General features: G+C 41.3%; 53 protein-coding genes (2 of these 53 cut by a window edge). 33 read left to right on the top strand and 20 right to left on the bottom strand.

What is annotated here, in order from left to right; genetic code table 11:
• Nucleotides 1-2180, top strand: the 3' portion of a protein-coding gene (locus PPBDW_RS01515) for a penicillin-binding protein 1A (RefSeq protein WP_036789474.1). Its footprint begins 424 nt before the window's first position; 2180 of the gene's 2604 nt are visible here — the last part of the coding sequence; its start codon lies off the left edge, out of view; the stop codon is at nucleotides 2178-2180.
• 81 nt (nucleotides 2181-2261) lie between these two features.
• Here PPBDW_RS01515 and oxyR read toward each other — a convergent pair whose 3' ends face one another.
• Nucleotides 2262-3173, bottom strand: coding sequence for a DNA-binding transcriptional regulator OxyR (gene oxyR, locus PPBDW_RS01510; protein ID WP_036789471.1), 912 nt, complete (start codon nucleotides 3171-3173; stop codon nucleotides 2262-2264).
• 159 nt (nucleotides 3174-3332) lie between these two features.
• Here oxyR and PPBDW_RS01505 point away from each other — a divergent pair, with 159 nt between their 5' ends.
• Complete coding sequence (locus PPBDW_RS01505) at nucleotides 3333-4061, top strand: glutathione peroxidase (RefSeq protein WP_036789470.1); 729 nt, start codon at nucleotides 3333-3335, stop codon at nucleotides 4059-4061.
• A gap of 89 nt (nucleotides 4062-4150) precedes the next feature.
• Here PPBDW_RS01505 and argH read toward each other — a convergent pair whose 3' ends face one another.
• The 4 genes from argH to argC form a co-directional block, all read right to left on the bottom strand.
• Complete coding sequence (gene argH, locus PPBDW_RS01500) at nucleotides 4151-6028, bottom strand: argininosuccinate lyase (protein WP_036789468.1); 1878 nt, start codon at nucleotides 6026-6028, stop codon at nucleotides 4151-4153.
• A 98-nt stretch (nucleotides 6029-6126) separates the two neighbouring features.
• Nucleotides 6127-7332, bottom strand: a complete 1206-nt coding sequence (locus tag PPBDW_RS01495) for an argininosuccinate synthase (RefSeq protein WP_036789466.1) — start codon at nucleotides 7330-7332, stop codon at nucleotides 6127-6129.
• A gap of 133 nt (nucleotides 7333-7465) precedes the next feature.
• Nucleotides 7466-8245 (bottom strand): acetylglutamate kinase, encoded by a 780-nt coding sequence (argB, locus tag PPBDW_RS01490; protein ID WP_036789463.1) that lies wholly within the window; start codon nucleotides 8243-8245, stop codon nucleotides 7466-7468.
• Nucleotides 8246-8255: 10 nt separating this feature from the next.
• Complete coding sequence (gene argC / locus PPBDW_RS01485) at nucleotides 8256-9269, bottom strand: N-acetyl-gamma-glutamyl-phosphate reductase (RefSeq protein WP_036789461.1); 1014 nt, start codon at nucleotides 9267-9269, stop codon at nucleotides 8256-8258.
• A 627-nt stretch (nucleotides 9270-9896) separates the two neighbouring features.
• Between argC and ppc the strand changes: the two genes are divergently transcribed.
• Together ppc and PPBDW_RS01475 are read left to right on the top strand one after the other, a co-directional pair.
• Nucleotides 9897-12527 carry a phosphoenolpyruvate carboxylase gene (gene ppc, locus PPBDW_RS01480; protein ID WP_036789460.1) on the top strand — a complete coding sequence of 877 codons (2631 nt, stop codon included), beginning with the start codon at nucleotides 9897-9899 and terminating at the stop codon, nucleotides 12525-12527.
• A gap of 413 nt (nucleotides 12528-12940) precedes the next feature.
• Nucleotides 12941-13507 (top strand): PadR family transcriptional regulator, encoded by a 567-nt coding sequence (locus PPBDW_RS01475; RefSeq protein WP_036789459.1) that lies wholly within the window; start codon nucleotides 12941-12943, stop codon nucleotides 13505-13507.
• Nucleotides 13508-13606: 99 nt separating this feature from the next.
• On the opposite strand, the gene PPBDW_RS01470 is transcribed toward PPBDW_RS01475, so the two are convergent.
• The gene (locus tag PPBDW_RS01470; RefSeq protein ID WP_036789458.1) at nucleotides 13607-16021 is read right to left on the bottom strand and encodes a bifunctional aspartate kinase/homoserine dehydrogenase II; all 2415 of its coding nucleotides are present in this window, start codon (nucleotides 16019-16021) and stop codon (nucleotides 13607-13609) included.
• Nucleotides 16021-17187, bottom strand: coding sequence for an O-succinylhomoserine (thiol)-lyase (locus PPBDW_RS01465; protein WP_036789457.1), 1167 nt, complete (start codon nucleotides 17185-17187; stop codon nucleotides 16021-16023). The genes PPBDW_RS01470 and PPBDW_RS01465 overlap by 1 nt, the downstream gene beginning before the upstream one ends.
• Nucleotides 17188-17495: 308 nt before the next feature.
• Here PPBDW_RS01465 and metJ point away from each other — a divergent pair, with 308 nt between their 5' ends.
• On the top strand, nucleotides 17496-17813 hold the full coding sequence (gene metJ / locus PPBDW_RS01460; RefSeq protein ID WP_036789456.1) for a met regulon transcriptional regulator MetJ: 318 nt from the start codon (nucleotides 17496-17498) through the stop codon (nucleotides 17811-17813).
• A gap of 120 nt (nucleotides 17814-17933) precedes the next feature.
• Here the strand turns inward: metJ and rpmE are convergent, their stop codons facing one another.
• Complete coding sequence (rpmE, locus tag PPBDW_RS01455; protein WP_036789455.1) at nucleotides 17934-18146, bottom strand: 50S ribosomal protein L31; 213 nt, start codon at nucleotides 18144-18146, stop codon at nucleotides 17934-17936.
• A 265-nt stretch (nucleotides 18147-18411) separates the two neighbouring features.
• Between rpmE and priA the strand changes: the two genes are divergently transcribed.
• From priA to rraA, 7 genes are all read left to right on the top strand, one after another.
• Nucleotides 18412-20613, top strand: a complete 2202-nt coding sequence (gene priA, locus PPBDW_RS01450) for a primosomal protein N' (RefSeq protein WP_036789454.1) — start codon at nucleotides 18412-18414, stop codon at nucleotides 20611-20613.
• 156 nt (nucleotides 20614-20769) lie between these two features.
• Entirely contained in the window at nucleotides 20770-21819 is a 1050-nt protein-coding gene (gene cytR / locus PPBDW_RS01445; protein ID WP_258179295.1) for a DNA-binding transcriptional regulator CytR, read from the top strand.
• Between the two features lie 168 nt (nucleotides 21820-21987).
• On the top strand, nucleotides 21988-22587 hold the full coding sequence (locus tag PPBDW_RS01440; protein WP_036789452.1) for an SPOR domain-containing protein: 600 nt from the start codon (nucleotides 21988-21990) through the stop codon (nucleotides 22585-22587).
• A gap of 183 nt (nucleotides 22588-22770) precedes the next feature.
• On the top strand, nucleotides 22771-23298 hold the full coding sequence (hslV, locus tag PPBDW_RS01435; protein WP_036789451.1) for an ATP-dependent protease subunit HslV: 528 nt from the start codon (nucleotides 22771-22773) through the stop codon (nucleotides 23296-23298).
• 10 nt (nucleotides 23299-23308) lie between these two features.
• On the top strand, nucleotides 23309-24640 hold the full coding sequence (hslU, locus tag PPBDW_RS01430) for an HslU--HslV peptidase ATPase subunit (protein WP_036789450.1): 1332 nt from the start codon (nucleotides 23309-23311) through the stop codon (nucleotides 24638-24640).
• Nucleotides 24641-24790: 150 nt separating this feature from the next.
• Nucleotides 24791-25699 carry a 1,4-dihydroxy-2-naphthoate polyprenyltransferase gene (locus PPBDW_RS01425; RefSeq protein WP_036789449.1) on the top strand — a complete coding sequence of 303 codons (909 nt, stop codon included), beginning with the start codon at nucleotides 24791-24793 and terminating at the stop codon, nucleotides 25697-25699.
• 88 nt (nucleotides 25700-25787) lie between these two features.
• Nucleotides 25788-26273 (top strand): ribonuclease E activity regulator RraA, encoded by a 486-nt coding sequence (gene rraA, locus PPBDW_RS01420; protein WP_036789448.1) that lies wholly within the window; start codon nucleotides 25788-25790, stop codon nucleotides 26271-26273.
• Nucleotides 26274-26378: 105 nt separating this feature from the next.
• On the opposite strand, the gene zapB is transcribed toward rraA, so the two are convergent.
• Both zapB and PPBDW_RS22850 read right to left on the bottom strand, forming a co-directional pair.
• Nucleotides 26379-26621, bottom strand: a complete 243-nt coding sequence (gene zapB, locus PPBDW_RS01415) for a cell division protein ZapB (protein ID WP_036789682.1) — start codon at nucleotides 26619-26621, stop codon at nucleotides 26379-26381.
• A 325-nt stretch (nucleotides 26622-26946) separates the two neighbouring features.
• Nucleotides 26947-27069, bottom strand: a complete 123-nt coding sequence (locus PPBDW_RS22850) for a hypothetical protein (protein WP_268801566.1) — start codon at nucleotides 27067-27069, stop codon at nucleotides 26947-26949.
• A 159-nt stretch (nucleotides 27070-27228) separates the two neighbouring features.
• Between PPBDW_RS22850 and PPBDW_RS01410 the strand changes: the two genes are divergently transcribed.
• From PPBDW_RS01410 to tpiA, 7 genes are all read left to right on the top strand, one after another.
• Nucleotides 27229-28080 carry an MIP/aquaporin family protein gene (locus tag PPBDW_RS01410; protein ID WP_036789447.1) on the top strand — a complete coding sequence of 284 codons (852 nt, stop codon included), beginning with the start codon at nucleotides 27229-27231 and terminating at the stop codon, nucleotides 28078-28080.
• Between the two features lie 98 nt (nucleotides 28081-28178).
• Nucleotides 28179-29702, top strand: a complete 1524-nt coding sequence (gene glpK, locus PPBDW_RS01405; protein ID WP_036789444.1) for a glycerol kinase GlpK — start codon at nucleotides 28179-28181, stop codon at nucleotides 29700-29702.
• A 209-nt stretch (nucleotides 29703-29911) separates the two neighbouring features.
• On the top strand, nucleotides 29912-30919 hold the full coding sequence (gene glpX, locus PPBDW_RS01400) for a class II fructose-bisphosphatase (protein WP_036789442.1): 1008 nt from the start codon (nucleotides 29912-29914) through the stop codon (nucleotides 30917-30919).
• A gap of 205 nt (nucleotides 30920-31124) precedes the next feature.
• The gene (locus tag PPBDW_RS01395; protein ID WP_036789439.1) at nucleotides 31125-31742 is read left to right on the top strand and encodes a helix-turn-helix transcriptional regulator; all 618 of its coding nucleotides are present in this window, start codon (nucleotides 31125-31127) and stop codon (nucleotides 31740-31742) included.
• Between the two features lie 13 nt (nucleotides 31743-31755).
• Nucleotides 31756-32499: a ferredoxin--NADP reductase gene (locus PPBDW_RS01390; RefSeq protein ID WP_036789435.1), complete on the top strand. Its 744-nt coding sequence runs from the start codon at nucleotides 31756-31758 to the stop codon at nucleotides 32497-32499.
• 132 nt (nucleotides 32500-32631) lie between these two features.
• Nucleotides 32632-32928, top strand: coding sequence for a DUF3135 domain-containing protein (locus PPBDW_RS01385; protein WP_036789432.1), 297 nt, complete (start codon nucleotides 32632-32634; stop codon nucleotides 32926-32928).
• A gap of 222 nt (nucleotides 32929-33150) precedes the next feature.
• Nucleotides 33151-33921 carry a triose-phosphate isomerase gene (gene tpiA / locus PPBDW_RS01380; RefSeq protein ID WP_036789417.1) on the top strand — a complete coding sequence of 257 codons (771 nt, stop codon included), beginning with the start codon at nucleotides 33151-33153 and terminating at the stop codon, nucleotides 33919-33921.
• 141 nt (nucleotides 33922-34062) lie between these two features.
• On the opposite strand, the gene pfkA is transcribed toward tpiA, so the two are convergent.
• Together pfkA and PPBDW_RS01370 are read right to left on the bottom strand one after the other, a co-directional pair.
• Nucleotides 34063-35025 carry a 6-phosphofructokinase gene (gene pfkA, locus PPBDW_RS01375; RefSeq protein WP_036789415.1) on the bottom strand — a complete coding sequence of 321 codons (963 nt, stop codon included), beginning with the start codon at nucleotides 35023-35025 and terminating at the stop codon, nucleotides 34063-34065.
• Between the two features lie 508 nt (nucleotides 35026-35533).
• Entirely contained in the window at nucleotides 35534-36007 is a 474-nt protein-coding gene (locus PPBDW_RS01370) for a Spy/CpxP family protein refolding chaperone (RefSeq protein ID WP_036789412.1), read from the bottom strand.
• A 200-nt stretch (nucleotides 36008-36207) separates the two neighbouring features.
• Between PPBDW_RS01370 and PPBDW_RS01365 the strand changes: the two genes are divergently transcribed.
• From PPBDW_RS01365 to PPBDW_RS01355, 3 genes are all read left to right on the top strand, one after another.
• Nucleotides 36208-36900, top strand: coding sequence for a response regulator (locus tag PPBDW_RS01365; RefSeq protein WP_036789410.1), 693 nt, complete (start codon nucleotides 36208-36210; stop codon nucleotides 36898-36900).
• Nucleotides 36900-38273: an envelope stress sensor histidine kinase CpxA gene (gene cpxA, locus PPBDW_RS01360; protein ID WP_036789408.1), complete on the top strand. Its 1374-nt coding sequence runs from the start codon at nucleotides 36900-36902 to the stop codon at nucleotides 38271-38273. Before PPBDW_RS01365 ends, cpxA begins: the two co-directional genes overlap by 1 nt.
• Before the next feature lie 95 nt (nucleotides 38274-38368).
• Complete coding sequence (locus PPBDW_RS01355; protein WP_036789404.1) at nucleotides 38369-38833, top strand: tRNA (cytidine(34)-2'-O)-methyltransferase; 465 nt, start codon at nucleotides 38369-38371, stop codon at nucleotides 38831-38833.
• 79 nt (nucleotides 38834-38912) lie between these two features.
• On the opposite strand, the gene cysE is transcribed toward PPBDW_RS01355, so the two are convergent.
• The 4 genes from cysE to PPBDW_RS01335 all read right to left on the bottom strand — a co-directional run bounded on the left by cysE (nucleotide 38913) and on the right by PPBDW_RS01335 (nucleotide 41975).
• Nucleotides 38913-39749, bottom strand: coding sequence for a serine O-acetyltransferase (gene cysE, locus PPBDW_RS01350; RefSeq protein WP_373455546.1), 837 nt, complete (start codon nucleotides 39747-39749; stop codon nucleotides 38913-38915).
• A gap of 154 nt (nucleotides 39750-39903) precedes the next feature.
• Nucleotides 39904-40917, bottom strand: coding sequence for an NAD(P)H-dependent glycerol-3-phosphate dehydrogenase (gene gpsA, locus PPBDW_RS01345; protein ID WP_036789400.1), 1014 nt, complete (start codon nucleotides 40915-40917; stop codon nucleotides 39904-39906).
• An 18-nt stretch (nucleotides 40918-40935) separates the two neighbouring features.
• Nucleotides 40936-41406 (bottom strand): protein-export chaperone SecB, encoded by a 471-nt coding sequence (secB, locus tag PPBDW_RS01340; protein ID WP_036789397.1) that lies wholly within the window; start codon nucleotides 41404-41406, stop codon nucleotides 40936-40938.
• A 131-nt stretch (nucleotides 41407-41537) separates the two neighbouring features.
• Entirely contained in the window at nucleotides 41538-41975 is a 438-nt protein-coding gene (locus tag PPBDW_RS01335; protein WP_036789395.1) for a rhodanese-like domain-containing protein, read from the bottom strand.
• 373 nt (nucleotides 41976-42348) lie between these two features.
• On the opposite strand from PPBDW_RS01335, the gene gpmM reads away from it, so the two are divergent.
• Nucleotides 42349-43890, top strand: a complete 1542-nt coding sequence (gpmM, locus tag PPBDW_RS01330) for a 2,3-bisphosphoglycerate-independent phosphoglycerate mutase (protein ID WP_036789394.1) — start codon at nucleotides 42349-42351, stop codon at nucleotides 43888-43890.
• 7 nt (nucleotides 43891-43897) lie between these two features.
• Nucleotides 43898-45190 carry a murein hydrolase activator EnvC gene (envC, locus tag PPBDW_RS01325; protein ID WP_054261965.1) on the top strand — a complete coding sequence of 431 codons (1293 nt, stop codon included), beginning with the start codon at nucleotides 43898-43900 and terminating at the stop codon, nucleotides 45188-45190.
• A 49-nt stretch (nucleotides 45191-45239) separates the two neighbouring features.
• Here the strand turns inward: envC and PPBDW_RS01320 are convergent, their stop codons facing one another.
• Nucleotides 45240-45923 (bottom strand): TetR/AcrR family transcriptional regulator, encoded by a 684-nt coding sequence (locus tag PPBDW_RS01320; protein WP_045042365.1) that lies wholly within the window; start codon nucleotides 45921-45923, stop codon nucleotides 45240-45242.
• A gap of 305 nt (nucleotides 45924-46228) precedes the next feature.
• Here PPBDW_RS01320 and lpxM point away from each other — a divergent pair, with 305 nt between their 5' ends.
• The 9 genes from lpxM to PPBDW_RS01275 are packed head-to-tail and all read left to right on the top strand — an operon-like array spanning nucleotide 46229 to nucleotide 55003.
• Nucleotides 46229-47176 carry a lauroyl-Kdo(2)-lipid IV(A) myristoyltransferase gene (gene lpxM / locus PPBDW_RS01315; RefSeq protein ID WP_036789392.1) on the top strand — a complete coding sequence of 316 codons (948 nt, stop codon included), beginning with the start codon at nucleotides 46229-46231 and terminating at the stop codon, nucleotides 47174-47176.
• 7 nt (nucleotides 47177-47183) lie between these two features.
• Entirely contained in the window at nucleotides 47184-48377 is a 1194-nt protein-coding gene (locus tag PPBDW_RS01310; RefSeq protein ID WP_036789390.1) for an O-antigen ligase family protein, read from the top strand.
• On the top strand, nucleotides 48370-49119 hold the full coding sequence (locus PPBDW_RS01305; RefSeq protein WP_036789388.1) for a glycosyltransferase family 25 protein: 750 nt from the start codon (nucleotides 48370-48372) through the stop codon (nucleotides 49117-49119). Before PPBDW_RS01310 ends, PPBDW_RS01305 begins: the two co-directional genes overlap by 8 nt.
• 2 nt (nucleotides 49120-49121) lie before the next feature.
• Entirely contained in the window at nucleotides 49122-50204 is a 1083-nt protein-coding gene (locus PPBDW_RS01300; protein ID WP_036789385.1) for a glycosyltransferase family 4 protein, read from the top strand.
• Nucleotides 50205-50221: 17 nt separating this feature from the next.
• Nucleotides 50222-50602, top strand: a complete 381-nt coding sequence (locus tag PPBDW_RS01295) for an HAD hydrolase family protein (RefSeq protein ID WP_036789383.1) — start codon at nucleotides 50222-50224, stop codon at nucleotides 50600-50602.
• Complete coding sequence (locus PPBDW_RS01290; RefSeq protein ID WP_036789380.1) at nucleotides 50593-52182, top strand: phosphotransferase family protein; 1590 nt, start codon at nucleotides 50593-50595, stop codon at nucleotides 52180-52182. The genes PPBDW_RS01295 and PPBDW_RS01290 overlap by 10 nt, the downstream gene beginning before the upstream one ends.
• Complete coding sequence (locus PPBDW_RS01285) at nucleotides 52179-52910, top strand: glycosyltransferase family 2 protein (protein ID WP_036789371.1); 732 nt, start codon at nucleotides 52179-52181, stop codon at nucleotides 52908-52910. The genes PPBDW_RS01290 and PPBDW_RS01285 overlap by 4 nt, the downstream gene beginning before the upstream one ends.
• Nucleotides 52903-53868, top strand: coding sequence for a WavE lipopolysaccharide synthesis family protein (locus PPBDW_RS01280; RefSeq protein ID WP_054261964.1), 966 nt, complete (start codon nucleotides 52903-52905; stop codon nucleotides 53866-53868). Before PPBDW_RS01285 ends, PPBDW_RS01280 begins: the two co-directional genes overlap by 8 nt.
• A 7-nt stretch (nucleotides 53869-53875) precedes the next feature.
• Nucleotides 53876-55003, top strand: a complete 1128-nt coding sequence (locus PPBDW_RS01275; protein WP_036789369.1) for a glycosyltransferase — start codon at nucleotides 53876-53878, stop codon at nucleotides 55001-55003.
• Nucleotides 55004-55050: 47 nt separating this feature from the next.
• Here PPBDW_RS01275 and PPBDW_RS01270 read toward each other — a convergent pair whose 3' ends face one another.
• The 3 genes in view from PPBDW_RS01270 to PPBDW_RS01260 are tightly spaced (at most 1 nt apart) and all read right to left on the bottom strand, a layout consistent with a single transcriptional unit that may run on beyond the window.
• Nucleotides 55051-55821, bottom strand: coding sequence for a glycosyltransferase family 2 protein (locus PPBDW_RS01270; protein ID WP_036789366.1), 771 nt, complete (start codon nucleotides 55819-55821; stop codon nucleotides 55051-55053).
• On the bottom strand, nucleotides 55811-56773 hold the full coding sequence (locus PPBDW_RS01265; RefSeq protein ID WP_036789363.1) for a capsular polysaccharide synthesis protein: 963 nt from the start codon (nucleotides 56771-56773) through the stop codon (nucleotides 55811-55813). Before PPBDW_RS01265 ends, PPBDW_RS01270 begins: the two co-directional genes overlap by 11 nt.
• A gap of 1 nt (nucleotide 56774) precedes the next feature.
• Nucleotides 56775-57671, bottom strand: the 3' portion of a protein-coding gene (locus PPBDW_RS01260) for a CDP-glycerol--glycerophosphate glycerophosphotransferase (protein WP_036789360.1). Its footprint extends 168 nt past the window's final position; only the last 897 of its 1065 coding nucleotides appear in the window; its start codon lies beyond the right edge, outside the window — the gene reads right to left on this strand; its stop codon occupies nucleotides 56775-56777.

Here is a 57671-nt window from a genome sequence, read left to right as displayed (position 1 = left end):
GAGAGGCATTTATTGCGATACATATCGAGCAAATTCTAACTAAAGATCAAATCCTCGATCTTTACCTCAATAAGATTTATCTCGGTTATCGTGCTTATGGTGTCGGTGCAGCGGCACAAGTTTACTTTGGTAAGACTGTTGATCAGCTAACCTTGAGTGAAATGGCGGTGATTGCAGGCCTACCTAAAGCGCCATCAACCATGAACCCTATTTATTCGATTGACCGCGCGACAACTCGTCGTAACGTGGTGTTAGATCGCATGTATAAAGAAGGTTACATCACCAAAGCACAGATGGATCAAGCTCGCTCAGAGCCAATTGTTTCCCATTATCACAGCGCTGAAATTCAACTTTATGCGCCGTACGTTGCTGAACGCGCACGGGCGTGGATGGTTAACCGTTACGGTGAAGATGCTTACACCAAAGGCATGGATGTCTACACCACCATTAATGCTAAGTTACAGCATGCAGCCCAACAATCAGCGGTTGATAACCTGCTAACTTACGATGAGCGTCATGGGTATCGTGGCGCAACGGCAGTGTTATGGAAGCCTGGCCAAACACCACTTAATGCCAACCAAATCGTTGAAAAATTGAGTAGCCAACCGACTTATGGTGAGTTGATCCCGGCAGTAGTCACTCAAGTTAATCAACAAACAGCAACTGTGGTTACTAAGCAAGGTCAAACCATCACCTTAAATTGGGATGGTATGAAATGGGCCCGTAAGTTCCTAACCAATAAAGCCCAAGGACCAGCACCAACAACAGCAGCAGAAATTCTAACTGCAGGTCAACAAATCTGGGTTCAGAATAAAGCGACCACAGTGGCAGCAACAGCAGACACAGCAGCGGTAACGACTAGCCACTGGGTATTAAGCCAAGTGCCTGGTGCGAATACCTCTTTTGTTGCGATGTCACCAGACAATGGTGCGATATTGGCAATGGTCGGTGGTTTTAACTATACCCAAAGTAAGTTTAACCGTGCCACTCAGTCGATTCGTCAAGTAGGTTCTGGTATTAAACCCTTTATTTACTCAGCAGCAATTCAAAAAGGGCTCACATTAGCAACCCTTATTAATGATGCGCCAATCACCAAGTGGGACAAATGGCAAGGCACCGCATGGCGACCAAAGAATGCTGATGGCCGTTATGGTGGTCCAACTCGTGCACGTATTGGTTTAGCACGTTCAATCAACGTCATGGCTATTCGTGTGCTACGCATGGCAGGTTTAGATTACACCATTAACTATCTGACTCGTTTTGGTTTTAAACGTGCCGATCTTCCCCATGCAGAACCACTAGCATTAGGTGCAGGTAGTTTAACCCCACTAGAGCTCGTGCAGGGTTATTCGGTATTTGCCAACGGTGGTTATGCGGTCAAACCGTTCTTAATCAATAAAGTTGATAATAGTAATGGTGAGTTGATCTACAGCGCGAATCCAAAAATTGTCTGTAATGATGTTTGTCAGAGCCAAAACCCACAGGCGAAAATGCAAGTGGCATTGGCAACAGCTGCAGCAACGGCAGCGGAAAATGCCCCTGCAGATCAACAACCGCTCACCCCTGTCACTGAAAAGCCAACTCTAGCCCAACTAGAGCAAGTGATTACACCGCCAGCGGTACGTTATGCTCCAGAAGTAATCAGCGAGCAAAATGCGTTCCTTGTTCGTCAAATGTTAAACAGTAACATTTGGGGCGAGCCAGGCCACCCTTACGGTACAGGCTTTAGAGCTCGCGTACTGGGCCGACATGATATTGGCGGTAAAACAGGTACGACCAATGACTCGAAAGATGCTTGGTATACCGGTTTTGGACCAAATATCGTTGCCACAACTTGGGTGGGTTTTGATGATCATCGCCATACACTAGGACGTACGAGCTTTAATAAAAACCTCGGTAAGAATCAAATTACTGGTGGCGAATATGGCGGTAATGCTGCTCAACCAGCATGGATCAACTTTATGCGTGCAGCATTGAAAAATACGCCTGAACAGCCATTACAGATTCCAGCCGATATCGTCAAAGTACGTATTGACCGCGCAACGGGTAAACTGTCAGATCGCGATGATGCAAGCTCAATGTATGAGTACTTCATCAAGGGTACTGAACCGACTCAATCTGCAAGCCAAGTCAATTCAGAACAGAAATTTGATGCGGAAACTGCGGAAGAACTATTCTAAATTTAATCTTTAAATACAAAGAGCGCTAATCAGCGCTCTTTTTTTTGGGTTGAAATTTCACTTCATCCTCAGTGAGAAATACTATTTCTGCACATGGTTGGCAAAAATTTGTGGCATTTTAGACTTAATCACTTCAGCCAATTTCTCATAACGCGATTTTAATGGTGAGCCAGGACGGTAGGCTAATGTAATTAAACGAGTCGGTTGTGGGTGCTCGGCAGCAATATAACAAACCCCATCACGACAATGTTCTTTTGGTGTCGCTAATTGCGGTAATAACGTGATACCACTTCCGGCTGCAACCATATTACGTAGTGTTTCAAGGCTCGTTGCTTTAAAACGACCATCATCACGGGCGCCAGCAGCAAAGCAAAAACCTAAGGCTTGATTACGTAAACAGTGGCCATCTTCTAGCATTAATAATGTTTCACCATGCAGACGCGACATATCAATTTCTTTTTCTTGTGCCCAACGATGCGTTTCAGGCACCGCTAACATCATCGGCTCGTCATATAATGGTAATTCAATAAAAGGTTCACTTTCTTTTACTGACGCTAAAATCATGCAATCTAGCTTGCCCTCTTCAAGTTGTTGCACTAATTGATGCGTTTGTGCTTCATGTAAAAATAACTCTAAATCAGGAAAAGCTTCTTTTAAGGTGGGAATGATTTGCGGTAATAAATATGGACCTACAGTAGGAATAAAGCCAATATGTAACGGTCCAGCCATGCTTTCTCCTTGCAAACTAGCAAGTTCGGTCAATATTTTGACCTCAAGCAACACTTTCTGCGCTTGGGCGACTAAACTCAATCCCGCATCGGTAAAAAGTACGCGACGACTGGTTCGTTCTAATAGCGACACCCCAAGTTCATCTTCTAATTTACGAATTTGACCACTGAGGGTTGGCTGACTGACATAACAGGCTTCAGCCGCTTTACGAAAATGTTTATGTTCAGATAGGGCGACAAGGTACTCAAGATCTCGAATATTCATTAGCTAGGGTTACCAATAGGAATCAACTATCAAAACCATAGCAGTAAACGATTAGAACTATCAAGAGTAAAATCGCATAATTACTTCATCAATATGGAGAACATATTTACGAAGCTCCGATTGCATTAAATTAATTTATATTTTTTAAGGAATCACATTATGTTCGCATCTAAAGAAGGTCAGCCAGTACCTCAAGTTACTTTCCACACCCGTAAAGGTGATCAATGGGTAGATGTAACAACAAACAAGTTATTTGCTAATAAAACTGTGGTTGTATTTAGCCTACCCGGCGCATTTACACCAACATGTTCTTCTAGCCACCTACCTCGTTACAACGAGTTAGCATCAGTATTTGCTGATAACGGCGTTGACGACATTCTATGTGTATCGGTTAACGATACGTTCGTAATGAATGCATGGAAAGCAGATCAAGAAGCAGAAAACATTACCTTCATTCCTGATGGTAACGGTGAATTCACTAATGGCATGGGCATGCTAGTTGAAAAAGATGACCTAGGTTTCGGTGCGCGTTCATGGCGTTACAGCATGTTAGTGAAAAACGGCATCGTTGAGAAAATGTTTGTTGAAAACGAAGAACCTGGCGACCCGTTCAAAGTTTCAGATGCAGATACTATGCTGAACTACATTGCTCCAGAGCAAAAGTTACAAGAATCAATTACTGTATTCTCTAAGCCTGGCTGTCCTTTCTGTGTTAAAGCGAAGCAGAATCTGATCGACAAAGGCCTACAGTATGAAGAAATCATTCTAGGTAAAGATGCGACAACGGTATCTTTACGTGCAATTACTGGCCGTAGTACTGTTCCTCAAGTATTCATTGGTGGTAAGCACATTGGTGGTAGCGAAGAATTAGAAATTTTCTTAGGCTAATACTCCACGATTAAAGCGTTAACAAAAAGCCCTCACTTCGCGAGAACTGAGGGCTTTTGCTATTTTTAAACAGCTTCAATTGCTACCGATCAAGCGACATTCGTCGTGGCAATCCGTTGTACTTGATCAAGCCACACCTCTAACGCAACCTCATCACAAGCATGCTGACGAGGACAACGATCACAATCTTTCATGACTTTTTCAGGTAATAATGCTTTTGAGGTTGGGGTAAAGCCTCGCTTCATAAAGAACTCAGGCACACGAGTTAGCACAAACACTTTTTTAATCGCCATTTGAGCAGCTTTCTCAAGTAAGTGATCGACAATCGCTTTACCCTGCCCTTGTTGCTGCCAACCTGCCTCAACCCCTAATGAACGAATTTCTGCCAATCCAGAATCATAAACATACAATGAAGCGCATCCGGTAACAACGCCATGATTTTCAGCAACGGCAAATGAACCAATATCCCGCACTAATTCATTACGATTACGCGGTAAATTCTCACCTAGCCCAGCCCAATACACCACCATTCCCTCAATGGCATCCAGATCCGTTAACCGTGCACCGCGGACTTTCACATCGGGTGAATAACGCTTATCAAGCCGCTTTTCAGCTTGTCCAATCGCGTAATCAACTTGATTTGGTGCAACACCACCGAGAGCGCAGCGCTTCTCTAAACACGACTCAATCGTTAAAATGGGATAGACATCGGCTTCAATCACTGTTGAAAATTGTTTCATTTCAACCAATGATAGTTCTTCCAATGCGCAACCTTTGGCGATTGCAGCGACTACCGCAACCCCAACAATATGATGTGCTTCACGGAATGGAATGCCTTTAGCAACCAAATAATCTGCTAACTCAGTCGCATTAGAGTAACCTTGCAACGCGGCTTCTAAAGTTCGATCTTGATTAACTTTGATGCCATCAAAACATAGTGCAGCCATTTCCATGCAATCATGCCAGCTATCTAATGCGTCAAAGAGTCCTTCTTTATCTTCTTGCATATCTTTGTTGTAAGCCAATGGTAATGCTTTTACCGTCATCATCATCGCAGCCATCGCACCATAAACGCGGCCACATTTACCACGAATAAGCTCTAGTGCATCTGGGTTTTTCTTTTGTGGCATCAACGACGAACCAGAAGTGACGGCATCATCAAGTTCTATAAAGTTTGACTCACCCGAGTTATAGAAAATTAAATCTTCAGCCATACGGGATAAATGCAGCATTGAAATCGATGCCGTTGATAATAACTCCATTACATGATCACGATCAGACACGGAATCGAGACTATTACGGGTGGCGCGGTGAAAGCCAAGACTATGTGCTAATACTTCACGATCAATCGGATAAGCGGTACCTGCAAGTGCACCAGAGCCTAACGGACAAGTATCTAACCGCGCCATGGCGTCATTTAAACGCGAGTGATCACGCTCTAGCATTTCCACATAAGCTAAACACCAATGGGCAAACGTTACTGGCTGAGCCCGTTGCAGATGTGTATACCCAGGTAGCACTGTCGCTTGATGCTGACGAGCGACAGTGACTAATTGTTGTTGCAGTTTATCGAGCATTAATAATAGTTGCTGACCTTGCTGACGGCACCAAAGTTTAAGATCCGTTGCTACCTGATCATTACGTGAACGACCTGTATGAAGTTTTTTACCCAGATCACCCACTTTCGCAATCAGTTGCTGCTCAACCCAACTATGAATATCTTCAGCGTCTGAAGTCAAAATCTGCTCAGGATCTTCCATCACCGCTAACTTAAGTTCGTTTAAAGCCAATTCAAGTTGTTGTTGCTCTTGTTCGGTCAGCACATTTACTTGGCGCAGGGCTTTTGACCAAGCTATTGAACCGACAATATCTTGCTCTGCGAGTCGATAGTCAAAACGCAGCGAATCATTAAATTGTTTGAATCTGATGTCAGCTGCCTGACTAAACCGTCCGCCCCATAATGCCATGGTGAATCTCCTTTACTGTCCAAGTCTAATGATATCGATAAGCTTAATGTTGCAGTGAGCGATACACTCGCTGCAACATAGTCACAATATTGGGTTAATTATTTTTGCTTATTAAGCGCACGAATTCGACTCGCCAGAGAATACAAACGAATAAAACCACCAGCATGACTGTGATCATAAACATCATCTTCGCCAAAAGTAGCGAACTCTTCTGAATACAAACTATTGAGTGAACGCTTCTGAATAACGGTTGCTTGACCTTTATAAAGTTGAATAACTACTTCGCCCGTCACATCTTGCGCTAACGTATCAGCAGCAGCTAATAACGATTGGCACAGCGGGGTAAACCAGCGGCCATCATAGATAAGGTGCGAGGCTTTAAGCCCAATGGTTTGACGAAACTCAAATGACTCTTTATCTAGCACTAATTGTTCAACCGCCCGCAGTGCTTCCATCATAATGGTGCCACCAGGTGTTTCGTAACAGCCACGAGATTTAATGCCGACTAAACGATTTTCAACAATATCAATTCGGCCAACACCATGCTCAGCACCTTTTTGATTGAGGTAATTAAGCGCGTTATAAGGAGTCATTGGCTCGCCATTAACCGCAACCACTTCACCTTTTTCAACTAAAACGGATACCGTTTCTGCCTCATCAGGCGCTTGCTGAGGATCTTTTGTCCACACCCAACATAAATCATTCGGTGCGTTCCAAGTATCTTCAAGCACCCCGCCTTCAGTTGATACATGCCATGCATTAGCATCTCGTGAATAAATTTTTTCTAATGATGCGCTACAAGGAATATTACGTTCAGCTAAGTAATCAAGTAGCGCTTCACGGCTACGTAAATTCCACTCACGCCATGGTGCTATCACTGTTAGTTGCGGTGCAAGTGCAGCAAATGCACCTTCAAACCGTACCTGATCATTACCTTTACCAGTACAACCGTGGCACAAAGCATCAGCACCAACATCTAACGCACACTCTACTTGTGCTTTGGCAATAATTGGCCGCGCCATTGAGGTACCCAGTAAGTATTTACCCTCGTAAATTGCTCCGGTTTTCAATGATGGATAAATATAATCCTTAACCATCTCTTCTTTTAAATCAGCGATGTAACATGACGATGCACCTGACGCGATAGCTTTTTCTTCAATCCCAACCAGCTCTTCTTCGCCTTGACCAACATCAGCCACAAACGCAACCACTTCACAATCGTAGTTTTCTTTTAACCACGGAATAATCGCCGATGTATCTAAACCACCTGAATAGGCCAATACTACTTTGTTAATCTTACTCATCTGCTGCGCTCCTTTCAGCCTTGTCGCGGTCATCCCGTTCAGGCACTTTTTTCAAAAATATTAATTGGTCGTCATAAATCACTGTGATTTAACAAGCATAAATTTCGCAAATATTACGTTAATAAACATAATATTAAGGTGTAAATTTGGTGCCAACACTATCGCCTGCTAACAATGCATTCAACTTTTCGGGATAACGCCAACTGGCTACTTCAATCGAACGTCCTAATGCGTTAGCTGCTGAAAATGCAGCGCGGACTTTGACGATCATGCCATCGGTGATCACCGCCTGAGCAATTAACTCTTCGGCCTCGGTCTCAGTCAGTTGCTTAATTAAATTACCTTTACCATCAAGCACACCGCTCACATCTGATAGCAAAACCAATTCACCATCAATAGCTGCTGCAACGGCTACCGCCGCTTGATCGGCATTAACATTCATCATCTCGCCATTGCTATCAAGCCCAATTGAACTGATGATTGGCACAAATCCGATCTGCATCATTTGACTCACCAAAGCACTATCATTAGGCTCAGCATGACCCACAGCACCTAACTCAGGATCTAATTGAGTCACGCGACACAGGCCACCATCAGCTAAACTCAAGCCGACAGCCGCGACACCCGCTTTTAATGCCTGTCCCTGTAACATTTTATTGGCTGTACCTGCTAATGCACCGGTAATCAAACCAATTTGATCGCTCGGTGTAACTCGTAATCCTTGCTTTTTTATGGTTGGCAATTGCAGTTTCGTCATTAGCTCATCAACCAAATAACCACCACCATGAACAAATAAAATAGGTCGCTGTGAGTTCGCCTGATAAGCATTGATGGTGGAAAATAACCGTTCTAAAGTGAGCTTAGATTCTAATGCAGCGCCACCTAACTTAATCACCAGAGGGACTTGATTCATCGTGTTACTCCTACACCAACGCGGTTAACTGAGAAAAACCATTACGAATATTTATGCATTGTATTGCTTGCGATGCTGCACCTTTCAATAAATTATCGATCGCAGCAGTTAAAATAATATGCTCCCCCTGCACCTGCCAGCCAATATCACAAAAACAGCTACCGACAACATCATCAAGTTGAGCCGTTTTATTACCAAGCAAACGCACCGCATGTTGATCGCCTGTCTTTAAATATGCCGATTCCAGCACTGCTGTAACATCATCAGCTGTCACACCAGAGGCTAATTTAGCGGTAATAGTGGCTAAGATCCCACGCTTAAAATTGCCTAAATGAGGGGTAAAAATAACGTCGCAGTTAAGATGATGGGAAATTTCAGGTTGGTGGCGATGAGTAAACAAACCATAAGCGTGCAAACTCACCTCACAAAAACTATTGGTCATGGTAGCTTTACGGCCAGCACCAGAAACACCACTAACCGCGTTAATAACTGGCCACTGCTGACGATCAAGCAGATCAGCAACCACTAATGGTTTTAGGGCTAATTGTGATGCGGTGGGATAACATCCAGGAACGGCAATCAACTGAGCCTGACGAATAGCGTCATCATTCCATTCAGCTAACCCATAAACAGCATTATCTAACCACTCACTATACTGATGTTCAAAACCATAATATTGCTGATAAAAATCATCAGCTTTAACTCTGAACGCACCCGACAAGTCAAACACCTGGCAGCCGGCATCAAGAAATGTCGTCGCAATATCATGGCTAACTTCATGCGCAGTTGCTAACAGCACAATATCTGCCGTGGCTGCCGTTGTTTTGATATCCGTTAAGGGCAATAACGGTAAATCGACTATTCCTTTTAATTGACCATGAAGATCACTCAATGGTTTACCAGCATCAAGGCTATTAGCTGAAACATATAACCCACTGAGTATTAACTGTGGATGACGGCTAACCATTTTTGACAATTCTGCGCCGGTATAACCACTGGCGCCAATAATAACAGTGTTTAACATCGCTAATTCCATCTGTAGTGATTGTCATCAAGCCGTAATTAAAACAATCGGGACTATGGTATAAAAATATGGGTGTCATAACGGCTAATGAAGGTGTGCTGTAACCAGCAGAGATGAGGCACGTAAAAGTACCTAAGGCAGAAGACTTAGCGTCGTCGAAGGGAGATAACGAGAGGTGTGTGTGTTTGGTTCATGATAATAACTTCCTGCATTTAACTATTAACCCTGAGCTATCCTTGCTCTGAGACAAAAAAACAACCGTTGCTGTATATTCATTAATCTGAATTAATATGTTTACTGGTTAAATTACGCACTGTCAATGATTATGTAATAAAAAAATATATTTAATTATCTTCTCGTTAACCTTTGCGACATTTAACCGTAACAGAAACCAACTATTAAAAGGCTTTTTTTTACTCTATCTAATTAATAACAAACAAAAATGTGCGTTGAAGATGGTAATAATGTAAAAAGATTACAAAATACAATCAATAGTATGACTAAAATCAATATCACCAGTTTTTATCAGCGATAAATATAATCTCTGTTGACCTATTACTAGATTCGCGGCTAGATTGTGGGGTAAAGGTTAAATTGGATGTAACAAAATTACGGAATGGATACGATATGAACGAGAAATACAGCGCGTTAACAAGTAATGTCAGTATGCTTGGCCATTTGCTAGGCAATACCATCAAAACAGCTTGCGGTGATGAGCTATTAGAAAAAGTTGAAACGATTCGTAAACTTTCTAAGTCAGCTGGCACTGGTAATCAAGATGACCGCGAAAAGCTAATTGATGAATTACAAAACCTACCCGATGATCAATTACTTCCTGTTGCTCGAGCTTTTAGTCAATTCCTTAATCTCACCAATATTGCTGAGCAATACCATACCATTTCACGCCAACGCGAAACCACTCTCTGTAGCCCAGATGCGCTCGATGAGTTGTTTACTAAATTAGTTGATAATGACGTTAACCCTGCTGACTCTTTAGCTGCCGTCAATGAATTAAATATTGATCTGGTATTAACCGCTCACCCAACGGAAATTGCTCGTCGTACCATGATCCATAAATTGGTACAGATTAATAAGTGCCTATCGCAATTAGAATTAAGTGAACTATCAACAGCAGAACGAGCACGGGTTGAACAACGATTAGAACAACTGATTGCCCAAGCATGGTATTCCGATGTTATTCGTCAGCAACGCCCGACTCCAATTGATGAAGCGAAATGGGGTTATGCGGTTGTTGAAAACTCTCTCTGGCAAGCCGTACCTGAATTCGTACGTCTGTTTGATGAAAAACTACAGCAACATTTAGGTCAAAAATTACCTCTTGATGCAACGCCAGTTACCTTCTCATCATGGATGGGTGGTGACCGTGACGGTAACCCATTTGTAACCTCAAATATTACCCGTGAAGTATTACGCCTTTCACGCTGGAAAGCGGCTGAACTTTACCTTGGTGATGTACAAGAATTAATCAATGAATTATCAATGATTCAATGTAATGAGCAACTACGTGAGCTCGCCGGTGAAGAACATGAACCTTACCGTGCAATTTTAAAGCAATTACGTACTAAGCTCATTCTTACCCGTGATAGTTTAGAAGCTCAAATTAACGGCCAAACACCATTATCAACAGCCATTATTAATGATGTTTCTGAGCTATGGGATCCGCTATTTGCATGCTATCAATCACTGCACCAATGCGGCATGGCAATCATTGCTGATGGCTTACTACTTGATACGCTACGCCGCGTGAAATGTTTCGGGGTTCACTTAGTACGACTTGATATTCGCCAAGAAAGCACCCGCCATGAAAATGTTATTTCAGAGCTTACTCGTCACCTTGGTTTAGGCGATTACAGCCAATGGTGTGAACAGGATAAAATTGCGTTTTTAGTCCGCGAGCTATCATCTAAACGCCCATTACTACCACGTAATTGGGAACCATCAGCGGAAGTCAAAGAAGTATTAGAAACCTGTAAAGCCATTGCCGAACAACCTCGTGAAGCATTAGGCGCTTATGTAATTTCAATGGCTCGTACCGCATCAGATGTCTTGGCCGTACACTTATTACTGCAAGAAGCTGGTTGTCCATTCCGGATGGATGTCTGCCCATTATTTGAAACTCTAGACGACTTGAATAATGGTGCTGATGTTATTGAACAATTACTTAATATTGATTGGTACCGTGGCTTTATTCAAAACCATCAAATGGTAATGATTGGTTATTCTGATTCAGCCAAAGATGCTGGTGTGATGTCAGCGGGTTGGGCACAATACAGTGCGATGGAAAAACTGGTTGCTGTGTGTGAGCAAGCTGATGTTGAAATCACTTTATTCCACGGTCGTGGCGGTAGTATTGGTCGTGGTGGTGCACCAGCGCACGCTGCACTATTATCTCAGCCACCACGAAGCCTAAAAGGTGGCTTACGTGTGACTGAGCAAGGCGAAATGATCCGCTTCAAACTTGGTTTACCTGAGGTCGCGATTAATAGTTTAAGTCTTTATGCTAGCGCGACCTTAGAAGCAAATTTATTACCGCCACCAGCACCGAAGCAAGAATGGCGTCATGTGATGGACGAACTTTCTAGCGTATCGTGTGAGTCATACCGTAACGTCGTGCGTAATAACCCAGAGTTTGTGCCTTATTTCCGTGCCGCAACACCTGAATTAGAGCTCGGTAAATTACCTCTAGGCTCACGTCCAGCAAAACGTAACCCTAATGGTGGCGTTGAAAGCTTACGTGCAATTCCATGGATTTTTGCGTGGAGTCAAAACCGTTTATTGTTACCAGCATGGCTAGGCGCTGGTGAAGCAATTCAGTATTCAATCGATAATGGTAATGCATCATTATTAGAAGACATGTGTCGTGAATGGCCATTTTTCTCAACACGTTTGGGTATGCTGGAAATGGTATACAGTAAAACCAACCTTGGTATCGCTGAATACTATGATCAACGTTTAACCGCTGAAGCCTTATGGCCACTGGGTAAACAATTGCGCTCACAATTACAGCAAGATATTAAAGCTGTGCTAACTGTTGAAAATAATGATCACTTGATGCAACAAGATCCATGGGGCGCAGAATCTATTCGCCTACGTAATATTTATGTTGAGCCACTCAATATGCTTCAAGCCGAATTACTTTACCGAACTCGTCAACAAGAAGAGCTACCTAAAGAGCTTGAAGAAGCACTCATGGTCACGATTGCAGGTATTGCTACAGGTATGCGTAATACTGGTTAATCGACTTATTCTCGTAAAAAGGCTATCTTTTGATAGCCTTTTTTTTTTGAGTTGTTATTTACAACTTTGTTAAAAAAGATCGTAAAGTCTCACTTTTGATACAGCACTATATTGCCTATAAGGTCTAAGATAGATAAAGTGCAAATATGAGAAAAGATGAATAGATTTCAATCAGGTTGGTATTTTTTAGGGCTAAATTAACTTAGCGCAAGTTCACAAGATAATGAATTGAAACGCCTCATTAACAGATAATTCAACTAGAAGTATCGATATTGAGTCAATTAATGATATTCTATGCAACCGCAATTAGGCAGTGCAATAGCACGATTATAAATTAAAAACGTCGTTTGAAGCGTTACATAATCTAAGCCCTATTGTGTTTTTTTATTTTATATATTTAACGGATAGAAGAGATGTCACTACCACATGTAATTTTAACAGTGCTTAGCTCCCGCGAAGCAACTGGTTACGATATAACCAAAGAATTTTCACACAGTATTGGTTATTTTTGGAAGGCGAGTCACCAACAGGTGTATCGTGAACTAAATAAAATGGCAACTAACGATCAAGTAACCTGTCGTCTTGAGCCTCAAGATGGCAAGCCAGATCGTAAAGTCTATTCTATTACCGATCTTGGTCGACAGGCTTTATTTGAGTGGTTCCAAGAGCCAGCACGTAATCCCACTACTCGCGATGAGTTTTCTGCGAAGCTACTGATTTGTGGTATCCACAATTCATTACCGATGCAGCAGCAACTTGAGGCTTTAATTGATGAATCACATATTCTGATTGGTCATTATCAAGAGCTAGAACAAATTCATTTTGGTGATTACAAAAATATGGATCGTCAACAACGTCTCGACCGTTTAACCTTGCGCCGTGGTCTGCATAACCGCCAAGCTTGGATATTATGGGCTGAAGAAGTATTAGCTGAACTTAAAGATATGGACAATGAAAATAGCGCAATCGCTATCAACTAAGCCATTATCAAATAAAAAAGCCGCAGCTTAGCACTGCGGCTTTTATTACGATTCAATATCATCATTAATACATCAACGTATAAGTGATAGCACTACTTTCTACAGCATAGTTGCTAACCGATTAATATCAGAGATTAACGCACCAGCGGTGACATCACGCCCAGCCCCAGGGCCACGAATCACTAATGGATTTTCTCGATACCACTGACTTTCAATCGCAAAAATATTATCGCACGGTAATAAATTAGCCAGTGCATGTTCACTCGGTAGCGCTTCTAATCCTACATACGCTTTACCATGACGATCTAACCGCGCCACATAACGTAATACTTTATCTTCACTAACAGCACAGGCCAACTTTTCAGCCAACAATATATCAAGCTCCGTGGCTTGTTCAAAAAACGCATCAACACTTAACGCTTGTAAACTCAATGGTACTAATGACTCCACTTGCACCTGCTGTGGCTCAATCTCAAACCCAGATTCACGCGCTAAAATAATCAACTTACGCATCACATCACTGCCATCAAGATCATGGCGAGGGTCGGGTTCAGTTAGCCCTTGTTGCCATGCTTGTTCTAGCAATTCAGAAAAAGGTTGGCTACCATCAAATTGCTGGAATAACCACGATAACGTTCCAGAAAAAATGCCTGATATCGCTAAAATACAATCCCCACTTTCACGGAGATCGCGTACGGTATGGTTGATTGGTAAGCCGGCACCAACAGTGGCGTTATATAACCAATAACGGCTACTCTTGGCAAATGCATCGATGACCATCTGATACTCAGTCGTCGCCGCTGATCCGGCGATTTTATTAGCAGAAATCAGGTGTAATCCACTTAACGCAATTTGTGGATATAACGCCGCCAGCTGATGACTAGCAGTAACATCCACCATCACCACATCATCATAATCAACAGCTGCAAGTTGAGATAATAGCTGCGGCAGCTGGTAATCAACCGCATGCTGTGGAAATTGCTCCAGTGCCGTTTGAGGTTCAATCCCCTGACTATTGAGCCAGCACTGCTGTTGCCCAACAATACCAATTAAACTAAAACGCATTCCATGTCGCAGTTCAAGAGCGGCTTTTTCACGGCTAAACAAACTCAGCCAATGACTACCAATATTGCCTTTACCACACAATACAATCCCAATACTTTTTTGAGCTTGAAATAGCGCTTGGTGAATAGCGTTAACTAGCTTATCAGTTTCAACATCACGCAATACCGCCACTAAACTTAAACCGGATTCTGCCTCTGTCATAAATTCAACCGGCAATCCTTTTAATTGCTGATAGAAACCATGACAATGATTAGGGTTGTTCAATACTCCAGCGCCAACGGCTGCTACCATTGAAAAACCTTCACGTAAACGCAATTCAGCAGCAACGCCACTGTCTTGTAATAAACTCAAGACACTGTTTACCACTTCTTGGGTATACGCCAAAATAATCCGTCGTTTACCTTGATCGACCTTTTTAGCCAAGGGTTGTAATTGCGCCCGATCGAGCAACTGCTGCACATCATGCTGTATCGACGTCAGCGCCATACCTTGCGGAACACCAAGCTCAATCAAACAGACATCATCTAATGATGAAATAATTTTAGCACCACGCCCAGAAGCTAATACACGTTCAACCCGAGTTGAACCTGATTCTGGCTGATGGCTACAACGCAACGTTAAATCAATCGCACTTTGTGCAACGGGTTGTAATGTACGACTATGCAATACAGGTGCAGCAAGACGAGCAAGTTCATTAGCTTCATCTAACCGTAATAAAGGTAACAAACATGCATTGGTCACTTTACGCGGATCGGCACTATATACGCCTGCAACATCACTCCAAATAGTCACCCGTTCAACCGCAGCTAAAGCCCCTACCATAGTGGCAGAGTAATCAGAGCCATTACGTCCCAAAAGTACGGTTTGTTGATATTGATTAGCGGCCATAAAACCCGTAATCACTAATCGTTGTTGAGGATACTGCACTAATAACTGCTGTAATAATGGTTGTGATAAAACCTTATCTACTTCAGGCTGAATGGCATGATCGGCACGTAAAAATAACCGCGAATCTATTGCGACTGCCGCTAATTGATACTGATTAAGTAACGCTGCTAATAATCGCGCTGACCATAATTCACCATGGCCTAAAACCGCATTTTTAACCTCAGTCGTCAGCGGTGATTCACCCCACTTAGCGATTAAGGCTAACTCAGCATATAGCTGCTGCTGTAATGATTGTGCTTGCTCTGGCTCTAATAATTCAGTGATTAACTGCTGTTGAAAAGTCCGAATTGATAATAAAGTGGCATGGGCTAAGCGACCATCAGTAACCAATTGTTCTAGCCACAATAACAGTTGATTAGTAGTTTTACCTGCTGCCGAAACCACCACCAAATCATGATTCTTAGAATAAGCGCCTAAAATCTCAGCCACTCGCCGATAACACTGTGAATCGGCAAGGCTACTACCTCCAAACTTATGCAGCTGGCGCAGATCTTTTTTCATCAGCATAGATCCTCTGCAACGGCGAACGCTTGAGTAAGATCGGCAATTAAATCACGAGGATCTTCGAGACCAACGGATAAGCGCAGTAAAGCAGTTGAAATTCCCGCTGCGCGTTGAGCTTCATCAGTCATTGCTCGATGAGTCATTGAAGCTGGATGGGCAATTAAACTTTCCGTGCCCCCCAACGACTCAGCCAATGAAAATAATTGCAGCGTTTTTACAAATAATTCAAGTTGCTGGTAGCTACCGGCAAATTCAAAACTCATCATTGAGCCAAAACCACGCTGCTGGCGCTTAGCAATCTCATGTCCGGGATGGGTTGGTAAACTCGGATGATAAATAGTGCCAACCAGAGGTTGTTGCTGCAAATAAGCTAATACGGCGGCACCATTTTCTTCATGCATTCGCATTCTAGGCGCTAAAGTGCGTAGGCCTCGCAGGGTTAAATAAGCATCAAACGGCGCCCCAGTCGCGCCAATACAGTTGGCCCACCAACTTAGATCTTCAGCAGCGGCTTGCTGCTTGGCAATGACCACCCCACCGACAACATCAGAATGGCCATTAATATATTTAGTGGTTGAATGCACCACAAAATCAGCCCCAAGAGACAGCGGTTGCTGTAATAACGGCGATAGAAAAGTGTTATCAACCGCGACTTGGCAGCCAACAGCCTGTGCTTGCTGACTAATCGCCTTAATATCAATCACCCGTAGCAATGGGTTAGACGGTGTTTCAAGCCATAACAAGGTCGGTTTTTGTGCTAAAGCAGCGGCCAATGCATCGGGATCAGATTGATCAATAAACAGCACTTTAAAGTCCCCTTTGTGAGCGCGAGTACTGAATAACCGATAACTACCACCATAGCAATCATGCGGGGCAACGAGCAGATCATTGGGGCCGAGCAACGCAGACACTAATAAATTCATTGCCGCAGTGCCACAACTGGTCACCACCCCACCAGCTCCCTCTTCCATGTCACTCAAAGCATCAGCTAATGTGTTACGGGTTGGGTTACCTGAACGTGAGTAATCGTACTGCGGTAGCTCGCCGAGTGCTGGAAAACTATAAGTCGAAGTTAAATAGATTGGGGGCACTACAGCATTGTATTGTGAGTCAACATCAATACCGGTACGGACTGCAATTGTCGCAAGCTGCTTGTCACTCATGATAACGTTCCTTGTTATAAAAAGGGGCTGATCCCTGAAAATAGATAATAGTGGCTACACAACCTTAACCACATCAAAACAAGACGTCAACACTTCCAGACGTCCATATGTCTTTGCTTATAGCAGTAAATCCCGCTAAAATTCAGTTATTGAAAAAAATAGTCGTGATCTAGCAACAGTTGTATACCGCGATAGAGGACAAACTAACGATGTTCACGTAATATCGCCGCCTATCATGACTATGTACTAACAACCGTCATCGCGACATTGTTATCATCATTAATTAAACATCGCTGAGAAGGTAAAACATGGCAAAGTGGAATGGCGAATATATTAGCCCTTATGCAGAACACGGTAAGAAAAATGAACAAGTAAAAAAAATTACAGTGTCTATTCCATTAAAGGTTCTCAAAATTCTTACTGATGAACGTACCCGTCGTCAGGTCAATAACCTGCGCCACGCGACCAACAGTGAACTCCTTTGTGAAGCTTTCTTGCACGCTTACACGGGCCAACCGCTACCGACTGATGATGATATTCGTAAAGATCACCCCGATGATCTACCTGCCGAAGCCAAAGCATTGATGGAAGCGATGGGAATAAGCTACGAAGACATTAATGAATAATACGTACATGCGATAGCAAAAAACCAGCTTTTATGCTGGTTTTTTTAGATCTGGTAAATTTATGCCATAAAAAAAGGGATGCTTGCGCATCCCTTTTTTTTAAATTCAGTTGGCAAGTAATTACTTGCTACCAAGCGCACCAAAACGCTTGTTGAATTTGTCCACACGACCGCCAGAGCTAACTTGACGTTGCTTACCAGTGTAGAATGGGTGACACTTATCGCATACGTCAAGGTTAACGTCTTTGCTCATAGTAGAGTTAAATACGAAAGTGTTGCCACAAGAACAACGTGCGTTTACTGCTTTGTATTCTGGGTGGATACCTTGTTTCATGGGGAAACCTCAAGTTAAGGCCGTGTCGCTCTCCCGATCCAAAGCCGGGCACCACACGTGGTTAATAAAATAGTCTGTCGTAGATTTACGACAAATCAGGCGGCGTATAGTAATCAATCATTCCCCATAGATCAACTCAGACATTGTTTTTATCGTTCTTTTATTTACAACTAAAACAGTAAATAATAGTCGTTAAATTGCAGTACTTATCCAATATCACTCGATCTGTTACTATTTAGTACAAGCTCAATTAAAGCGATAACATATGACCCACCCAATAGCACGCGTTGCTTTACCTGTCCCATTAGACAAAAACTTTGATTATTTAATCAAACCTAACACTACCCCCGTCATTGGTGGGCGCGTACTGGTACCTTTTGGTCGACAGCGATTGGTGGGGATCGTAGTTGCTATCGGTAATGATTCTGATTTCCCAATTCAACAATTAAAACCCATTCAACAAGTATTGGATAATCAGCCATTATGGCAACCGGCATTATTTGAACTATTAAAATGGGCCAGCAGTTATTATCAATATCCATTAGGTGATGCTTTAGCCAATGCGATGCCAGCATTACTGCGTAAAGGTCGAGAAGCTTCTGCGGCGACGTTAAAATATTGGCAACTCACTGATACTGGTCGTGAACAACCACTCAATGGTTTAAAACGCGCGCCTAAACAAGCTCAAATTCTAAATCTATTGCGCAATGGCCCACTTAGTCATGATAGTTTACTTAGCCATGATGTTAGCAGTGCTACTTTAAAAGCCGTGATGCAAAAAGGCTGGATCAGCGAACAACAACATCAGCCAAAGCAACTACAGTGGCAACCGCAGTTTGCTATTACCGAACAGAAACCACGTTTAAATGAAGAACAAGCATTAGCTATCGCCACCGTTAACAGCAACCCCAATTTTGGTTGTTATCTGTTAGACGGTGTAACGGGCTCAGGTAAAACCGAAGTTTATCTCAATCTACTCGAGCCTATTTTAGCCGCGGGTAAACAAGCACTTATTTTAGTACCTGAGATCGGCTTAACGCCGCAAACCATTAACCGCTTTAAGCGCCGGTTTAATGTTCCTTTAGAAACAGTGCACTCTGGTTTAAATGATAGTGAACGCATGACAGCATGGCTTGCTGGACGTGATAACCAAGCTGGGATCATTATCGGTACTCGTTCGGCACTGTTTACTCCCTTTGCTAACCTTGGGATTATTATTGTTGATGAGGAGCATGATGCCTCTTATAAACAACAAGACAGTCTGCGTTATCACGCTCGAGATCTGGCAGTAATGCGCGCTAACAAAGAAAATATTCCCATTATATTAGGCTCAGCGACGCCAGCACTTGAAACCTTACATAATGCGCAAACGGGTAAATACCATTACTTAACCCTCTCAAAGCGAGCGGGTAATGCGAGCGCAGCACGTCATGGGGTAATTGATGTCAAAGGCTTGTATTTAAACGCAGGTTTATCCGCACCACTGATAGCTGAAATGCGCAAACACCTCAATGCGGGTAATCAGGTAATGCTGTTTCTTAATCGACGTGGCTTTTCACCAGCAATGATGTGTCATGAATGTGGCTGGATCGCTGAGTGTAATCGTTGTGACGCTTATTACACCCTCCATCAACAATCTGGTGAGTTACGCTGCCACCACTGTGCGACTCAGCGACCAATTATGCACCAATGCCAACAATGTGGCTCAACCCAACTGCTACCGGTTGGTGTCGGTACCGAACAACTTGAGGCACAACTGGCAGAGTTATTTCCTGAATTTAAAACGGTACGTATTGATCGCGATAGCACTCGTCGTAAAGGCTCACTAGAAAACTATTTAGAAGCGATTAAAAACAATGAGTATCAAATTTTAATCGGCACCCAAATGCTAGCCAAAGGTCATCACTTTCCAAATGTCACTTTAGTTGCACTCATTGATGTTGATAGTGCTTTATTCAGCAATGACTTTCGCGCTTCAGAACGATTAGCACAGTTATTTATTCAAGTAGCAGGTCGTGCAGGACGCGCCAGTAAACCCGGTGCGGTATTATTACAAACCCATCATCCTGAGCATCAGCTGCTACAATCATTGCTACATAAAGGCTATGGTGTTTTTTCTCAGGCTGCATTAACTGAACGTCGCCAAGCATTATTACCGCCGTTTACTCACTTAGTGTTACTGCGCGCCGAAGCCAATGACAGTGATTTAGTATGTCAATTTTTACAACAAATTCGCGCCATTTTTGAAGCAAGTCCAGTTTACGACCAAGATTGTTGTGTCTTAGGACCTAACCCAGCCCCTCTTGCTCGACGTGCAGGACGGTTTCGATGGCAACTCATTTTACAAATACCTAATCGCAAGAAACTGCAACAAATGCTTACTATTGCTAAACCAGCGATCCAACTTTTACCTTTAGCCAAAAAAATTCGCTGGTCAATTGATGTCGAACCGCAAGATTTAACTTAAACTAGACAATGCGATGCAGTTCACATAGCGAATGTAATTTATGCTATTGGAAGCAAGTTTCAGCTTCTGCATCCATTCTACAATATGAATATGAATTGACTGTTTTCAGTCGGTTACGATTAGCTGGTAAGTATATCTGAATATTTTTTGTCACAGATAACCAGCTCTACACTAGAGAGATATAGCAAAGAGGAAAGCACTATGGCGACAATGAAGGACGTTGCCCAGCTAGCCGGGGTATCAACCGCGACAGTTTCACGCGCGCTAATGAACCCGGAAAAAGTATCGGCATCAACTAGGAAAAAGGTTGAGCAAGCCGTAATGGAAGCTGGATATTCACCAAACTCACTTGCACGTAACCTACGCCGCAATGAATCGAAAACTATCGTAACTATTGTGCCGGATATCTGTGATCCTTATTTCACTGAAATTATTCGTGGTATTGAAGAAGCGGCGATGGAAAATGGTTATTTAGTGTTACTGGGTGACAGCGGCCAACAACAACGCCGAGAAAACTCATTTGCTAATTTAGTGTTTACTAAGCAAGCAGATGGCATGTTGTTATTAGGTAATAACTTACCATTTGACGTCAGTAAACCTGAACAAAAAAACCTGCCACCATTAGTAATGGCATGTGAATATGCACCAGAACTTGAATTGCCAACGGTCCATATTGATAATCTCACCGCCGCTTTTGATGCAGTCAATTATCTCACTCAGATGGGTCATAAACGGATCGCTCAAATCACAGGCCCAGATAAAGCAGCCCTATCTCAGTTCCGTCAACAAGGCTATCAGCAGGCACTGCGTCGTGCAGGGATCACTCTAAATCCAGCCTACACCATTAAAGGTGATTTCAGCTTTGCAGCAGGCGCGCGCGCTATTACCGCATTACTTGCGTTACCAGAACCACCAACGGCATTATTTTGTCATTCAGATGTAATGGCTATTGGCGCGATGCAACAAGCTAAACGGCTTGGTTTACGAGTACCACATGATATTTCTATTGTTGGTTTCGATGATATTCAATTTGCAGAATATTGCGATCCACCGTTAACAACAGTTTCACAGCCGCGTTATGAAATAGGTCGTCAGGCAATGTTAATGTTACTTGAATTACTCAAAGGTAAAGATGTTCAGGCAGGTTCACGATTACTGGATGCGAAACTAGTCATTCGTGAAAGTGCAGCGCCACCAAGTCGCTAATTGATCCTCCCCATATTTGACGCGTTACCGTACCGAGATCATAAAACCGATCATCTTTGTCGTAATATGGGGTTAATTATCAGCGAAACCGCGATAATAACTGGTCAGGATCAATCCAACTTTGTAACATAGAGTACTGTCTATCTTCCCAACTAATTTGTCGATATTGTGGCTACTAAAGATTATGTGAAACGCGGGCGCTCAACAAAACCAGCGCCAATAAAGGCAAAAGCCAACCCTAAAGGCAAAAAGGCACCGACAACTGGTTTTTCAACCAAGTGGGCTGCTTTGGCTGTTATATTAGTGTGTGGGCTGATTGCAGGTTTATTTTTCCTTTCAGGCACTGATGTTCCTGAAACAGCACCAGTCACACCTGCGGCCATTATTGCAAAGCCGCAACCAGCGAAAGCCAATACCAACGCCTTACCGCCAAAACCTGAAGAAAAATGGCGCTATATTCAAGAATTGGAAAATAAAAAGGTTATTGTGCCAGTATTAACGCCTAAGCAAGTTATTGCTGAGGATAAGCCAACTAAACCTTATCTACTACAATGTGGTGCTTACCATAGCCAAGCCCAAGCTGATGAACGCCGAGCAACCATTGCGTTTCAAGGCTTAAACAGTCAAATAAAAGTCTCAACTAACGACAAAGGAACGTGGTTCCGAGTTGTTCTTGGGCCTTATAAAGATAAACGTCTAGCAATGGATGATCAGAATAAATTACAACAACACGGCATTAGCCCTTGTGCAATTTGGTTCTGGGAATAATCATAACCACGATAGATAACAATCAAGGATGCCTTAGTGGCATCCTTTTTTATCAATGCTATTGTTAACCTTCGACACTAAGCAATTGTCACCCCGCACCTTGAAAAGCCACATTACTATCCCCAGATCTATTACCATTAACGATGCCGGCTAACGTCGGAGCTAAATCAAAGAGGATTTAACGTGACAACTATTGTATCTGTTCGTCGTAACGACAAAGTCGTAATTGCTGGTGATGGTCAAGTGTCACTTGGCAATACCGTAATGAAAGGCAACGCTCGCAAAGTTCGTCGTCTTTATAACGATAAAGTACTCGCTGGTTTTGCTGGCGGCACCGCTGATGCCTTTACTTTATTTGAGCGTTTTGAACGTAAGTTAGAGATGCATCAAGGCCACTTATTAAAATCTGCGGTTGAATTAGCTAAAGATTGGCGTACCGATCGTGCTCTACGTAAGCTAGAAGCATTATTAGTCGTCGCAGATGAAACGGGTTCATTAATCATTACTGGTAATGGTGATGTGGTGCAACCAGAGCATGATTTAGTTGCGATTGGTTCTGGCGGCAACTTCGCCCAAGCCGCAGCCATTGCATTATTAGAAAATACTGATCTTAGCGCGCGTGAAATTGCTGAAAAAGCGCTGAATATTGCCGGTGATATTTGTGTGTTTACCAACCACAATCACACTATTGAAGAACTAGAAACTAAGTAAGGAAGTTGCAATGTCTGATATGACTCCTCGCGAAATCGTTCATGAGCTTGACCGCCATATCATCGGTCAAGACAAAGCCAAGCGAGCGGTTGCGATTGCACTGCGTAACCGCTGGCGTCGTATGCAGCTTCCTGAAGAGCTGCGAGTAGAAGTAACCCCTAAAAATATTCTGATGATTGGTCCTACCGGTGTCGGTAAAACTGAAATAGCACGCCGATTAGCGAAACTGGCTAATGCGCCATTCATTAAAGTTGAAGCCACCAAATTTACTGAAGTTGGTTATGTGGGTAAGGAAGTCGAAACGATTATTCGCGATCTTACCGATGTGGCAGTAAAAATGACCCATCAACAAGCCACTGAAAAAGTACGCTTCCATGCTGAAGAATTAGCAGAAGAGCGTATTCTTGATGTGCTATTACCACCGGCACGTGATGCTTGGGGTAAAAACGAAGAAGCGCCAGCCGAATCAACCACCCGTCAATCTTTCCGTAAGAAATTACGAGAAGGCAAACTTGATGATAAAGAAATAGAAATCGACGTTGCAGCACCACAAATGGGCGTTGAAATCATGGCGCCTCCTGGTATGGAAGAAATGACCAACCAGTTGCAAGGTATGTTCCAAAACCTTGCTGGCAACACCAGTAAAAAACGCAAAATGAAAATCAAAGATGCGTTAAAAGCAGCAACTGAAGAAGAAGCCGCTAAACTGGTTAATCAAGAAGAACTTAAAGAACAAGCTATTTTTGCTGTTGAAAATAACGGCATCGTTTTTATTGATGAAATCGATAAGATTTGTAAGCGTGGCGAATCATCAGGTCCTGACGTTTCTCGCGAAGGTGTACAACGTGATCTATTACCATTAGTCGAAGGCAGTACGGTTTCGACTAAGCATGGTATGGTTAAAACTGATCATATTTTATTTATCGCATCAGGTGCATTCCAAGTCGCCAAACCATCAGATTTAATTCCAGAGCTACAAGGTCGTTTACCGATTCGAGTTGAACTAGAAGCACTGACTAGCCATGACTTTAAACGTATCCTTACTGAGCCAAAAGCATCGCTAACACAACAATACGTGGCGCTAATGGCAACTGAGTCTGTTGATATCGAATTTACCGCTGATGGTGTCGATAGCTTGGCTGAAGCGGCATGGCAGGTAAATGAGCGCACCGAAAACATTGGTGCACGTCGTTTATACACTGTGATGGAACGCTTAATGGAAGAAATTTCTTATGATGCTAGCGAAAAATCTGGTGAGAAATTCCTGATCGATGATGCTTATGTACAAACACGCCTAGGCGAATTTGTTGCAGATGAAGATCTTAGTCGCTTCATCCTATAATCAAACTAAAGACAGTTATTAACTCTAAAAACGGTGCGTTCTATCGCACCGTTTTTTTTTGTTCTTTAACAAACATTGATGGGATAAATTTGCGCATGACCAAATTTACGCCATAATACCTTTTCAATATTCACTTTAAGTATCTAATTTATGAACTCACCCTCTTCACTGACAATTTGGTTAGATGCCGCAAGACCAAAAACCTTACCCCTCGCCATCGCATCAATTGTATGCGGCAGCGCGGTGGCAGAATGGCACGGCAGTTTTTCTGCTAGCATTGCAGCGCTCGCTTTATTAACCGCCCTTTTGTTGCAAATACTATCTAACCTTGCCAATGATTATGGCGATGCCGTTAAGGGCACTGATAACGATGATCGTTTAGGTCCTCAACGAGCAATACAATCAGGTTTAGTCTCTGCAGCGACAATGCGCAAGGCGATGATTATTAACATCATCCTCACCGCAATCAGTGGCTTAACATTAATATTAATTTCGTGTAAAAACCCGCATGACATCGTTGGGTTTCTCGTACTCGGATTGCTAGCGATTGCCGCTTCCATTGCGTATACCGTGGGAAATAAACCCTATGGTTACCGTGGCCTTGGTGATCTATCAGTACTGATCTTTTTCGGGTGGCTTGGTGTTGCTGGCACTTATTATTTACAAGCAGGACAAATTGATTCATTAATTATGCTACCAGCAACTGCGTGCGGTTTATTAGCTGTTGGCGTATTAAATATCAATAACCTGCGTGATATTGATAATGATAAGGCCTGCGGTAAACAAACATTAGTGGTACGTATGGGGCCACAATGGGGACGTAAATATCACTTGGTATTACTCACTGCAAGTGTGGTGTGTTTTTGTTTATTTGCGCTGTTAGAAGTCAAATCCATCTTTGGATGGTTATTTATTCTAAGTTTACCATTACTGATTAATCATGGTCGCCAAGTGTACTATTCTACCGATGGTGCAGCTCTCAGACCCATGATGGCAACAATGGTAAAATGTGCTTTAATCACCAACCTTTTGTTTGCAGTTGGTATGATGCTAGCCTAATAGTGAATACGAATTGCAATGCGATATCAACTGGTTATAATTTAAGCAAATCACTTTTTGTTTTCAGCTACCAATAAGAAGCCTGCTCATGGAATATAATACGTCTGAACTTTGTGATATCTATCTCGATCAAGTTGATGTGGTTGAACCTATGTTCAGCTCTTACGGTGGCCGCAGTTCATTTAGCGGTCAAATTACGACTGTGAAGTGTTTTGAAGATAATGGCGTTATTCATGACGTTTTATCTCAGGCAGGCACTGGACGAGTACTATTAGTTGATGGCGGTGGTTCATTACGCCGCGCTTTAATTGATATCGATTTAGCACAATTGGCAGTTGAAAACCAATGGGAAGGATTAATCATTTATGGCAGCGTGCGCCATGTTGATGAGCTTGATGAACTCGATTTAGGCATTCAGGCATTAGCCGCAATTCCTGTTGGTGCTGACCAACAAGTCATTGGTGAAATTGATGTCGCAGTAAACTTTGGTGGGGTAACATTTTTACCTGAAGATCATATTTATGCTGATAATACTGGTGTGATTTTATCTCCAGAAGCATTAGATCTTGATTAATCTATAGCTATAAATATATAACCACTCAATAAAATATCAGCTCGGCATAGCACCCTATTCAAGATGCTATACCGAGCTGATAATCATATTAAACTAAAGATGCGTTTATTCTACGCTATCCATTTTACCTAGTAGCGTACGTACGCGATCTTGCCATACGTTATGCTCGCCACGTAGCTTTTCGTTATCTTGAACAAGACTCTCACGACCAGAGCGTAGTTCTTGTGCTTCCATAGCTAGGCTATCATTTTTTTCTTTTAGTTCATCAATTTCCATTTGTAGCAAAGAAATTGAATCCACAGCCATTTGAACTTTGGCTTCCAATTTTTCCAACATTTCTAGAGACATATTGTTCACCTGATCTATGCCCATATATTTACCTTAACAATTGAAGGTAATTTCTACGAGCAGGGTTATATATATTTACTTACCCGCTATTCTAGCGAGGCAATGACCCGCTGACATCTACATTTCCATTGCATTAGCGTAAATGAATAAAAATCATACAAGTCTGATGTGATTTTTGCAAAGTAAGCTGATATCAACCTAATTTAGCAGTTAAAAACAGCTAAATTCAACGACCTTAAGCACGATTTTCAGCGCTTTAATACCTTCAATACTGCGTTTCACATCCAGCTAGCAATAATGCGATATCTGCGAACTTTCTCAAATTCTATACCACATTACCATGATAATTTAGCGCCGCGATTTTATCTTCCATCGTTGTCACTAAAACCAACAGCTCTAGCGCATTATTAATGTCACGATCAATGATCTCACCCTCTCTAGATGACAATAAAAAGCCACCAAACGCTCACTTTGGAAAATAATTAGCGCTCGAACGCACATTTTTGAGCCATTATTATTTTAAAAAAAAGTAACTCTTGTAAATTATCGAGCATAAAAATAACGAAATACCCTAACCCTACATCACCCATCAAAAGGACTGACAATAATGACAAGTTCCAAACCTAATGCGCTCGTCGGAGAATGTTTTGCGGAATTTATCGGTACTGGATTACTGATATTTTTTGGTGTTGGCTGTGTCGCAGCAATGAAGTTAACTGGCGCGGACTTTGGTCAATGGGAAATAAGTATCATGTGGGGACTTGGTGTTGCCATTGCTATTTATGTCACAGCTGGCGTTTCTGGTGCCCATTTAAACCCCGCAGTTACCATTGCACTTGCCAGTTTCCATGGTTTTAATAAACGTAAAGTGTTGCCGTACATTATGGCGCAGCTATTAGGTGCTTTCGCAGCTGCAGCATTAGTTTACGGTTTATACAGCAACCTCTTTCATGATTATGAAACCAGCCATAATATTATTCGTGGCACAGCTGCTAGCCTTGATACCGCCTCTATTTTTTCAACTTTTCCTCACCCTTCTTTAAGTTTTGGCGGTGCATTTGCAGTTGAATTCACCATTACAGCAGTCTTAATGTTTGCCATTTTAGCCATTGGTGATGATAAAAATGGCGCTCCTCGTGGCGCAATGGGTCCATTGTTGATTGGCTTATTAATTGCAGTGATTGGTGGCTCTCTGGGTCCACTAACTGGTTTTGCGATGAATCCAGCGCGTGATTTTGGCCCTAAACTACTGACTTTCTTTGCCGGTTGGGACAGCATTGCCCTGACGGGTGGTAAAGATATTCCTTACTTTATCGTACCAATTCTCGCGCCAATTTGTGGTGCACTTTTTGGTAGCTGGGCTTACCCTAAATTCATCGGACTTTACCTGCCTGGCAACAAATGTACTCTACCGAATAAATGCGAAGGTAATACTGATACACCCAAGGTTGAAGCATAATATTTTATCCAACAATAAGGTCTAGGAGCCAGTAACCACTGCGCTCTTAGCCAATACCTACTCTACATACATATAATAAAGATAACGAGGAACTCATCATGACTACTGAACGAAAATATATTGTCGCGCTAGATCAAGGAACAACCAGTTCTCGCGCAGTGGTGCTCGATCACAATGCCAATATCGTTTGTTCGTCACAACGCGAATTCACTCAAATCTACCCTAAAGCAGGTTGGGTTGAGCATGATCCTCTTGAAATTTACGCGACTCAAAGCTCCACCATGGTAGAGGCACTTGCTAAAGCTGGCATTCGTAGTGATCAAGTAGCAGCCATTGGTATTACTAACCAACGCGAAACCACTATTGTTTGGAATAAAAAAACCGGTAAACCCGTTTATAACGCTATCGTATGGCAGTGTCGCCGTACCGCTGATATGTGTGAAGAATTAAAACAACAGGGCTTAACTGATTATATTCGTGAAACAACAGGGTTAGTGGTTGACCCGTATTTCTCTGGTACCAAAGTTAAATGGATCCTTGATAACGTTGAAGGGGCTCGTGAGCAAGCTGAAGCGGGTGAATTATTATTTGGCACCGTTGATACTTGGTTAATTTGGAAAATGACCCAAGGCCGTGTTTTTGTTACCGATTACACTAATGCCTCTCGCACCATGTTATTTAATATCAACACCTTACAGTGGGATGAAAAATTACTCGCCGCCCTTAATATCCCCTTATCAATGATGCCAGAAGTCAAAGCCTCATCAGAAGTGTATGGCCAAACTAACATCGGTGGTAAAGGCGGCACTCGAATCCCGATTGCAGGTATTGCTGGTGACCAACAAGCAGCCTTATTTGGCCAAATGTGTGTCTCGGCAGGACAAGCTAAAAATACTTATGGTACCGGCTGTTTCTTACTAATGAACACCGGTAAAGAAAAAGTCACTTCGCATAACGGTCTATTAACTACCCTCGCTTGTGGTCCTAAAGGCGATGTCGCCTACGCGCTTGAGGGGGCGGTATTTATGGGAGGAGCTTCAATTCAATGGCTGCGTGATGAGGTTAAATTACTCAGTGATGCCAACGATTCAGAATACTTCGCAGAGAAAGTTGGTAGTGCTAACGGCGTTTATGTCGTTCCAGCCTTTACGGGTTTAGGCGCACCTTATTGGGACCCGTATGCACGTGGAGCTATTGTGGGTTTAACCCGTGGCGTTAACTCTAATCACATTATTCGTGCCACCCTTGAGAGTGTCGCTTACCAAACCCGTGATGTACTGGATGCAATGCAAGCTGACTCTGGCATTAAACTCGATATATTACGTGTTGATGGTGGTGCCGTTGCTAATAACTTCTTAATGCAATTCCAAGCCGATATTTTAGCAACTGAAGTTCATCGCCCAGTCGTTACTGAAGTTACCGCACTTGGCGCCGCTTACTTAGCCGGTCTCGCTATTGGTTTTTGGGACAGTATTGATGAGCTTAAACATAAATCACAATTAGATCGTAGTTTCACCCCTTGTAGCGACGACAAAAAACGTAATCGCCGTTACCGTGGTTGGCAACGTGCCGTTGAGTGCGCCAAAGGTTGGGCATTTGACGAAGAAGATGACGACGAGTAAGAGTATTTAATTTAATTCCATTGCAGGCCTGCTCGTTATAGCAGGCCTTTTTATTTGCTCTCAACATATAATGCTGATTCTGTTGCGTTAGATCATCAACTGCCAACGTTGACAATCTAATTTCCCACCGTGTTGATAACTCAATTATGCTAGAATTTACGCTAAATTTTTAAACCCTTACACCACCAATTTCTATATCTGGAGTTATCATGAAAGGCGATTTAGCAATAGCATTTGCTCGTGTTACCGAAGGCGCAGCCCTTGCTGGCCATAAATGGTTAGGCCGTGGCGATAAAATTGCGGCTGACAATGCTGCGGTAGAAGTAATGCGAACCCTACTCAACCACACCAATATTAATGGTGAGATTGTTATTGGTGAAGGTGAAATCGATGAAGCTCCAATGCTTTATATTGGTGAGCACGTTGGCTGTGGTGGCTGTGCGGTTGATATCGCGGTCGATCCGATTGAAGGTACCCGCATGACGGCAATGGGACAAAATAATGCCCTGGCCGTACTCGCTGCAGGCGAAAAAGGTAGCCTGTTAAAGGCACCAGATATGTACATGGAAAAACTGGTTGTAGGCCCGCAAGCCAAAGGGGTTATCGATCTTGATAAGCCATTAGCAGATAACTTTGCCGCTATTGCTAAAGCACTTAATAAGCCACTGAGTGAACTCGTCGTAACTATTCTTGCTAAGCCTCGCCATGATCAATTAATCACTGAAATGCACGCGATGGGAGTACGAGTATTTGCTTTCCCTGATGGTGATGTCGCAGCGTCAATTCTCACTTGTATGCCAGAGAGCGATGTTGATGTAATGTATTGTATTGGTGGCGCACCAGAAGGCGTGGTTTCTGCTGCCGCTATCCGCGCATTAGGTGGTGATATGCAAGGTCGTTTACTACCACGTCACCATGTAAAAGGTGATACTGAAGAAAATCGCCGTTTAGGTGAAATGGAAATCCGTCGTTGTGCTGAAATGGGGATTGAACCTAACAAATTACTCCGCCTTGAAGATATGGCTCATAGTGATGATGTTATTTTTGCAGGTACCGGCATCACTAAAGGTGATTTAGTTGAAGGCATTCAACGCCAAGGTAATATTGCGACCACTGAAACACTGCTGATTAGTGGTCAATGCGGCACAATGCGTCGTATCAAATCCAGCTACGACTTAACCCGTCAGGATGATGCCGTTAAGCAACATACGTTATAACGCTTCCAACGTTACGCATAAAAATGCACTGCGGTGCATTTTTTATGCCTATTACCCACTGATTTAGCCCTACTTTAGTAACCACTGTTATTCCATTCTTAAACCTTAGAAGTCCTATTTTTAACTCATTATTATTTTGTAAAGATATTGCTTTATTTAATAAGCTGATCCCATAATATAATAAGAGCAGCAATGATGACTGATTATGAAAACTATTGAAAAAATTCTCTATCACATCAAATGTGATGGCCCTGTTACCGCTAAAGTGTTAGCCGACAAATTCCAATTAACTACCATGGGGGTTCGTCAACATTTACAAGCGATGGAAGAACAAGGGTTAGTCGATTCTTATGATGTAAAAGTCAAAGTTGGACGCCCAACACGCCATTGGCAGCTAACATCTCAAGGCCACCACCGTTTTAGTGATCACCATAGTGAACTTGCGGTACAAACACTCGATGCGGTAAATGATTTATTTGGTCAGCAAGGGTTACAAGCAATCATCGCTAAACGTGAACAACAGACTTTACATCACTATCAGGCCGCTATCGCTGATTGCCATGATTTAAAAAGTAAGCTGGTCACCCTGACAGAACTACGCCAGCATGATGGCTATATGGCTGAACTTATTTGTGATGATAATGGCTTTTTATTAATTGAAAATCACTGCCCTATTTGTCTTGCCGCCAGCCGCTGTCCATCACTTTGTCAGTCTGAGCTGGCTATTTTTCAACAATTATTAGGCAACAGCACACTCATCCAACGTCAAGAGCATATCATTACAGGTCAAAGACGCTGTGCTTATCGAATAACATCCAAATAACGAGGAGGCCACTATGGCTGATTGGATCCCTGCACAAGTTATTGCGAACCGTCACTGGAACCAAGATTTATTCAGTTTATCGCTACGTGCGAACATTGAGCCGTTTAAAGCGGGGCAATTTACTAAACTTGGCATAATGATTGGTGATAACTTGATCCAACGCGCCTACTCGTTTGTTAATCCGCCCCAACAAGCTGATATCGAGATTTATGCCACTCGCGTCGCTGATGGTTTGCTATCACCACGGCTACATGCCTTGCAAGCTGGTGACACCGTCCAAATATCAGCTCGAGCTAGCGGCTTTTTCACCCTTGAAGAGATTGCCAATAGTCAACATTTATGGCTATTTGCAACGGGTACAGCCATTGGGCCGTATCTGTCTATTTTAGGCCAGAAAGAAGTCTGGCATAAATATCGGAAAATTATTCTCATTCATGCGGTGCGCTATGCAGCAGATCTGAGTTACCAAGCTGAAATCAGTGCCCTCAAGCAACAATATGGTGATCAATTAATTGTGCAGCCATTTGTTAGTCGTGAACCGGCGCCATTATGTTTAACGGGCCGTATTCCACAAGCAATTGCTGACGGCCTCTTAGAACGCCATGTCGGCTTATATCTCAGCGCTGAACACAGCCAAGTTATGCTATGCGGTAATCCACAAATGGTGCGTGATACTAAAGCGGTTCTAGAAGCAAAAGGATTAACCAAAAACCTCCGTCGAACACCGGGGCAAATTACCATGGAGCATTATTGGTAATCTAACCGCCCTATAATAATGCGTGTAACTGAGCCTGACTCATCAGGCTCATTCTCAGCAGCGATACTAACGCTACCTTTCAGCATCGACTATCGTTATAGATTGAGGATGTGAGTAAGGGAGAACGAGCGAATGCAATCACTGCCTAATTTTGACCAACTGGTGCACCTCGCAGCGACAGATCCACAACAGTTCACATTATTACGCCAGCGGCTAATTGAACAAACCATCAATCAAGCCAGCCCTGCGATGCAACCGCGATTACGAGCTCAACAAAGTCATATAGATCGACTCATTAGCCACGCCAAAAACCCCCTCCATACCAACATTCTGTTACAACAAGAATTACAACGTCAATTACAGCGTTTCAGCCAAGTACTCCAATCACAATCACCGCAACAACAGGCAAAAATACTGCCATTAAAATGATAAAATCATTACTCGCCCAAGACGGGTGATCCAGCCAAAACGTTACAAAAAAGCGACAAAAAAACGAATATATTGCAATATTCCTCTATTTGTAGTTCACTTTTTGTCTCGAAAAGGGTACAACCGAGCACATTAATGATTTTGGACAGTAAAAATTCAGTTCCGACTGGTATATTTTTACGCAGTTAAGTTAATTACATCATTTAAATTTGGAGAAAAGCTATGCGCCATCCTGTGGTTATGGGTAACTGGAAGCTAAACGGTAGCAAGGAAATGGTCTCTGGCCTGATTAAAGGTCTTGATGCTGCACTTAACGGTGTTGAAGGTGTTGATGTTGCAATCGCACCACCTGTAATGTTCTTAGATCTAGCACAGCAGCTATTAAGCAAAGCTGATAGCAAAATCATTCTTGGTGCTCAAAACGTTGATCTACACAACAGCGGTGCATTCACTGGTGATATCTCACCAGAAATGCTAAAAGAATTCGGCGCAAGCCACATCATCATCGGTCACTCAGAGCGTCGTGAATACCACCACGAGTCTGATGCGTTCGTTGCTGAGAAATTCGCATTCCTAAAAGAAAACGGCCTAACTCCTGTACTATGTATTGGTGAGTCAGAAGCACAAAACGAAGCTGGTGAAACAGTAGCAGTTTGTGCTCGTCAACTTGACGCAGTTATCAACACTCAAGGTGTTGAAGCGCTAAACGGTGCAATCATCGCTTACGAACCAATCTGGGCTATCGGTACTGGTAAAGCAGCAACAGCTGATGATGCACAACGCATCCACGCAGCAATCCGTGCACACATTGCCGCTAAGAGCGAAGATGTTGCGAAGAACGTTGTTATCCAGTACGGCGGTTCTGTTAAGCCTGAAAATGCTGCGGCATACTTTGCACAACCAGACATCGATGGTGCGCTAGTTGGTGGTGCAGCACTTGACGCTGAAAGCTTTGCAGCAATAGCAAAAGCAGCGGCTGAAGCAAAAAAATAATCTCTCTTCATGATTGATTAGATCAAGGCTACCTACGGGTGGCCTTTTTATTAACGCTAATCACAACCTCAATAAAAAGTCATAAAAAAAGGCCGATATCAATATCGACCTTAGTAATTTCAGTAGCTTAATAACGTAATTTTAGAACAGCTTTTCAGCCAATTCGTATAAATCGTTACGTACTGGACGACGCATATTTTCAATCGCATCAATAATATCGTGATGAACCAGTTTTTCACACTGAATACCAACACAACGACCGCCTTCACCTTGCTGTAACAGCTCAACGGCATAAGCACCCATGCGTGATGCTAATACACGGTCAAACGCTGTTGGCTGACCGCCACGTTGGATATGACCTAATACGGTAGCACGTGTTTCACGACCCGTTTCAGCTTCAATGAATTTAGCCAGAGCGTTAACATCTGTCATTAACTCTGTGATCGCGATAATAGCGTGCTTCTTACCTTTAGCGATACCTTCATTGATGTGAGTGATCAACTTATCTTTATCAAGACCCGTTTCAGGAGTAATGATGTACTCACAACCGCCAGCAATCGCTGACATTAGGGTTAGATCACCACAATGGCGGCCCATTACTTCTACAATCGAAATACGCTGGTGAGAAGATGACGTATCACGCAAACGGTCAATTGCATCAATAACGGTATTCATTGCCGTCATGTAACCGATTGTGTAATCAGTTCCAGCAACATCATTATCAATTGTTCCTGGAATACCAATACAAGGGTAACCCATTTCAGTTAGCTTCTTCGCGCCCATGTATGAGCCATCGCCACCGATAACAACTAATGCATCAATACCGTGCAACTTTAGGTTCTCAATCGCTTTTTCACGAACTTCTACTTCACGGAATTCAGGAAAACGTGCTGAACCTAAAAATGTACCGCCTTTGTTAATCACATCGGAGACACTTTGACGATCAAGCTGTTTAATACAGTTGTTATATAGACCTTGGTAGCCATCATAAATACCGTAAACTTCTAGACCTTCTGTCAACGCTGCACGAACTACGCCGCGAACCGCTGCATTCATACCAGGTGCGTCACCACCACTGGTCAAAACACCAATCTTCTTAATCATGGTTACCCTCTGACTTTGGGAATTGAAAAATCAAATCCAGCACGATATACCGAGGTTCCCCCACTCGGTATCACAGTTGATAACTATCATACTGTGTTCGTGAAAACTGAAACTTTTCTACTTATGTAGAAGTATTACAATTTTAATGAAATAGTTTGTTGATTCATATCACGCTAGCTCGTCACTTCCCCGTCGGCCAATACTCATAATCCGTCATCATGATTATTTTTATAATTTTTTGAATAAACCTATAATAACTAATAATAGGTGACGGCATTAATGATTGAGGAAATGAAGGCGATAATTAATATCACGCAGTATAGCCGTTTTATAATAAAAATTAATAACAAAACCTATCATAAAAATACAATTACTGCCTTGTTCTCATACTATTTCAGAGCAAAGATCTAAAAAAAACCATCAAATAATAAACTTAATATCAAAAACAAAAAAAGCCATAGTAGAGACTATGGCTAATGAGCACTGCATAACACTTAACTCACCCTAATTAGTGATGTTGTTTAGCTTCCAGACGCATAAAATGTTTTTCTGACTGCTGTTGCTTAAGCTCAACATATTTTTGCTTTTGCTCTGAGGTTAGAATATTCAGCATTTTATGGCGCTGTTCTAACATCGCAACTCGACGTTCAACCTGCTGCTGCGACATTTTTTCAGCCACAGCACGTACTGCTGACTCATCAAAATTACTCGCTAAAACTAGCTTTTCAAGTTGTTGCTGCTCAGCTCGCATCACTTTATGATTTTCAGCGCGTAGTGCTTTGTACTCACTGCGATTGGCTTGACGTAGCGTTTTCATTTCTTGTTTTTGGGTAGCCGTTAGATCTAACTGACTAAAAAGCTTACCGCCATGATGACCTTTCTTCATCCCGTCATGATGATCTTGACCCGCAAAGGCTGACATAGAGCCCAACGCTAATGGTAATGCCATCGCGATAACAATTGTTTTATTAAATATTTTCATTGTGGTTTCTCCAGCATTATTATTTGAAAAATCGCCGTATTGTATGGCTTGATGATTATCATAGCGTGTGGAAGGTAAAACGCTGTCTAGCAAACGTAAACTAGCGTAAAGCTAAGACAACTTAACTTGGCGTACAGACAAAGATTAGCGATACTAAAGCCACTTAATTGGATGATCGCATTACATTTTAGGACTTCACGATGGCAAAAATTCTCTTAGTCGATGACGATATAGAACTGACCGCACTCCTTAAAGATATTCTCGAGTTAGAAGGCTTTGAGGTTGAAGAAGCTAACAATGGTATTGAAGGCTTAGAAAAAATCGATAGCAGTATTGATTTGATCTTACTTGATGTAATGATGCCGAAAATGAATGGCACTGAAATGTTACGCCGCTTGCGAGAAAAACATACCACGCCAGTAATGATGCTAACCGCCAAAGGTGATGAAATTGATCGAGTGCTTGGATTGGAACTCGGCGCCGATGACTATTTACCTAAACCTTTTAGCGATCGTGAGTTGCTCGCTCGTATGCGCGCGGTACTACGGCGTACCCAAGCAAATACTGATACCAAAACCAGTAATAGCGAGTGCCTTGTTTATCAAGATCTAACGATTTACCCCGGCCGACAAGAAGTGCTATGTAATCAGCAACCGATTGAAATGACAGGTACTGAGTTAGCTCTGCTGAGCTATTTTGTGCAGCACCCAGGTAAAATTATTGCCAAGGAAGAGCTCAGTCTTGAAGTACTTGGAAAACGTCTCGCCCAATTTGATCGCGCGATTGATATGCATGTCTCAAACTTACGCAAAAAATTACCGGTGCGCAGTGACGGCAAACCACTGATAAAAACTCTGCGTGGCAAAGGCTATTTATTGGTTGAGGCAATGTAATGAGAGTGCCCGGCTTTACGCACCTTTACGGGCGTATCTTTGCTATTTTCTGGACCACACTCTTAGTGGTTGTGGTCACACTCGTACTGATGTTTCAATACGATCCTCGCTCAGTACAACCGATCCCCGACCATCAATTACAACGGCTGCAATCACAAGCATTACAAGTTAACCAACGCTTAGACAACCATCACTCACTCAGCTATGCCAAGCTCATCACACGCGTGAAAGCACTAACAAAACGCCGAGATAGCCATAATAGTCAGCTCTACTTCACGACTGTCGAGGGCGATATTATTGCGCCTCAAAAACACACTAAAGCACTGCGGAATTTTATTACTATCGCAGATAACCCAGATAAGCCTCAACAACGACTTTATGGCCGCTGGCTGATTGCTGGCCCTTTTGTGATCACTACCGAGCAACAACCGCTATTTATGTATAGCGGTCAAGTTTGGCGTGGCGCACCGCCATTTTTCGTCCAAATAATGGATAAGCCATTTAAACTATTACTGGTTACTATGCTAGTCAGCACCCCGTTCCTATTATGGCTAGCATGGGCAGTAACGCGTCCGGCACGACGACTACAACAAGCAGCGGAGCGAGTTGCCCGCGGTGAATTTGCAGCGGATCCAACCTTAGAACAAGGGCCGGAAGAATTTAAGCAAGCAGGAGCAAGCTTTAACCAAATGGTCGATGCGCTTAATAACATTATTAGTGGTCAGCAGCGGTTGTTATCGGATATTTCCCATGAATTACGCTCACCATTAACTAGGCTCCGTATGGCAACAGCTCTGGCACAACGAAAGCAAGGCCAAAGCAGCGAACTATCAAGAATAGATACCGAAGCTGAACGGCTAGAGAAAATGATCGGTGAATTATTAGAATTGTCACGGATGCAAGTTAATAGCCACCAACAGCAACAAATAGTCGATAGCCATAGCCTCTGGTATGAAATGTTAGAAGATGCCCGCTTTGAAGCTGAGCAGCACCATAAAACCTTAACCTATAATCATCTCCAAAATTGGCAACTCAAAGGCAATCCTAACTTATTGATCAGTGCGCTAGAGAACGTGATCCGTAATGCCATTAAATATGGTGATGATGTCATTGAGATTACATTTACCCACCAGCCACAACAATTATTAATCACTATCGATGACAATGGTGAAGGGGTACCAAATGATGAACTTGATGACATTTTTAGGCCATTTTATCGCGTTTCAACCGCCCGCGATCGTAGTAGTGGTGGAACGGGATTAGGGCTGGCAATAACAGAAAGTGCACTCCGCCAGCATAGTGGTAGCATCAAAGCGACTTCAAGCCCACTCGGTGGATTACGAATCAGCATGACATTACCTCTCGCTCGTTAAGCACTAAGGTTTAGCTTACGTACAAAGATGATTGCTTGTTGACGTTACGCTTGTCACAATATGGCTTCTTTGGCACTAAATAAAGCAGAATAACTATGTTTGATATTGCGTTATACGAACCCGAAATCGCCCCCAACACTGGCAATATTATTCGCCTTAGTGCTAATTGTGGTGCTAATTTACATTTAATTGAGCCACTAGGGTTTGATTTAGAAGAAAAGAAATTGCGCCGTGCTGGCTTAGATTATCACGACCTGACCCATGTTTATCGCCATAAAAACTTCGAGGCTTTTATGGAAGCAATGGCGGGGCGTCGAATTTTTGCTTGTACCACTAAAACCACTAACTATCATGTTAATGCAACGTTTGCTGAAGGTGATGTATTGTTATTTGGTCCAGAAACTCGCGGTTTACCGGCTGAATTTATTGCCAGCTTACCGTTAGAGCAACGATTACGGATACCAATGCAACCCGATAGCCGCAGTTTAAACCTCTCAAATGCGGTAGCAATTATTGCTTTTGAAGCCTGGCGTCAGTTAGACTTTGGTGGCGCTATTTAGTTAGCATTACCCATTTATATCTATCAAAAAGGCGATCTTGTGATCGCCTTTTTAGATAGTGATACTAATAATTTGTTATTTAATCAATATTATTAAATACTTCGTTAGCACCATTAAATTGTTGATCCATTTCTGTCGCAGGTTTGGCAGTCTTCGGTCGGCCAACCACAATTGCAGGTACACCAGCAACCGTTGTATGGGGTGGCACTGCTTCTAATACCACCGAGCAAGCGCCAATTTTAGCTCCAGCACCAACTTCAATATTACCAAGCACCTTGGCACCCGCACCTATCATCACCCCTTGACGAATTTTAGGGTGGCGATCACCACTTTCTTTACCAGTACCGCCTAAGGTGACATCTTGTAGAATAGAAACTTCATCTTCAATAACTGCCGTTTCACCAATGACAATCCCAGTGGCATGGTCAAACATAATGCCGCAGCCTATCTTAGCCGCAGGGTGAACATCCACCTGACACGCCACTGATATTTGATTTTGTAAATAAACGGCTAGCGCTCTACGATTTTGCTTCCAGAGCCAATTAGCAACTCGATAGCCTTGCAGAGCATGACAGCCTTTAAGGTAAAGTAATGGAATAGAATAAGCATCAATCGCGGGATCACGCTCAACAACCGCGCGAATATCACAGGCTGCAGCCTCAACAATATTACTATCACTAACGAAGGCTTCTTCTATTACTTCACGTACCGCCATCGCTGGCATTGATGGTGTTGCCAGTTTATTGGCTAAGATATAACTCAATGCTGATGCTAAGTTTTCATGCTTAATTATGGTGGCATGATAAAAACTCGCAAGCATAGGTTCTTGTTCGGCTTGCAGTCGTGCTTCCTGCTCGATCGCTTGCCATAATTGATATTGCTGACATTCCTTCACGAGTCCCTCTGCCTCACTCATTATTTTAATAATTAGTTAATTGGTGACACTTGTAGAATAACTATCACAACCAGAAAACTGAACTTTATTGTATTTTAGTACAGTTATAAAAAATAACGCGAGCCTAAGCTCGCGTTATCTAATAGATACCAGTTATCACCCTCAACAAGCAACTTTATTCGTACTTTTTCTCACGTGCGAGTAAATCTTTTGCTGCTTCTCGAGCATCTTTACCAAGATACAGTACTTGATAAATTTGTTCGGTAATTGGCATTTCAACTTGATGTCGTTGAGCCAATAACCACACTTCTTTAGTATTGCGATAACCTTCAACAATTTGACCAATATCCTGCTGAGCTTGCTCAACACTGCAACCATGACCAAGTGCTAAACCAAAACGGCGGTTACGCGATTGATTATCGGTGCATGTCAGTACCAAATCGCCAAGACCAGCCATTCCCATAAAGGTTTCTGGTTGTGCCCCAAGCGCAGCACCTAGACGACACATTTCAGCCAGACCACGGGTGATCAAAGCTGTACGAGCATTAGCACCAAAGCCAATACCGTCCGACATACCAGCGCCAATCGCGATCACATTTTTAACCGCACCACCAAGCTGCATCCCAATAAAATCACTGTTGCTATAAACACGGAATGTCTTATCGCAATGGATTTTTTGTTGCAGATCAGCGACAAACTCACTATCAGGTGAAGAAACTGCAATCGCTGTTGGCATACCCGCCGCGAGCTCTTTAGCAAACGTCGGCCCAGACAACACCGCTAACGGTATATGTTCACCCAAAACTTCAACTGCAACATCTTTAAGTAAACGCCCAGTGTCAGGTTCAAGTCCTTTGGTTGCCCAGCAGATACGAGAGTCTGGACGTAAAAAAGGTTTCATTTGCGCAAGTACTCCACCAAAAACATGGCTTGGTACTACCACCAACACATCACGACTACCTTCGACAGCAGCTTGTAAGTCTGACGTTAAAATCAGCGAATCAGGAAAACTCACCCCAGGAAGAAACGCTTCATTGGCACGATCGATTTCCAATTGCGCCATATGTTGAGGCTCATGGCCCCACAAAATGACATTGGCACCATTTCTGGATAATGCAATTGCTAATGCTGTACCGTAAGATCCAGCGCCTAACACTGCCATCGAAATCGTATTATTAACGTTCATCATATTGGTCACTTTTACAAATTAAGCTTCTGAATTAGCAGTATTTGCTTCAGCTTGGTTTTCTAGGTAGTTCATGAATAAAGCATCAAAGTTTACTGGTGCTAAGTTCAATTGTGGGAACGTACCTTTAACCACTAGGCTAGAAATTGTTTCACGCGCGTATGGGAACAAAATGTTCGGGCAGAATGCGCCTAGGCAATGTGCTAGTTGTGGTGCTTCCATACCTGCAACTGTGAAAATACCAGCTTGCTGTACTTCACATAAGAACGCATTTTCTTCTTCGTTCTTCACTGTTACGGTTAGACGAAGTACTACTTCATATACGCCTTCAGCTAATTCACGGCTTTGAGTATCAAGATCCAATTTCACATCTGGATTCCATTCTTTTTGGAATACGTCAGGTGAGTTTGGCGCTTCAAAAGACACATCTTTTAGGAATACGCGTTGAATTTGGAAGTTTTGTTGTGCTTCGGTATTTGCTGCTTCAGCCATTTTTGGAGTCCTTTATAAATACTCGCTACCACGAGCTATTAATTACACTAGCAACTGTGTATTCCACAGGCTGCATTAATTTAGATCGTTATTTCACACCCAATAAGGCTGCAAAACCACCTTGAATAAGATTATTTTTTCTTACTTGCAACAAGCGGTAAGTTTGCTTCATTCCAAGCAATAAGACCGTCTTTTAAAACATTGACGTTAGTAAAACCATCTTTGCTAAGCTGGTTTGCTGTCTCTTGTGCCGTCTGACCTGTCTTACATACAACAATAATTGGGGCAGCTTTGTGTTTTTCAAGCTCTGGGGTGTTTTGACGTTGAATTTGGCTTGGTAAAATGTGAACTGAGCCGACAATATGACCTTTACGGAAGTCATCGCGATTACGAATATCAAGAAAAATACCCTCTTCAGAATTCACTAAAGTGGTCGCTTCATTAATACTAATCGTTTTGTATTTAGCATTTTTCTCTTTTACCATCATGCTAATCAGTGCAATTACGATACCAATCCAAGCTAATGATAAAACAGGGTTACTAGTTAAAAATTCAATATATTGATGCATTTACTTTACTCTATTGTCATGATTCACTATTGCAAGCCATGATATTACGGTCTAAAAAAATGAGTGTGAGTATACCTAGGTTGCTGATCTTGTAACAGCATCCTTGAGTATAAAAGCTTATTGACTGATGACCTATCAATGAAATAGAAAAAAACTGTGATCTAGGGCTTACACTTTGATCAATAAATGCCTATATTCGACTGACAGTATAAACTCACTAGCGATGATTTAGTTGTATCTAACCCTACTGCTTTAATGTGCTTTTGTAGTAAAATCATGATAATTATTATATCAATTACCTTAAAGGGTGTTTAATACAGTGCGCCTATTAAGGTAATTCATGTATTTTTATTAATTCGAAGAGGGACAGGATATGTCTGCCAAGAAACCACTTGCACTTGTTATTCTAGATGGCTGGGGCTACCGCGAAGATAACGCTAATAACGCGATTGCAAACGCTAACACACCCGTAATGGATGAGTTAATGGCGAACAATCCTAATACGCTTATTGCCGCATCAGGTCTAGAAGTCGGCCTACCTGAAGGTCAAATGGGTAACTCTGAAGTTGGCCATACTAATATCGGTGCAGGCCGTGTGGTATATCAAGATCTTACTCGTATTACGAAAGCAATTGGTGATGGTGAGTTTTTTGAAAACGAAGCATTAGTTAATGCAATTGATAAAGCAGTAAATACTGGTAAAGCGGTTCATATTCTAGGTCTAGTTTCTCCTGGTGGCGTACACAGCCACGAAGACCATATTGCAGCTGCTATTGAAATGGCAGCAAAGCGTGGCGCAGAGAAAATTTACCTGCATGCTTTCCTTGATGGCCGTGATACACCACCACGTAGCGCACAACACTCACTTGAGCGTTTTGATGCCCTATTTGCAAAACTAGGTAAAGGTCGTACAGCCTCTCTAGTTGGTCGTTACTACGCAATGGATCGTGATAATAACTGGGATCGCGTTGAAGTAGCTTACAACCTACTTACTGCTGCTAAGGGTGAATTTACGTTCGCTAATGCAACAGAAGGTCTAGCGGCAGCTTACGAGCGTAGCGAAAACGATGAGTTCGTTAAAGCAACAGAACTACGTGCTGAAGGCCAAGAAGCTGCTATTATGGCTGATGGCGATAGCGTTATCTTCATGAACTACCGTGCTGACCGTGCGCGTGAAATTACCCGTACGTTTGAGCCTAACTTCACTAGCTTTGCGCGCGCGCAGTTCCCGCAATTAGCTGACTTTGTGATGTTAACTCAATACGCAGCAGATATTGAACTAACCACTGCTTTTGCACCGGCTAGCCTAGAAAACACATTAGGTGAGTGGCTATCGAAGAAAGGCAAAAAACAGCTACGTATTTCTGAAACTGAAAAATACGCTCACGTTACTTTCTTCTTTAACGGTGGTAAAGAAGACGAGTTTGATGGTGAGTCACGTTCACTGGTTGCATCACCAAAAGTAGCGACTTACGATCTTCAACCAGAAATGAGCTCACCAGAGCTAACTGAAAAATTAGTTGCTGCAATTAAGAGTGGCGAATTTGACGTTATTATCTGTAACTACCCTAACGGTGACATGGTTGGTCACACTGGCGTTTATGATGCTGCCGTTAAAGCTTGTGAAGCACTCGATAGCTGTATTGGTCAAGTTGTTGCTGCAATCAAAGAAATGGATGGCCAGTTATTAATTACTGCCGATCATGGTAACGCTGAAATGATGGTTAACCCTGAAACGGGTGGCATTCATACTGCACACACTAACTTACCAGTACCATTAATTTACGTAGGTAATAAAAACCTCGATCTTAAGTCTGGCGGTAAGCTTTCTGATCTAGCGCCAACAATGCTATCGCTAACAGATATCGAAATCCCTGCAGAGATGTCTGGTCAGGTGCTATACAATCTGAAATAATTATCTCATGCGGGATATTATCAATAGACACCTCAACCTAAAAATCCGCGCCAGTGCTTTATGCACTGGCGCTTTTCTATGCGTGGTATTTGCAGCCCCATGTGCAGCATCCAGTCAAAAACAGCTTGATGGCGTAAAACAGGAAATATCACGCCAAAAAAATCAGCTCGACAGTAAGCAGCAAACCTATGCCGCCTTACAAAAACAACTTAAACAACACGAACTGGATATCGCTCAAACTGCTAATAAAATCCACCAAACTAATGACTTGTTAGCGACAATAACACAGTCAATTACTCAGCTCGAACAACAACAGTTGCAGCTACAACAACAGCAACAACAGCAACTTGACGTCCTAAAAACCCTGATTAACGCACAATATCGTCAAGGTAATAACAGTGATATCGCTAACCTTCTCAGTGGCGAAAACTCGGCCAAATTAGATCGAATGACAACCTATGCCGAGTATGTCAGTAAAGCGCGCGCCAGTGCTATTGATGCACTCGATGCGACCAAAACCGAATTACAGCTTAAAATCCATACTCTTGCTGAACAAAAAACAGAGCAACAACAAGCACTCACTGAGCTTAATCAGCAGAAACAGCAGCTTGATGGCCAACAACAATCGCGCCAACTGACGCTCAATAAAATAAAATCGCAAATCCAAACCAGCACTGAAGCATTAGCCGACTTACGTGCAGATGAACAAAACATGTTAGCAGCAATAGCAAAAGCGAAAGCAGAAGCTGAAGCACGCGCAAAAGCGGAAGCCGCTGCACGAGCGAGAGCAGAAGCTGAAGCGCAAGCTCGAATAGCCGCAGCTAAAGAAGCAAAAGCGAAAGCCATTGCAGAAGCGCAAGCCAGACAGCTCAATGCACGCTACGCTAAAATGCAAGTACCGATGGATGGACTCGCGAGTCACAAAGGCAAGCTAATATGGCCACTGCGAGGACCAATTATTCATAATTATGGTGCACCATTACAACGTGAGTTGCATTGGAAAGGAATGGTGATCAGTCAACCTCTTGGGAGCCAAGTAAAAGCTATTTACTCAGGTAAAGTGGTCTTTGCTGATTGGCTGCGAGGTTATGGCCTGATGATCGCGATTGATCATGGCAAAGGTGATATGAGCTTCTATGGTTATAACCAGACACTACTTAAGAAAATTGGCGACACCGTGCAAGCGGGTGAACCAATAGCCTTAGTGGGTGACAGTGGTGGCCAAGAGCAACCTGGATTGTACTTCCAGATCCGCCGTAAAGGCACTCCAGTTGATCCGCGTCCATGGCTACAACGTTAATATAGCCACTACAACGAAAAAGGTTGGTCATAAGACCAACCTTTTGCAGTTATAACTCACCTGTCATCATTTTTTGTTCTTGCTCTAAATACTTTTGTTCTTGTTCTAAATAATGGTGCTGCAATATCGCTACCCGCTGTTGACCTAGCTCGGTTGCTAATGGGCGCACTATATTCAACATTTGTTGCACACCGTGGTAAATCACTGTTTGAGTTATTTTAGCGCCCGCTACTTGAGTTGTTTGATAACTGATCCATGATGAAGCCACCAATTTTAACGTATCAGCCAATACTTTAAGATCAACATCCGCTAATGCAATCAGACCTGCATCACGAAAATTAATCATAATTTGACTAATATTAACCTGAAGTTGCGTTTGCACCGCCAGATATTTAGCTTGTAAAGCAGCATCTCGGCGTAAGATATCAGGCAAATTGGCATAGAAAAAACGGTAACGCCACATCAATAGAAACACCGCATCGAGATAACGCAGCAAACTATCTTCTATTGCTTCAACTTCAGCGACATCAACTGGCTCAAAACTGATGGTTAAATCAATAGCGTATTGATCAAAAATACAATGAATAATTTGTTCTTTATTGCGAAAATGATAATACAAATTACCAGGGCTGATCCCTAAATCGGCAGCAATATGGTTAGTGGTTACATTGGGTTCACCATGGTCATTAAACAACGCCAATGCTGCATGAATAATTCGATCGCGGGTTTTCATATTATTATCATCCTTCGCCCTTGCACTACATATAATGTTATCATAATTTAGTATTTATCATCTTAGTAGGAACAATAAAATCCATGCCTTATCTAACCCAATGAATGGCATTAATCATTATCAAATAAATGACTACTGAGATTAATATGTAAAGCAAATGATTTAATTAATTATCATTTAGCTTCTATTTAATACTGGTCGAATATCACTAAACGGCCATAATAACGACTAAGTCATACGTACCCAAATACACTGTGGCATGGTATTCGCCAACACTATAACTTCGTGAGATAGACGTAATTTATATGACTAAAAACCATTACGACAAGCAAGCCTATAACCCTCAGTTTGAGTGGTCTTTTGTGCATCCTCGCTATTGGGGAACATGGCTCGCAGTGATGATTGCTTCACTATTGAGTTTACTGCCCCATAACGTACGCCGTTCACTGGCGACCGTTTTTGCCAAACAAGCCATTAAACTAAAAAGTGGTGCTAATCATCGTGCTCGAGTTAACCTTAAAATGTGTTTCCCTGAAAAATCAGAAGCAGAGCGAGAACAAATTTTATTGCAAAATTTGATCACCGCAGGCAGCTTTCTATCTGGTTTCGCAGCACTATCGGTACGCAATAAAACTTGGCTTGAGCAACATACCATTATTCGCGGCATGGAAAATCTCACCAGCCTAACAGAGCAACAACAAAGTGTTATTCTATTAGTCCCGCATACGTGGGCGATTGATATTCCTGCGGTACTGCTAGCCTCACGTGGGTTACCTGTATCTGCGATGGCAAAAAAGCAAAAAAACCCAGTATCAGATTGGTTGATGCATCGCCAACGGGTGCAATACGGCGGCCGTGTCTATGAACGTAGTGGCGGCATCAAACCTTTTATTAAATCTGTGCGTGAAGGCTACTTAGGCTATTACCTACCCGATGAAGATTTAGGGCCAGAGCACAGTGTGTTTGTGGATTTTTTTGGTACCACTAAAGCCACAATGGCAGGCTTAGGTCGACTATCAAAATTAAGCCGTGCCAAAATTGTACCGCTGTTTGCGATGTATAATAGTGAAACAGGAATGTATGAATTGGATTTTTATCCAGCGCTACCCTTCCCTGCAGAAACAGAAGAGCAAGATGCACGAATGATGAACCAATGTATTGAGCAATATGTTAATCAGCGTCCAGAACAATATATGTGGATTCTACGCTTGTTGAAGACGCGTCCTAATACTAATGAAAAGCCTTATAATTGAGAATAATATGTTTAAAAAGTATTTAATTAATGGATTAATATTATTACCTTTTATTTGGCTTTCTAGTGGAATGTTAATATTACGCAATGGCGACAAAACAATGGTTGCCATGGTTATTATATCTTTAATAACCACACTTCTTGTTTATGGTTTTACAACATTAAAAAACAATCTATCAACCAATAAAATATTATGGTTATTATTTATAATTTGTGGCTACTTTTTATTCTCATATTATTACCATGGCCTAAGCTCTCGTGAAATAAGAGCTTTTATTACAGCAACACTATTCGTGGCTATTTTCCCTTCATCACAACTAACAAAAAAAGTAATCATTACTCTGACAGTTATTAGTGCTGTCATCAGTTTTTGCTTTGCTTATTATTGTATGATTTACATGCATTGGGATCGTTCAATTTGGCCCATAAATGCAATACCTTATGGTACTTTAATTGCAGGTATTAGTGTAATTGCTTTAAGTCTCTGTCTAACATCGACAAACAATAAAGAAAAAACAATTACATTCTTGGCCTTTATACTCAGCAGTTATGCTCTAATAATTACAGAAAGTAGAGGTGTTTGGCTCGGTTATCTCTTTGCCCTTGCCGTTATATTCATAACTTTTATGTCCACGAAAAAAATAAAAATCACTTGGCGTAGTACTATTGTCGCTATTGCTGTGATCGCTGGAGTTTCAGTTATAAGTAAACCTCTAATTTCTCAACGACTATCACAAACACAACAAGAATATAGCAACATCAAATCAGGGGATTTAGATACATCCTTTGGTTTACGACTACAAATGTGGCAATCAGCGCCAATGATCATAGAACATCATGAGCTGTTAGGCCAAGGTAATCAATATTTAAAAGTACTAGATAAACTATATAATCAAAAGCGTATTTCTAACTATTTATATATTAACCAACCACCACATTTTCATAATCAATATGTTGATTATGTTGTTAAAAAAGGCATTATTGGCTTAATACTACTCATTTTCTTATTAGTGCTGCCATTATGCCCATTAAAGAACACCTCAACACTACAACGTTATATAGCCATCAGTTTAGTATCTCTATTCGCAGTTGCTTCCTTAACTGATGTACCTCTTAATCACGGCCAAACTATTTTTATGTATATTTTTTGGCTTGGATGTTTTACTTCAACATCAAACAATGAGCATGTAGATCATGACTAATATTTTTATTATCAATATTCCATCATCAGTACACCGTAAAGAAAATATTAGTCATCAATTAGATAAATTAGGTCTTACCTATCAATTTTTTGATGCCGTTAATGGCCACAAAGATAATCACCCCTTATTCGCTATGTATGATGATCAATTGAGCCAAGCATATCGAGGTAAATCACTCAGTAAAGGCCAACTAGGTTGTTATGCCAGTCATTACCTATTATGGCAAAAGTGTATTGAATTAAATCAACCAATTATTATTTTAGAAGATGACGCACTTATTTATCCAAAACCGTTTATGGATATTATCAATAACATGCCATTATTGACAAAAAAATATGAGTGTATTCGTTTATTCGATAACAAAAGACCGAATTTTTTTAAACTGAAACAAATGATCTTACCGCATACCAGCATTTATAAATTCAGTAAAGGCCATATGAGCGCTACTGGGTATTTACTCACCCCTGTAGGTGCTAAAAAATTATTAGAAAATTCAAACAAATGGTATATGGCCGTCGATATTTATATGGATCGTTTTTGGGTAAATCACCTAGAATGCTATGGTACAGTACCAGCGTGCTTAACCAATGATCCTGCTTTTGATTCTGATATTGGTTATGGGAAACGAGCACCTCGCAGCCTATCTTGTAAAATAAAACGTGAAGTATTCAATTTTCAAGAATTAATCCGTCGCGAGTATTACAACATTAAGTTCATTTTTAAAATGACATTCAAGAGATAACAATGAAAATTCTAGTTGCTAGCTCATATCACCACGCATGGAACAGCGTTCGCCCTGAGGCGGAAATGTTAATTCAAATGGTGAAGCAAGGACATCAAGTAACCGTTGCAACCCAAGGAGATGCTGACTATGTCGCTCGCTTTCGTGACCATGGCGTCAAAATCATTGATTGTTATCCAACCAAGAAAATTTGTCCTAAAACCATACGTACGTTACATCATGAACTTAAAACCGGTAGCTACGATATTTGCTATGGATTTAATTCAAAAACAATTCCTAATGCGGCTTTTGCTTGCATAGGTACTCAAGCGAAAATGATCACTTACCGTGGAACAACGGGAGGATTATATCGTCATGATCCAACCGCTTATCTCACCCATCTTCATCCCAAAGTCCAAGGTGTTATTTGTGTTTCAAACGCTGTCCGTGATGATGTACGCCAACATGTTCTATGTAATCCAGATAATGTGGTAACTATTTATAAAGGACACCAATTAGCATGGTATAACGTTGATCCAACCACACGTGCCAGTTTTAACCTTACAGATAATGACATTATCGCTGTGTGTGCTGCACATGTTAGACCCAGTAAAGGTATATCAGTACTGATTGAAGCGACCCATCATATAAAGAATCCTGATTTTCAGCTCTTACTTATCGGTAGTGGTTTTGAACCATATTTTGATGAAATAAAACAAAGCCCAATGGCTGAACGAATTCATATTATCGGTCATCGTCAAGATGTTCCTTCTATTATGGCTATGGCAGATTTTCAAGTACAGCCATCAATCAGTGGAGAGGGCCTGCCGCGTACAATTATAGAAGCAATGGCAAATGGTACCACGTCTGTCGTTACGACAACCGGAGGTTCACCTGAATTAGTTGATGATGGTAAAACAGGATATGTTGTTCCTGTTGGTGATGCGGCGGCATTTGCAGAAGCGATGAATAAACTAATTAATGATAAAAATAAAATCCAACAGTTTAGTCTCGCAGCAAAAGAGAAATTAGATCATGAATTTAATGCCACAGAAACGGTACGCAACCATATCGCGTATTTTAACCGTATTCTTCAACAAAAATAAGCAAGGCTGCAATTATAATGAAAAAACTGATTGTTGATCTCGATGGTACTATCACGTTAGCCAATACCAATGATTATGAAAATGTCGCACCTAATTTAGATGTCATTACTCAATTACAACATTATCATAATCAAGGTTTTACAATTACCATTAGTACGGCCCGTAATATGCGTACTTACAACGGTAATGTTGGCCAAATTAATATTCACACATTACCTATTATTAGCGCTTGGTTAGATAAACATCAGGTTCCTTATGATGAAATTTTAGTCGGTAAACCTTGGTGCGGACATGAAGGGTTTTATATTGATGATAAAGCCATTCGACCGTCTGAGTTTGCCTCATTATCACTTGATGAAATTAATGAGCTGCTCGATAAGGAAAAAGTATGTTTTTAATTATGTCAGCAGCTTACATTACTCAAGAACTAGAGTCTGAGTTTGGCGCTCTTCCTCCGTCGTTTTTACCTCTTGGTAATCGACGTCTTTTTCAGCATCAAGTCAAAAGCGCCCCAACGAATAAACATATTTATTTAAGTGTGCCAGAAAACTTCACCCCTGAGCCACATGACCTACAATGGTTAACAGATCATCATGTCACATTATTATACATTCCTGAGGGGTTATCCCTTGGCGCATCACTAGTATCGGCTCTTACCCTCGCTGATTACACACCAGAGCAATCTCTAAGTATTTTATTTGGTGATACATTACTGCCAAATTTACCGACAGCCCCAAATATCATTACAATTGCGCCTGTCGAAAATAGTTATGATTGGGCAGTGATCTCTAATGATAACTCCCAATGGCTTAATACTGTCACCAACCGAGAACAACTCAACAAAACGCACGCGGTCTGTGGTTACTTTCACTTTAGTCATCCGCAGCAACTACTCAAATCATTGACCATGGCACATTGGGATTTCATTGAAAGCTTAAATTTCTATCATCAAAAGTGTGGTCTAACTGCCGTACCCGTAACTGATTGGCTTGATTTTGGTCATTTAAATACCTATTACCGCTCAAAAGCTAAATTCACTACTCAACGTGCATTTAATCAATTAGAAATAAATGAAAAATGGATAACAAAATCAAGTACTAAAAAACAAAAAATACTAGCTGAAGCGCTTTGGTTTAATCATATCCCTGCACCATTACGTATTTTTTTACCTCAATTTTTAGGCTTTCAACAGCAAGCAGATCACGTATCCTATAGACTAGAATATCTACATTACACTGCTCTTAATGAATTATTTGTTTTTTCTAAATTACCACTATTGGTATGGCAACAGGTTCTCAACAGTTGTTTTGATTTTATTAATAGTTGCCAACAGCATCTTGCTCCAGCAAATACCGCTCAAGGTTCAAGCTTAAGCGCATTATTTGAAGAAAAAACCACTCAACGCTTAACCGAATATTGTTTAAGTCACGACCTTGATTTCCAACAACAGTGGCATTATAACAATCAATTTTCAGTATCATTTGAGCAATTACTCATTGTAAGTCAACAACATTTACCAACAACGACCACTCATGCCACAGTTTTACACGGTGATTTTTGTTTTAGTAATATTTTATATGATTTTAGAATGGGACGAATTAAGACTATTGATCCTCGAGGCATAGATCTGAATGATGAACTTACTATCTACGGTGATACTCGCTATGATTTAGCTAAACTAAGCCATTCGATTTTAGGCTTATATGATTGGATTATTGCGGGTTACTATAAAGTTACTATAAAACAACAACAGATTTCATTTACTATTGATATTCCACCGCATATTTTGCCTATTCAACAATTATTTATTGCCTTGATAAAAGAGCATTATCAATTAGATGAGAATGCGTTATACGCCATGCAAATTCAATTATTTCTCTCTATGTTACCGTTACATGCTGATGATCCTCAGCGTCAACAAGCATTAATGGCTAATGCATTTCGCTTATATCAATTAATTCTGGATTCAAAATCATGATTGTTATTCCAATGGCAGGCCTTAGTTCACGCTTTTTTAATGCTGGCTTTACGCAACCTAAATACATGTTAAATGCACATGGAGAAACGCTCTTTGCACATGCTATCAATAGTTTTTCTCATTACTTTGCAACAGAGCCATTTCTATTTATTGTACGGGATGTCTACAATACCGTCGCATTTATTGAACAAGAAATTGCACGCTTAAATATTAAAAACGCACATGTTTTTGTACTTGATAAGCCTACACGAGGCCAAGCAGAAACTGTTTATCTCGGTTTACAATCACTCCCGGATTATCAAGGCTCAATAACTATTTTTAATATTGATACTTTCCGACCACAATTCCGTTATCCTCAAGATATTGCGGCATGGGACGGCTACTTAGAAGTATTTAAAGGCCACGGTGATAATTGGTCTTTTGCTCTTGCAGAAAATAAAAACTCATCACGTGTAATCAAAACTGCCGAAAAAGAGCCTATTTCTGATTTATGCAGTACCGGCCTGTATTATTTTGCTGATTGCCAATTATTTAACCAGGCCTATCAACAATACTTAGCCAAACCACAAGCAGAATGGGCTAAAGGCGAACTGTATATCGCACCACTGTATAATGATCTTATTACTGCCAATCATGCAATTCACTATCATTTGATTGATAATAACGATGTTATTTTTTGTGGGATTCCTGAAGAATATGAAGCATTTTTGGAGATACCTCATGAATAATACTTTTCAACAAATTACAGTTGTAGTTCAAGGCCCAGTACAAAATTACCAAGGACGCACTCATCATGAAGAAGGCATAACTCAACGCTGTCTCGATAGTATTCGTACTCATTTACCTGGCTCTAAAGTTATTTTATCAACATGGCCAGATCAAGATCTGACAGGCCTTGATTATGATCAGCTGATCATCAGTAAAGATCCGGGGCAAAACCAAGATGGCTTCTGTCATGTAAACTATCAACGTCAAGTGTTATCAACTCAAGCGGGATTAGACGCCGTTACAACACCTTACGCAGTTAAATTGCGAAGTGATAATTTTTTAACAGGAAATAAATTTGTTACTATCCAGCAGCAATTTACTAAAACAGAGCTAAACCAGCAAATTTTTAGTGAAAAAGTGGTGGTAAACTCAAATCTTTTTCGTCGAAGCTCTCACGGCCATCGTGTAATTATGAGTCCGAGTGATTTCTTTTATTATGGTCGTACAGACGATCTCAAATTAATTTGGCAACAACCCGAATTTAATCATCATGATTTTTCACAGCAGCTCATTCAGCAAGCTCAAAAGGTTGCGGGGACACCTTTTGCACTTGAAGCCGAACAAACTTACTGTCAAATTTGGTTAAAAAATATTGCACGAGATAATACAAAATTACTTAAACATCGATTTGATATAAATCATCATGACATTGTTATTTGGGAACGTTTTTTAGCCAGTAATATTATTATTGCCGACCCACAAACGATGGGATTAGGCTTAAGAAAGATTTCACAACGTAAACTAAAACGAGCTAATGAATATAGCCACATTGATTGGTTAAAATTGTATAATAAATATTGCGATAATACAGTGACAATTACCATCGATAAAAATCAACGTCAGCTTGAGTTGAGACGTCTATTTAAATTACCCTTAAGTAAATTAGTTTTTAAGCTTAAACATCATATGCTAGGTTAAATATATTATGGAACGGATTCTTTTTGTCACACATAATTTCAAAGGTGGTGGTATTCAAAAAATCACCCTCGATACAGCTCGTTATTACGCTCAACAAGGTAATGATGTTACATTATTAGCACTTGAAGAAGGGTTAGATTTTCAATTGGATTTTCCGTGCGCGTATCACGTACTACCAGTAAAAGAATTTCTCTATAAGCACCCTTTTATTGGTTTGTATTTTTTATTTTATAAAATTATTTTACGTAAAATTTTCCCTCAAAGTGAACATTTATGGGCAGGGACTGTATATAGAAAAATATTTATAGAATATTATAAAAACCAGCAACCTTTTGATGCTATTTTTATTAATGGCGCTCGTTCAATGAATCGGCTTCATAGTATAAATTTATCTCAAGCTGTTTATAGTTTACATTTACCGCATGTATTAGCTAAAAAAGATAATATCTATTATAATTTTTTATTCAAAAAATTATTTTCAAATAAAAAGGTTTTTACTGTCTCTGATTTTATTAAAGATCCTATATTGAAGAAATCAGTGCAGTTATCTATTCCATTAAAATGTTTAGAAACAATATACAATCCATGCGATAAGAAAGACTTATTAGAAAAATCAAAAGATGAAATAAATTTTGACGGTCAATTTATTCTTGCAGTTGGTCGCTTAAGTCGCCAAAAACGATTTGATGTATTAATCGATGCTTACCATCTTGCAGACATCCACCTTCCTTTAGTTATTTTAGGAGAAGGTAATCAACGCAAAGCACTAGAGAAAAAAATAGATCAGTTAAATTTAAATAAAAAAATACTGTTAAAAGGTTTTGATAACAACCCGTTTAAATGGATGAACCGTTGTGAGTTTTTTGTTTTAAGCTCTGATTTAGAAGGCTTTGTTTTAGTCATAAATGAAGCTCTTGCTTGTGGTGCTCCTGTTATTTCAACTGATTGTGGACCTGTTACCGAGATATTAACAGGAGAACTACAACAAGGTATTGTTCCCAAACAAGACCCTATTGCCTTAGCAAATAAAATAAAGCAATTTGTTCATACTCCAATATATCCATCTGAGGATGTTATAGATAAACTCTCTTTTAGTCATATCACTAAATTACAACTAAAATTAGCTCTACAATAACTTTATAGAGGAGAGTTTATACTCTCCTTCTTTTATTGCTTTATGCATTAACTACGATCATGTTCAAGTAACCATAACCCAACATATTTATTAAAACTCACTTGCGCATAAGTCATCGCAACAATAAAGCCAACACTACCATCAAGAAAACCACGACGAATAATATAAATTAAAATAAACGTCCAAATCGCACGTACTAATGCCAACGCCAATCCGTGAGATTTTTTACCTTTACGATGGTATTTCTTTGAACCCAACCATGCATATTGAGCTGCTTTATCTAGACCATGTCCGTAGTCACGATGCGTATAATGTAATAGCAGTCCATTAAGAACTTCCGTGGCTCCTGCGCTAGGTATAACCGTTTCATGGACTTCATCTAATGTATAACGCGCACCCTCACGCTTAAATAAACGTAATACTGAACGTGCACTACGTCCGTATTTTAACGTCTTACCATACAGCGTCACTCCCCACGGCAATCGATATGCTGTGGCAGTAATCGTATCTTGAGCCAACAATAAAATTAAGGCTTGTTGCATTTGCTCATCAAGTGCTTCATCTGCATCAATTGACAATACCCAATCACAACTGGCTTTATCTAATGCCCGCTGTTTTTGTTTACCAAACCCAGGCCAATCGGTCACGGTGACGTTATCAGTATAGCGCTGACAAATTGCAACGGTTTCATCTGTTGAACCACTGTCTAATACAATAATTTCATCAGCTATCCCTGCGATTGATTGCAAACATAGCTCAACACGATCCGCTTCATTCTTTGTTATTAATATAACGGATAAAGAATGCTTACTTGTCATCAACTAACTCCTTATTTACTTTATTCAGCTTCAACATATATTGATAACGCTGTTGATATAATGGCTGTACTATATATTTTTCTCGATAAGTTTGCTTAGCGACAACACTTGCACAAAAAACATCAAAATCATCATCAAGTTCAGCATATTGATTATTTTTCAACATGATTTGTTGCCAAACCAATTGATGTTGCTGCTTTTTTACGATGTCATTAAACAAATAAAACATCCAAAAATAAGGCGCACAATATTTCTTTTCAAGCCATGCAAGTAATAGATTACCACTACCGGTTGCACTTATTAAATCAGTCTTTTTAGCGAGTAATCGAGTTGAAGTTAAACCTCTAATATCAAGTACGACTTCGCGAGGCTTAGTTAAATAATTCAAACTTACCTGTAATAAATCTTGAATGATTGCATTACCTTTATGAGCAGCTAAAAACCAAGAAACTAACTGCCGATCATCTGATTGCTTCTCTCGAAAACAAAAAAAACCGGTAGTCGATATGTCTAACCATGTCGTTAATGGCTGTTTACAAAAAGTGGTTGCGTCTGCCCACACACCACCAAAACGATTTAATAAATACAGCCGTAATAGATCGCTCTTACCTGCAGCACCAAGATCAACGGTCATCCCTTTAAATACCGCAAAAAAATCAAATCCGAGTTGATGTTGAATAGTATTATTATCAAGTAAAACAACCTGATAATCTGGGTTTTGAGTAACCCAAGATTCATAACTCAACTTGACAACATCAGGCGCCGACTCTAAACCAGAATCCCAAAACATCCATATAACCTTATTCTCTCCACCAGCCATTTCCGGTACCGATAATAACGTCAAGGCAGATAAAGCAGCTTGAGCTTCTACGGAAGTTAATGTCTCTCTACGCTTAAAGCGACATTTTATAATACGTAAATGTTCTTTTAATTCTCGATGCCATGATGCCATTTTATAGTCCCCAATAACCAAGCTTCTTACGCATTTTAAACTCACGTACGATATTAAGCGGTTTGGATTTAAGTTCGAGTAAACCATCATCAAGTAATGCATTCGTCGCAGCTAAAACTCGTTCACTTGAGCCCCCATCTTGATAGGGATGAATTTGCTGACAATAGTGTTTAATATTAGCCATTAACTCCGCAGGATATGTCAATGCCTCACAGAGCGCATGTTCCACTTCATCTATAGCTGTAATATTCAATAAATGCGGTAACGGATGTTGGTTGTTAAAGGTAACAACAGGTTTATCTTGTAATAAAAACATCAACAAAATCGATGAGGTATCACATAACATAACATCTGCCGCCTGCAAAACAGGAATCACATTATCGGTTTCTACAAACGTCAAGTTCGGGCCTTGCAATGCTTTATATTGTGCAACCGTCTCTGCTGCCATTTTAGGATGAAACTGCACTAACCAACGCCACTTCCCCGTAGCAACTAATGCTTTAACTGTCTCATATAAATGTGGGGCACAAGTTAAATTGCGGGAAAATGTTGAACACATCAGTACCGTTGGTCGAGGGTCACCTACCGCACAATATGGGTTAGATGCAGGCTGTGTAAATAGCGGATCAAGCATTGGCCAACCGGTTTGTTTTACTTTAAAGAAACCATACTGCTTAGCTAACTGCGTAAACCGCGCAGTTGTATCTGGTCCTTGAGTGCAATATAAATCAAAACAACCACGGATTTCAAAATGGTCTTCTCTACCGCGACGATTTAACTTCCCAGCATTAAAACCATGAAAAACACCAACTTTTAAGCCTGGTATACAGCGAGGGACAACATTTCCGGGTACAAAAACAGCATCTGGCTGCCAAGCTTTAACATCAGCAACTGAAGC

The organism is Photobacterium kishitanii, assembly GCF_000613045.3.
In the GTDB taxonomy this organism is placed as follows: Bacteria; Pseudomonadota; Gammaproteobacteria; order Enterobacterales; family Vibrionaceae; genus Photobacterium; species Photobacterium kishitanii.
The sequence above is the reverse complement of the archived record's forward strand: the minus strand, read 5'-3'. Positions and strand labels throughout refer to the sequence as shown.

What these genes read in the sequence shown, in the direction of transcription:
- PPBDW_RS01265 (WP_036789363.1), bottom strand. Translation starts at nt 56,773, where the DNA reads ATGGCATCATGGCATCGAGAATTAAAAGAACATTTACGTATTATAAAA.
- PPBDW_RS01465 (WP_036789457.1), bottom strand. Translation starts at nt 17,187, where the DNA reads ATGAGTGACAAGCAGCTTGCGACAATTGCAGTCCGTACCGGTATTGAT.
- zapB (WP_036789682.1), bottom strand. Translation starts at nt 26,621, where the DNA reads ATGTCTCTAGAAATGTTGGAAAAATTGGAAGCCAAAGTTCAAATGGCT.
- oxyR (WP_036789471.1), bottom strand. Translation starts at nt 3,173, where the DNA reads ATGAATATTCGAGATCTTGAGTACCTTGTCGCCCTATCTGAACATAAA.
- PPBDW_RS01495 (WP_036789466.1), bottom strand. Translation starts at nt 7,332, where the DNA reads ATGAGTAAGATTAACAAAGTAGTATTGGCCTATTCAGGTGGTTTAGAT.
- PPBDW_RS01295 (WP_036789383.1), top strand. Translation starts at nt 50,222, where the DNA reads ATGAAAAAACTGATTGTTGATCTCGATGGTACTATCACGTTAGCCAAT.
- priA (WP_036789454.1), top strand. Translation starts at nt 18,412, where the DNA reads ATGACCCACCCAATAGCACGCGTTGCTTTACCTGTCCCATTAGACAAA.
- PPBDW_RS01310 (WP_036789390.1), top strand. Translation starts at nt 47,184, where the DNA reads ATGTTTAAAAAGTATTTAATTAATGGATTAATATTATTACCTTTTATT.
- cysE (WP_373455546.1), bottom strand. Translation starts at nt 39,749, where the DNA reads ATGAGTGAGGCAGAGGGACTCGTGAAGGAATGTCAGCAATATCAATTA.
- PPBDW_RS01425 (WP_036789449.1), top strand. Translation starts at nt 24,791, where the DNA reads ATGAACTCACCCTCTTCACTGACAATTTGGTTAGATGCCGCAAGACCA.
- PPBDW_RS01290 (WP_036789380.1), top strand. Translation starts at nt 50,593, where the DNA reads ATGTTTTTAATTATGTCAGCAGCTTACATTACTCAAGAACTAGAGTCT.
- rpmE (WP_036789455.1), bottom strand. Translation starts at nt 18,146, where the DNA reads ATGAAACAAGGTATCCACCCAGAATACAAAGCAGTAAACGCACGTTGT.
- PPBDW_RS01385 (WP_036789432.1), top strand. Translation starts at nt 32,632, where the DNA reads ATGCAATCACTGCCTAATTTTGACCAACTGGTGCACCTCGCAGCGACA.
- PPBDW_RS01410 (WP_036789447.1), top strand. Translation starts at nt 27,229, where the DNA reads ATGACAAGTTCCAAACCTAATGCGCTCGTCGGAGAATGTTTTGCGGAA.
- argH (WP_036789468.1), bottom strand. Translation starts at nt 6,028, where the DNA reads ATGGCATTATGGGGCGGACGGTTTAGTCAGGCAGCTGACATCAGATTC.
- PPBDW_RS01280 (WP_054261964.1), top strand. Translation starts at nt 52,903, where the DNA reads ATGAATAATACTTTTCAACAAATTACAGTTGTAGTTCAAGGCCCAGTA.
- gpmM (WP_036789394.1), top strand. Translation starts at nt 42,349, where the DNA reads ATGTCTGCCAAGAAACCACTTGCACTTGTTATTCTAGATGGCTGGGGC.
- PPBDW_RS01305 (WP_036789388.1), top strand. Translation starts at nt 48,370, where the DNA reads ATGACTAATATTTTTATTATCAATATTCCATCATCAGTACACCGTAAA.
- PPBDW_RS01275 (WP_036789369.1), top strand. Translation starts at nt 53,876, where the DNA reads ATGGAACGGATTCTTTTTGTCACACATAATTTCAAAGGTGGTGGTATT.
- PPBDW_RS01395 (WP_036789439.1), top strand. Translation starts at nt 31,125, where the DNA reads ATGAAAACTATTGAAAAAATTCTCTATCACATCAAATGTGATGGCCCT.
- PPBDW_RS01320 (WP_045042365.1), bottom strand. Translation starts at nt 45,923, where the DNA reads ATGAAAACCCGCGATCGAATTATTCATGCAGCATTGGCGTTGTTTAAT.
- envC (WP_054261965.1), top strand. Translation starts at nt 43,898, where the DNA reads ATGCGGGATATTATCAATAGACACCTCAACCTAAAAATCCGCGCCAGT.
- argB (WP_036789463.1), bottom strand. Translation starts at nt 8,245, where the DNA reads ATGAATCAAGTCCCTCTGGTGATTAAGTTAGGTGGCGCTGCATTAGAA.
- PPBDW_RS01285 (WP_036789371.1), top strand. Translation starts at nt 52,179, where the DNA reads ATGATTGTTATTCCAATGGCAGGCCTTAGTTCACGCTTTTTTAATGCT.
- gpsA (WP_036789400.1), bottom strand. Translation starts at nt 40,917, where the DNA reads ATGATGAACGTTAATAATACGATTTCGATGGCAGTGTTAGGCGCTGGA.
- cpxA (WP_036789408.1), top strand. Translation starts at nt 36,900, where the DNA reads ATGAGAGTGCCCGGCTTTACGCACCTTTACGGGCGTATCTTTGCTATT.
- PPBDW_RS01335 (WP_036789395.1), bottom strand. Translation starts at nt 41,975, where the DNA reads ATGCATCAATATATTGAATTTTTAACTAGTAACCCTGTTTTATCATTA.
- rraA (WP_036789448.1), top strand. Translation starts at nt 25,788, where the DNA reads ATGGAATATAATACGTCTGAACTTTGTGATATCTATCTCGATCAAGTT.
- PPBDW_RS01370 (WP_036789412.1), bottom strand. Translation starts at nt 36,007, where the DNA reads ATGAAAATATTTAATAAAACAATTGTTATCGCGATGGCATTACCATTA.
- metJ (WP_036789456.1), top strand. Translation starts at nt 17,496, where the DNA reads ATGGCAAAGTGGAATGGCGAATATATTAGCCCTTATGCAGAACACGGT.
- lpxM (WP_036789392.1), top strand. Translation starts at nt 46,229, where the DNA reads ATGACTAAAAACCATTACGACAAGCAAGCCTATAACCCTCAGTTTGAG.
- pfkA (WP_036789415.1), bottom strand. Translation starts at nt 35,025, where the DNA reads ATGATTAAGAAGATTGGTGTTTTGACCAGTGGTGGTGACGCACCTGGT.
- argC (WP_036789461.1), bottom strand. Translation starts at nt 9,269, where the DNA reads ATGTTAAACACTGTTATTATTGGCGCCAGTGGTTATACCGGCGCAGAA.
- secB (WP_036789397.1), bottom strand. Translation starts at nt 41,406, where the DNA reads ATGGCTGAAGCAGCAAATACCGAAGCACAACAAAACTTCCAAATTCAA.
- PPBDW_RS01475 (WP_036789459.1), top strand. Translation starts at nt 12,941, where the DNA reads ATGTCACTACCACATGTAATTTTAACAGTGCTTAGCTCCCGCGAAGCA.
- ppc (WP_036789460.1), top strand. Translation starts at nt 9,897, where the DNA reads ATGAACGAGAAATACAGCGCGTTAACAAGTAATGTCAGTATGCTTGGC.
- PPBDW_RS01505 (WP_036789470.1), top strand. Translation starts at nt 3,333, where the DNA reads ATGTTCGCATCTAAAGAAGGTCAGCCAGTACCTCAAGTTACTTTCCAC.
- tpiA (WP_036789417.1), top strand. Translation starts at nt 33,151, where the DNA reads ATGCGCCATCCTGTGGTTATGGGTAACTGGAAGCTAAACGGTAGCAAG.
- PPBDW_RS01365 (WP_036789410.1), top strand. Translation starts at nt 36,208, where the DNA reads ATGGCAAAAATTCTCTTAGTCGATGACGATATAGAACTGACCGCACTC.
- PPBDW_RS01270 (WP_036789366.1), bottom strand. Translation starts at nt 55,821, where the DNA reads ATGACAAGTAAGCATTCTTTATCCGTTATATTAATAACAAAGAATGAA.
- PPBDW_RS01470 (WP_036789458.1), bottom strand. Translation starts at nt 16,021, where the DNA reads ATGAAAAAAGATCTGCGCCAGCTGCATAAGTTTGGAGGTAGTAGCCTT.
- glpX (WP_036789442.1), top strand. Translation starts at nt 29,912, where the DNA reads ATGAAAGGCGATTTAGCAATAGCATTTGCTCGTGTTACCGAAGGCGCA.
- glpK (WP_036789444.1), top strand. Translation starts at nt 28,179, where the DNA reads ATGACTACTGAACGAAAATATATTGTCGCGCTAGATCAAGGAACAACC.
- hslU (WP_036789450.1), top strand. Translation starts at nt 23,309, where the DNA reads ATGTCTGATATGACTCCTCGCGAAATCGTTCATGAGCTTGACCGCCAT.
- PPBDW_RS01355 (WP_036789404.1), top strand. Translation starts at nt 38,369, where the DNA reads ATGTTTGATATTGCGTTATACGAACCCGAAATCGCCCCCAACACTGGC.
- PPBDW_RS01390 (WP_036789435.1), top strand. Translation starts at nt 31,756, where the DNA reads ATGGCTGATTGGATCCCTGCACAAGTTATTGCGAACCGTCACTGGAAC.
- PPBDW_RS01300 (WP_036789385.1), top strand. Translation starts at nt 49,122, where the DNA reads ATGAAAATTCTAGTTGCTAGCTCATATCACCACGCATGGAACAGCGTT.